The sequence below is a fragment of the Neisseria sp. P0018.S001 genome (assembly GCF_051957355.1).
GTDB classification, from domain to species: Bacteria; Pseudomonadota; Gammaproteobacteria; order Burkholderiales; family Neisseriaceae; genus Neisseria; species Neisseria subflava_A.
In genome coordinates, this window is record NZ_JBQCWN010000012.1 from 1 (window position 1) to 57,525 (window position 57,525).

Genomic DNA, 57,525 nt, shown 5'->3' on the forward strand with positions numbered 1-57,525 from the left:
AATCAGGTATCCAAGAGGGATTAAGAGAGTATTTGAGTGGAATCAGGAGTGATTTGGGATGGAAACAGCCGAAAATCTTTGTTTAGGTTTCGGCTGTCGGGGGAAAAGGAATTTTGCAAAGGTCTCAGGCCGTCTGAAAGTTTTTCAGACGGCCTTATCATTCAAATCAGAAGGACTTAAACCAAGTTCTCCAGCATCCATTTAACGTAACGGCTGACGCCTTGTTTTACATCCAAGAATTCTTCTTTATACCCGGCTTCGCGCAGCTTGGTGATATCCGCTTGAGTAAAGCTCTGATATTTGCCTTTAAGCGCATCTGGGAATGGGATATAACGAATAAGTTCTTCTTCAACCAACTCTTTCAAACTCATTTCAGGCTTGCCTTCGGCTGCACGGCAGGCGTTGACGGTGGCAGCGGCAAGATCGTTAAACTGTTGGCTACGACCTGTACCGAGATTGAAGATGCCTGAAAGCTCGGGATGATCGAAGAAGTAAAGGTTAACTTTGGCAATGTCTTCTACGCTGACAAAGTCGCGTGTTTGCTCGCCATTGCCGTAGCCATCATTGGCACCGAATAGGTTGACATAACCATGCTCGCGGTATTGGTAGAAATGATGGAAGGCGACGGATGCCATACGGCCTTTGTGTTGCTCTTGTTGTCCGTAAACATTGAAGTAGCGGAAGCCGACGACTTGGGCGGTCAGGCCTTCTTTCATGCGGCGGCGCAATACTTGGTCAAACAAGAATTTAGAGTAGCCGTACACATTGAGTGGTTTTTCCAGTTCGCGCTCTTCACGGAAGATTTCGCCTTTGCCGTACACGGCGGCGCTGGAGGCATAGAGGAACGGAATACGTTCGTCCTGACACCAATCTAAGAGGTCGAGCGTGTACTGATAGTTGTTGTCCATCATGTAAAGGCCGTCATGATTCATGGTATCGGAACATGCGCCTTGATGGAAAACGGCTTCGATATCGTCATAAGGCAGAAGATGGCCGCGCACTTGGCGGATAAATTCGTGTTTATCGAGATAGTGGGCAATTTCACACTCGGCAAGGTTTTTAAATTTTTCGCCTTTGCTCAAATTGTCAACGGCAACAATGTCAGTAATACCGCGCTGGTTAAGTGCTTTGACGATATTGCTGCCGATAAAGCCGGCCGCGCCTGTTACGATAATGGTCATAATGAATTTCCTTTATTTTGATTTTTCAGACGGCCTTGAAGAAATCATGCCGTCTGAAAATAAAAACTTGTCTGTCTGGATTATTTTCCAACTCTATTTTTAGACGGCATTTAGAATTTTAAGGCCGTCTGAAACAATCATTATTGCTCTTCCAATGCCTTATTCAACTCTGCAAACGAGCAAACCGCCGTACCAAGTTTTGCCACGACAACGCCCGCTGCAGTATTAGCAAGGTGCATGGCTTCGGGCATGGTATAACCAGCGGCCAAACCCAAACCCACTCCGGCAATAACGGTATCGCCCGCACCGGATACATCATAAACTTCTTGAGCCCGTGTAGGCTGATAAATCGGCTCACCCTCATTGAACAAGGTCATGCCCTCTTCGCTTCGGGTCAGCAAAATCGCATTCAAATCAAGATGACGGCGCAAGTTTTGAGCTTTTTCGGTCAAATCGTTTTCGTTTCTCCAGCTGCCCACCACTTCTTTCAATTCTGCACGATTCGGCGTAATCAGCGTAGCACCGGCATATTTTTCGTAATCGTCGCCTTTGGGATCGATTAAAACCGGTTTACCGGCCTGTTTCGCCCAATCGATCATATCGGAAATATGCGACAGGCCGCCCTTGCCGTAATCTGAAAAAATAATGGCATCATATTCGGGCAACACTTCGCGGTATTGATGCTTAATTTGTTCCAATACCTCACGATGCGGCGGCTCTTCAAAATCAAGTCGGATAAGCTGCTGGTTGCGAGCAACAACGCGCAGTTTGACAGTAGTCGCAATTTGCTTGTCGCGCATCAGGTAGGAAGACACACCGTCTTGCGCCATCAACGCATCCAGTGCATCCGCAGCTTCATCATCGCCGGTTACGGACAACAGCCCTGCTTTGCCGCCCAATGAGGCGATATTGCGCGCAACGTTTGCCGCCCCACCCGCGCGTTGATCGATACGGGAAATTTTCGCCACCGGCACGGGGGCTTCAGGAGAAATACGGGACACATCGCCAAACCAATAACGGTCGAGCATCACATCGCCGACAACCAGGACTTTGGCTTGTGCAAAACGGGATTTGAGGGTTTCTTGTTGGAACTTGGTGGGCATATTGCCTCCGTTGTGTTTTTTTTCAGACGACCTCAACCTGTAAGGTCGCCTAAAAATCAGTTTGCTTCAAGGTTTACCACGCGGTTCACTTCGCGCAATACGGCTACCGGATCGGCAGCTTTGGTTACCGGACGGCCCATTACCAGATAAGTCGAGCCTGCCGCCAATGCTTCGGCCGGTGTCATAATGCGGCGTTGATCGTCATTATTACCGGCAACGTCCAAGCGGATACCCGGTGTAACCAAGACGAAATCTTGTCCTAATTCACGGCGCAATGGTGCAGCTTCTTGAGCGGAACATACCACGCCGTCCAAGCCTGAACTTTGCGCCAGTTTCGCCAAGCGGATGACTTGTTCTTCAGGGGCGATGTTCAAACCGATTTCGGCCAAGTCGCTTTGTTCCATGCTGGTCAACACGGTTACACCGATCAAAAGCGGCTTGGTGTGATATCCGGCAACAGCTTCTACGGCGGCTTCCATCATGCGGCGGCCGCCCGATGCGTGCATATCGACCATCCAAACGCCCATATCGGCGGCAACTTTGCATGCCTGAGCGACGGTGTGGGGAATATCGTGGTATTTCAAATCGAGGAAAAGTTTGAAACCTTGATTGATTAAGCTTTCCGCCAAATTGCGGCCGGTCGCGGTAAACAGCTCTTTGCCGATTTTGATTTGACACAATGTCGGGTCAAGATTGCGGACAAATCCGAGCGTGTCTTTTTCGTTGGCAAAATCAAGGGCGACGATGACGGGAGTGCGGTGTTGCTGGGTTTGGAAGTCGGAGATTAAGGGATTCATAAGATGCCTGCGGATAAACGGTTATAGCTTCGATTTTAACAGCTTTTGTACACAAAAGGCCGTCTGAAAATATTTTTTCAGACGGCCTTATGATTTTACTTTGGCAAAACTTATTTGCCCAAACCTTTCAATACTTCGGCTTTCACGGCTTCTACCGGCTGAGTGCCGTCAACTTTGATGTATTTCGGCGCGTGTTCGCCTTCCAGTTTGCTGTAGAAATCAACCAAAACTTCGGTTTGCTCGTGGTAAACGGCAAGGCGTTTTTTCACGGTTTCTTCTTTGTCGTCGTCGCGTTGAATCAAATCTTCGCCGGTTACGTCGTCTTTGCCTTCGACTTTGGGCGGATTGTAGGTAACGTGGTAAGTACGGCCGGAAGCCAAATGTACGCGGCGGCCGCTCATGCGGTCGACAATCACGCTGTCGGGTACGTCGATTTCAACAACCGCGTCCAAATCCACGCCCGCTTCAACCATCGCTTCGGCTTGTGCAAGCGTGCGCGGGAAACCGTCGAACAAGAAACCGTTTTTGCAGTCGTCTTGGGCGATACGTTCTTTCACCATGCCGATGATGATGTCGTCGCGCACCAAACCGCCTTCATCAATAATTTTTTTTGCTTCCAAACCCAGAGGAGTGCCTGCTTTGATGGCTGCGCGGAGCATGTCGCCGGTAGAGATTTGAGGAATGCCGAATGCAGCAGTGATGAATTGAGCCTGTGTGCCTTTGCCGGCGCCTGGTGCGCCCAACAATAATACTTTCATGATGAGTCCTTTTGGTTGACGGATTTAATGTTCAGATAATTTTACACGGCTTATGTTTATCGTTCAAAACTTCAGACGGCTTCTTTCGGGCCGAAATGCTTCCATGCATCGTCGCGCATTCCGATAAACCATGCGTCTTCAGGGAATCGCTCTATCGCGTCTTTCAAAGTGGAAAGCAAGTTTTGCGATAAGGCTTTCGCCAAATATTCTTCCTCATTGGCTTCGGCCGCTTTGTCAGGCTGCTGCGCCAGACCAATTGCACGGGTTTGATGGCCATGAGCCAAATAGTTGAGCGCAATGATTTTTTGTGCCCAAAGCTGCGGAACATCCGGATTGTCTTGCAGCAATACCGACAAAATCGATACGGCAACGGTCAAGCGTCCGCCGTTCATACGCAAGTCCAATGACTGGTTGGGCGGCAAAGTGCTGAGCATTTCTGCCATGCGGAACCAAAACTCACCGCTAGCCTGCTCCGGCGCTTCTATTTTCAGCATATCATAGTTGAATTCTTGCTCGTCTTCTCTTACCAGCTTCGCCACATCGGCAAGCAATTTTTGTTCTTCACGGCTCAAATGGCGGAAATCATTCATGTCTTTTCCTTTCAGACGGCCTTAAGCTTTAAACGCAACACGTACTCTGTCCAAATCTTCCTGCGTATCCACACCTGCAGCAGGCGCTTCTTGGGTGATTTCAACAGCAATCGGATAACCGTGCCACAGGACGCGCAACTGTTCCAGCGATTCGATGGTTTCCAAAGGAGAAACATCCATTTCCGAATAGCGTTGCAGAAAGCCTGCACGATAGGCATAAATGCCGATATGGCGCAAAACGGCTGTTTCGGAAGGCAATTCGCGTTTTTCGGCACGCATCACATCGCGCGGATAAGGAATCGGGGCGCGGCTGAAATAGATAGCGTTGCGGTTTTTATCAAGGACGACTTTGACAACGTTAGGATTCATAAACTCGTCAAAATCGTGCAATGCGTGGGCGGCGGTCGCCATTTGCACATTGTTTTCAACCAAAACTTCGGCTGTACGGTTGATGAGCTCAGGGTCGATTAAAGGCTCGTCGCCTTGTACGTTCACAACAATCAGATGCTGCGGCAGTTTCAGCGTATTGGCCGCTTCGGCAAGGCGCGTTGTACCGCTTTCATGTTGATTGGAAGTCATGACCACTTCGACGCCATGCGCCTGACAGGCCGTCTGAATATCGGGATGGTCGGTGGCAACGACAACACGCGCGGCCTTGCTTTTCGCCGCTTGTTCAGCAACACGTACAACCATCGGTTTACCGTGAATATCGGCCAAAGCCTTTCCCGGCAGACGTGAAGAATCCAACCGTGCCGGAATCAATACGACAAATTCGGTCATGCTTTCAGTTCCTCTTCGCTCAACGGGCGCGCTTCGTTTTCCAACATATAAGGGATGCCGTCACGAATCGGATAAGCCAGCTTCGCCTGACGGCTCCACAATTCCTGTTTGTCTTGATGGTATTCGAGTTTGCCTTTGGTTACAGGACAAACGAGGATGTCTAAGAATTTTTTTTCCATGGGGTTACTTTCGGGTTTGATAAATTGGAGGTCGTCTGAAATATTTTTTCAGACGACTATAATTTATTTCTTATGCTTTTTCCCAACCTATTTGGCTTAATTACAGCTTGCATCAGGTTTTTTGCCGCCGCACATGATACCTTGCATCTCTTTCGCAAATTCAGGCATATGACGCTGTGCAACTTTCTCTGTTAATGCCAATCCAAAAGTCATTAGTTCGTTCATAGCTTGATTGAGCATAAGAGGAGTCTTAACAGCAACAGCCTGCCCGACAGGTGAACTATTAAAGGAAATCATGCCGTTAACTTCTTCTTGAGTGTATGTTAATTTGGCGTTCTTTAATAAATTATTGCGGATAGTCTGTTTCACTTCGGGCGTAATCAAATCTCTCAAAACATTTTCGCGATAACGGTCAATAGCTTTTGCTATTTGCTCTTTTTTCGCTTCCGGTACTTTGGCAAGAGCTTTATCTGCATACGGTTTAAATCCAACATTGAAACCGTCAATCATATTTTTTTCTAATTCCCGGTCAAAATTCTGCGTATCCAACCAACGCTCCAGCGACTCATCGCTAGGTGGCGCGGCAAACGCATTGGCACACAAGGCCAAAGCAGCAAAAGGCAACAATAAAGTTTTTAATTTCATTTTTTCTACCTACTTAATAAATATCAATATTTTCAGACGGCCTGCTCATTATTTGGCACATTCCGAAGAATGTTTATTGCCCTTACACAAAATATCGCGCGTTTGAGCCTCAAAAGCGGGCGTATATTTCCTGCTTGCGTTGATATAGTTGTTGCTCATTGTCTTTTTAACAATCTCATCATTCAATTTGTCGAAACGTTCCATCTTTTCAAATGCAGACTTACCGGCCCCATGCTCAAACAATTTTGCCATGCTATCCACGTCTGCTTGGCTCAGCACATTATCAATATCTCCGCCATGCTGTCTGAGATGATTGACTTTTTTCAAAATACCCTTGCCCCGAGGGGAAGAGAAGAAGCTGTTGAGTACATCGACTTCTTCTTGTGTAAATACTTTCTGTACGGCACGCTTTTCTTCATCCAACCATTGTTTTTTCAACTCAGGGCGGCTCAAATCGTCTTGCATGTTTTTCATATAACGGCTGATGACCGCCTTCATCTGCGCTTTTTGAGCTTTGGGCGTCATCGTTAACAAGCGTTCATTGTCTTCTTTATTCACCATCTCCAAAGAACGTTGCACTTTCTCGCTATAATTACTGCTTATCCCTTGAATCTCCAACCATTTCATTGCAGATTCATCACTTGGTTTAGCAGCTAAGCTTTGAGTGGATACAAATAAAGCTGCGCAAGCGACCAACAAATATTTTAACTTCATGATTTACTCCTATCGCGTAGTTTGAAGATCATCTTTAAAACATCTGTGAAACATCTATAAGCATTTAGATTGAAACATTCGCGGATACAAACGCCGCCAAGTCCGGCTCAATTATCGCATAAACAGGCAAGACCCACACATGATTCAGACCGTAGCCGTCTAAAAATTTGACCGCATCCTTTTCCGTGATAATCACCACATCTGCGTCCGGCAAATCCGCAGCCGTAATATCTGCATGATCAGGCAAGGCAACGGTTTGTTTGAAAGCAATATTCATGCTTTGCAACGTATTGAAAAAACGCTCCGGCTTGGCGATACCGGCGACGGCGGCGACGGTTTGATTTCCCAAACCCGCCAAATCCAATTTTTCAGACGGCCTGTTCAAACGGTAAATCTGCCCTGTTTCAATATGGCTGGCAAACATATTTTCAGACGGCCTAAATGCCGTATCTGCTTTTCCGCCGCTGACAACGACCGCATCAACGGAAGCCAACCGAGACAAAGGTTCGCGCAAGCTGCCGTTGGGCAGTAAATCCAAATTGGTGCGTCCTGTATCTGCCGCCGGGAAGACGGCAATTTCCATATCGCGTTGCAAGGCATAATGTTGCAAGCCGTCGTCGGCCACAATCAATTCAAGCTCCGGATACGCCGCAAGCAATGCCCTGCCTGCTTCTGCACGGCTGCTGCCTACCGCCGTCGGCGCACCGGTTTGGCGAAACAGCAATAAAGGCTCGTCGCCTGCATCTGCCGCACTACTGGCTGTATTCAATACATGAACTGCTTTGCTCTTGCGCCCGTAACCTCGGCTGATGATGCCGACCTTAACGCCCTTTTCTTGCAAACCCGACACCAGCGCGGCGACTATCGGCGTTTTCCCCGTTCCGCCTGCATGGATATTGCCGACCACCACCACAGGCACTGGCAATTTTTCGCTTTTCAGACGGCCTGAAACAAAATCATCGCGCCGTTTCGCCGCAATTTTGGCAAACAGCTTGGACAATGGTTTTAACAGCAAAGACAAAAACGGATTGGGGGATTGCCAATGGCGTTCGATAATTTGGTGGAGTTTGGGCATACGCACGGCTTTTGAAGCGAAAATCAAACGATAATATAACACAAGCCCGACCAGACAAGGCCGTCTGAACATTCGGCTTTGATAATATTAAAACAAAGGGCGAAAGCTTCATAAAACGAATAAAACGAATCGCTCTAAAACCCTTATAATTCAACTTTCCTAAATTTTTTCTGTTTCGCAATGTCCGAACTTTTCGCGCCCTCCTCCATTTCCGTATCCGAACTCAACGCCATTGCCAAAGCCTTGCTGGAAGACCATCTCGCAGGCTTATGGATCGCCGGCGAAGTATCCAACCTGACCCGTGCTGCCAGCGGACATTATTATTTCTCGCTCAAAGACAGCCGTGCGCAGGTGCGTTGCGCGATGTTTAAGGGTGCGGCCATGCGCTTGGCGAAGCCTTTGAAAGAAGGCGACCATATCGAAGTGTCAGGAAAAATCAGTATTTATGAAGCGCGGGGCGAATTTCAGATTACCGTAAACGAAGTACGGCTCAAAGGTTTGGGGCAGCTTTACGAAGCCTATGAGCGATTGAAAGCGCAGTTGCAGGCGGAAGGCGCGTTTTCAGCGGAACGCAAAAAACCGTTACCTGCCCACCCTCAATGTATCGGCATCGTCACCAGCCTAGCAGCGGCGGCTTTGCGCGATGTCGTGACCACCTTAAACCGCCGCGCGCCCGAAATCCCCGTTATCGTTTATCCGACACCCGTACAAGGCACAGGCAGCGAGTTGCAAATTGCCCAAGCGATTAAAACAGCTTCGCAACGCGCCGAGTGTGACGTATTGATTGTCTGTCGCGGTGGCGGCAGCATTGAAGACTTGTGGGCGTTTAATGAAGAGCCGGTTGTGCGCGCCATCGAAGCCTGCGCAATTCCCGTTGTCAGCGGCGTGGGACACGAAACCGATTTCACACTCGCCGATTTCGTCGCCGACGTACGCGCACCGACACCGACCGGCGCAGCAGAATTGGTCAGCCCCAACCGCCAAGAATCGCTACTTCGTCTAGCCCAAGCGCAAGGCCGTCTGAAAACTGTTTTGGAACAACGCTATTTCGATGCCAGCCAAAAGCTCGACTGGCTCGCACGGCAAATCCGTCATCCGCGCCAAAAACTTGACGATCAGCGCGCTTCAATCAGCAAGCTGGCGCAAATGCTGTCTTACTCGATGACGCAAAACATCCGCGCCCATACCGCCCGTTTTGAACGCCAAACCCAAACCCTGAAACATTGCCGTCCTGATGTTTCCGTTTACAAAAACAATATCGACCGCTTTCAGACGGCCCTGTCGCATTCCTTCCGCCAGCTACTTGTCCACCGCCGTCAAAGCCTGACCGCCCAAGCCGCATTACTCGAAGCCGTTTCGCCGCAGCATATTCTGGAACGCGGCTTCTCGGTCGTCAAAAACACACGCGGACAGGTCATCCGCAATGCCGATACGTTGAAACAAGGACAGAAACTGCACATCACTTTTGCCGACGGCGAAACCGACGTACGCGTGACCAAAGAGCAGGCGCAGGGAGAGTTGTTTGACTGACAAAATAAAGGCCGTCTGAAACTTTATGCCGATAAAGTGAAACTATGTCTGCCTTTTAAAAATCCTTAACCAACCAATGCGGTATAATGCCTCATCTGCACTCGCAGCATATACGGAAACATTATGGACAACGCACAAAATACAGAAAATCCGATTCCTCCACGCAACTCCATCCGCAAAAACAGCATTTACCTGCTGCCCAATTCCTTTACCATCGCCGCACTGTTTTGCGCGTTCTTCGCCATTACCCAGTCCATGCACGGACGTTATGAAACGGCGGCGATTGCAGTTTTCCTTTCCATGCTGCTCGACGGTATGGACGGACGCGTTGCCCGCTTGACCAACAGCCAGAGCGCGTTCGGCGAACAGCTCGACAGCCTTGCCGATATGGTCAGCTTCGGCGTAGCGCCTGCCCTGATTGTCTACAAATGGCAACTTTGGCAGTTTGGCAAAATCGGTTATTCCGTCGCCTTTATCTACTGCGCCTGCGCCGCCCTGCGTTTGGCGCTGTTCAACACGCTTATCGGCAAAGTCGATAAACGCTGGTTTATCGGCGTTCCAAGCCCGACCGCCGCTGCGTTGATTGTCGGCCTGATTTGGGTCAACCACAGTATCGAACGCTTCCCCGGCGTGCATTGGTGGGCATTGGGTATCACCCTGTTTGCCGGTATTTCCATGATTGTGCAGATTCCGTTTTGGAGCTTCAAAGAAATCAACATTCGCCGCCAAGTACCGTTTATGGGCATGGTGTTGGCCGTGTTGGTATTGCTGCTCATCAACTGGAAGCCTTCGCTCGTCCTCTTCCTGTTTTTCCTCGGTTACAGCCTGTCCGGTTATGTGATGGCAATCATCCGTTGGTTTAAAAAACGCCATAAAACTCACAAACACGACAAGGCCGTCTGAAATGTGGTCTTGGGACATCATCCTTTCCCTGCTCGCCGTCGGTAGCGCGGCGGGCTTTATTGCCGGACTGTTCGGCGTAGGCGGCGGCACGTTGATTGTCCCCGTCGTCTTATGGGCGTTGCAACTGCAAGGCATAGGCGGCCACCCCTATGCACAGCATCTTGCCATCGGCACTTCCTTTGCCGTAATGGTGTTTACCACCTTCTCCAGTATGTACGCCCAGCATAAAAAACACGCCATCGATTGGGCGACCGTCCGCCGAATGACGCCAGGCATGATACTCGGCGTACTCCTCGGCGCGGCAACGGCAAAATATATGCCGACGCTGGCTTTGCAGGTTTTCTTTATTGCATTTCTTGCCTTTATCGCCCTCAAAACCCTACGCGATTCCAAACCCAAACCTTCACGCACCCTGCCTGCCCTCCCCGGCCTGACAGCCGTCGGCACGCTTTTTGGTGCGGCTTCAAGCTGGGTCGGTATCGGCGGCGGTTCGCTATCCGTTCCATTTCTACTGTATTGCAACTTTCCGGCGCACCGTGCCATCGGCACATCTTCAGGTCTGGCATGGCCTATTGCGATTGCCGGCACCATCGGCTATTTTGCCAACGGTTTGCATATTGCTAACCTGCCTGAAGGCGCGGTAGGCTTTATCTATCTTCCGGCCGTAGCCATTTTGAGCGTTGCCACCATCCTCTTTGCTCCGCTCGGCGTAAAAACGGCGCACAAGCTGCCCGCACGAAAACTCAAAATCTCCTTCGGCATTATGTTGCTGCTGATTGCCGCCAAGATGGCTTGGAATTTGATACATTAATCTTTCTTGTGAAAAAGGCCGTCTGAAAATCTTTCAGACGGCCTTTTTGATTGCAAAACAACAAACTAAATAAAACCTTTTTACCTTACCCGATTTGCCCCATCGCAAATACAGCCAAGCGCCATATCGCCCATCCTGCTACCAATAATCCGGCGCACAAACGAACCATACGTTTCTGCAGAAAGGTTTTCAACTGCGCTGCAAATATGCCCATCGCAAGCAGGTTCGGCAAGGTCCCCAATGCAAACGCCAGCATATACAGCCCGCCATGCAAAGCATTGCCGCTGCCCAAGGCATACAAAGACGCGCTGTACACCAAACCGCAAGGCAGCCAGCCCCAAAGCACGCCCACGCCGAAACAGGCAGGCACCGATTTAATCGGCAGCAATTTGTTCAGCAAAGGATTCAGGCGTTTCCATATCGGTTTGCCGATGCCTTCGATTTTGGTTGCGGCAGTCGAAATACCGGCAAGATACAGACCGAGTAAAAGCAGCAAGATATTGGCGGCAATATACAAACCGTTTTGAACTGCGCGCGTATCGTCCAAGGAAATGCCGATCTGACCGACCAAGCCGACCAACAGACCAATGACGACATAGCTGCTGATACGCCCCAAGTTCAACAATACAATCAGCCCGATTCGGTTTAAATGTGGCGGCAGTTGCAAAGCAAATGCGCTGCTCAATCCGCCGCACATGCCGACGCAATGCGTTCCGCCGAAAAAGCCGAGTAGAAAAAGAGTAAGAAATGTGATTTCTTGATTCATGGTTTTAATGATTCAAACGAATGGATGAGGCCGTCTGAAACTTTTCAGACGGCCCTAAGAATGCAGGACAGGCTGTTCCGCCCATCCTCTTCACACTTTAGAAAAGCAATTAACTGCGTGCGCGTACGTCAAATGCCTGACGCAAACCTTCGCCGATCATGACCAGCAAAAGCAGCATTACCGTCAGTGTAGCAACGGCAGACATGCCAATCCACCATGCGTCCAAGTTGTCTTTGCCTTGCGCCAGCAACTCACCCAAACTTGCCTGTGAGGCAGGTACGCCCAAGCCCAAGAAGTCCAAACTGGTCAGGGCAAGTACGGCGCCAGAAATACGGAAAGGCAGGAAGGCCAATACCGGCGTCAAGCTGTTGGGCAGGATATGGCGCCACATGATTTCACGGTTGCCCACACCCATCGCGCGCGCCGCCAAAACATAATCGGCCTGACGGTTTTTCAAAAACTCGGCGCGGACATAGTCGGACAAGCCCATCCAGCCGAAAAGCGACAGCAACACCAGCAAAATCAACAGTCCCGGATTAAAGAACGAAGACAGGATAATCAAGAGGTACAGCTCCGGCATACCGCCCCAAACCTCGATAAAACGCTGCATCAGAAGGTCGGTTTTACCGCCGAAATAACCCTGCACCGCGCCTGCAATCACGCCAATCACGGTAGTCACCACGGTCAACACCAAGGCAAACAACAGCGAATCACGGAAACCGTAAACCAAGCGCGCCAACAGGTCGCGGCCGCGGTCGTCCGTTCCCAAGATATGCCGTTCGGACGGTTTGGCCGGATCGGGTACCGTATCAAAATCGTTCAAGGTATCGGCATCGTAAGGATTGGGCAGGTAAAAGGCAAAATTGCCGTCTGAAGTAATGTTGTGGCGGATAAGCGGATCCAGATAATCCGCCGGCGTATCGAAATCGCCGCCAAATGTGGCTTCGTTGTATTCGTTTACCAAGGGGAAGAAATACTCACCCTGATAACGTATCCACAAAGGTTTGTCGTTGCTCCACAAAGGTGCAAGCAAAGTGACGACAAACAAAACGGCCAAAATCCGCAAAGCCAACCAACCGCGCTTATGCTGTTTAAAAGCTTGCCAAGTAGGGTTTGAAGTAGATTTTTTCTTTTTCATGGTTTGAAACATTCTTTAATAATGGATTGAAGACATTTTCAGACGGCCTTATTTCTGTCCGCCAAAGTGAATGCGCGGATCGACCCACGAATACGAAATATCTGACACCAATTTAGCCAACAACCCCATCAGTGTGAACACATACAGCGTACCCATTACGACAGGATAATCACGTTTCATCACTGCCTCGTAAGACAGCAAACCCAACCCGTCCAGCGAGAACAACGTTTCAATCAACAGGCTTCCGGTAAAGAATGCGCCGATAAATGCGGCCGGGAAACCGGTAATCAGAGGAATCATGGCATTTCGGAAAATATGTTTCCACAGAATCTGTTTCTCAGGCAAGCCCTTGGCTCGCGCGGTATAAACATATTGACGGCGAATTTCTTCAAGGAATACGTTTTTCGTCAATACGGTCATGACCGCCAAGTTGCCTGCTACCGAAGCGGTAATCGGCAAGGCCATATGCCACAAATAATCTTTGACTTTACCCGCCCAAGAGAGCGTATCGAAATCATCGCCAACCAAGCCACCTTGCGGGAACCAGGCAAAAAAGCTGCCACCGCCAAACAACACCAGCAACACCAAACCCAAGACAAACGGCGGTACGGTATAGCCGACCAAAATGATCATACCCGTAACCGTATCAAACCGGCTGCCATCCCTGACCGCCTTGGCAATACCCAACGGAATACATATCAAATAAGTTAGGAAGAACGTCCACAAACCCAAACTCATCGACACCGGCATTTTCTCTTTCACCAGCTCAAATACGGTTTGGTGGTGGAAAAAGCTCTCGCCCAAATCGAAACGGGCGAATTTCCATACCATATCCACAAATCGCGTCACAGGCGGCTTGTCGAAACCGTATAAAGCATTCAGAGCGGCCAAATCTTCCGCACTGATGCGGTTGCCGTTTTTAGCCAAAGTTCCAGGCATACTGCGTCCTGCTGTTTCGCCGCCAACTGCGCCCTGCGTCAGCTGCTGAACCATCTGTTCCACCGGACCGCCGGGAACAAACTGAATGACGGCGAAGGTAATCGCCAAAATCCCCAACAACGTGGGAATCAAAAGGAGCAAACGATGAAAGATATAACGCCACATGATAAAGTGTTCCTCTATTTTTTGATTTGAAGGCCGTCTGAAACCACTGACCTCAGACAGCATATAGTAACGGATTAATAAGCGTTTGGCCGATTATTTACTTCTCTAAGGCCTCCTGCAATTTCTTCTCAATTAAATCCGCGTCAAACGATTTGGCAATCAGCTCAAAGCGCGAGTCACGGCGCCACGAAACTTGGTTTGCGCCCCATTGACCGTCCACCCAGTTGAGCCATACCCATGTACCGAGCACTTGGAACACGCCTTTGGCGCGCACGAGGCCGTCTGTAAATTTAGGCAGGTCGTTGAAGAAATCGGTCAGCTTTTCGCCGTCGAAATCACGCCCGGAAGGGAAAGTGAAACCTTGGGACTGGAAGCCCATGGTGTTGTCCGGCAGGGCTTTGAGACGGTAGCGCGATTTTTCGACCACGGGAATATCAAGCCATTGGATGTCGAGTTGCGCATTTTGAACTTCAACCACTTTGGCTTTAGGCGGGAACAGCTTGGCCGCTTTATCGTGAAATTCGGCAAGCTGCTCGGGCGTGCACAAGTCGGTTTTGCTGGCGACCAATACGTCGCAAATGCCGATTTGGTCTTTATACAAGGCTTGTTGAGCGTAATCGGGATTAATGAATTGGCGTGGATCGACAACGGTAAAAACAGCGCCGATTTCCAACATGCTGTCGAGCGGCTTGGCTTTCAATTCGTCGATAACACTGGCGGCGTGCGCCAGACCGCTGGCTTCAATCATCAAGCGGTCGGGTTGGGCATCGCGCAGCATTTTTTGTACGGTCGTACCCATTTGCGCGCCGGCAGTACAGCACAAACAGCCGCCGGCGATTTCTGCCACGGGAATGCCGTTGTCGCTCAAGACAGCGCCGTCAATGCCGATTTCGCCAAATTCGTTGACGATGATGACCCATTTTTCATTCGGATCTTTTTGCGCCATCAGACTTTTGAGTGCGGTGGTTTTGCCTGTTCCGAGGAAGCCTGAAATCAGGTGGACTTTAGTCTTTTTTACTTCTGACATTTTTTACAAATTCCTGTTAAAACAACATGTTCTTCTTTTAATGAGAAACCGGTTTCGGCCACGCCTGCACGCAATGCCGCCCATTCTTGGCTCAAGGTCTGCTCATCTGCCGTACCGCATTCGGTACAAACCAAAATAAACGCGCTGTGGTGCGCTTCGGCTTCTTCGTGGTCATGGCAATGGTCGTCGCACTCGTGCTGCGCGTGGCTACACAGAATATAGCCGTTGACCGCCGCCACTTTGTGCAAAACGCCCTGCTCCGCCCAAAAATCAAGGGCGCGGTAGGCCGTCGGCGGCGCAACCACGCCCTCGCTTTGCTGCTGCATCTGCGACAGAACGTTGTAGGCTTTAATCACGCCGCTTTGTTTCAAAACAATATCAAGCACTTGCTCGCGCAAAGCGGTTACCTGCACACCATCGCGCTGCGCTTGTTCTAAGATTTTTTGTTTGATTGCGTTCATAACTGAAACAGCCTTTCAGACGGCCTTGTTAATAAAAAATTACATTATAACGTGTTTGTTCAATTTCAGATAACAAAGAGGCCGTCTGAAATGTTCAGACGGCCTGATGCCGATTACTTAAACCAAGATTTAATTTTTCCAAACAAAGACATACTTTGTTTTTCAAACGTTTCTGCCTTCACTGGAGCAGGCGCGTCACGGTAAACTTTCATGCCTGCAAAGGTCTGGGCAACCGGCATGATTTCGATGGAATTGACGTTCATCCGCGCAGGACGTTGATAGAGCCATAAAGCGGTATCGGCAATATCTTGCGGCTGGATAAACTCGACATTCTCATAAACCTCGGCCGCACGCTGATCGTCACCTTTGAAACGGACGTTGGAAAACTCGGTATCGCCGCACAAGCCCGGTTCGATATTGGTAATGCGGATGTTTTTGTCTGCCAATTCGGCGCGCAGGTTCATACTGAATTGGCGCACAAAAGCCTTGGTCGCGCCATAGACATTACTGCCTGAATAAGCATAACTGCCGGCAATCGAACCCAAATTGATGATGTAGCCCTGTTTGCGCGCTACCATTTGCGGCAAAATCTGGCGGGTCAGAAAAGTCAGGCCGATGATATTGGTTTGAATCATGGTTTCCCAATCGCCAAAATCGGCTTTATCAGCGGAATCCAGACCTAAAGCCAAACCGGCATTGTTGATCAGGCAATCAATTTCAGCTAAATACTCGGGCAGACTGTTCAAAGCGTTTTGAATCGACTCCGTACGAGAAACATCCATTTCCAAAGGGTAAAACTGCTCGCCCAATTCCTCTGCCAACTGCTGCAATTTGTCTTCGCGCCTTGCCGCGCCAATGACATGATAGCCTGCCGCAACAAAAGTGCGGCACATTGCCGCGCCGAATCCTGCCGATGCCCCGGTAATCAAAATTGCCATATCGTTTCCTTTCTGTACTCGTTTCAGACTTGGGTTTAAGGTATGATAACGCCTTATCAGACGGCCTAAGCGTTTGGCTGGCTGATTTTAAATTTAACGATAATCATATCATTACAATAGGACACACTCCATATGAAAACCCGTTTTCTCCCTGTTGCTTTGGCAACAGTGGTGCTTACACTTTCCGCCTGCGGCGGCAGCGGCGCGCCTTCCCAGCCTAAAGGCCCGATTTCCGAAGACCGTACGGCCGCGTTCAAATCCATGATGCCTGAGTTTACCCGCATGGGCAAAATGGTTAAAGACGAAGAGCCTTACGACGTTGAGAAATTCAAACAAGCTGCAGCCACTTTTGCTGAAAACAGCAAAAAACCGTTCACCCTGTTTGAATCCGATCCTCAAGGCAACGGCCGCGCCCTGCCTGCCATCTGGACAGACACGGCAACATTCAAAGCTGAAGAAGAAAAATTCGTCGCAGCAGTTGAGAAACTCAACGCCGCCGCCCAAACCGGCAAATTGGAAGAAATCAAAGCCGCTTACGGCGAAACCGGTGCAAGCTGCAAATCTTGCCACGACACATTCCGCGGTCCGGAATAAGGCTTAAAACAATAAAGGCCGTCTGAAATATCATTTTCAGACGGCCTTTTCTTCAACTGACTTCAAACCTTTCTATATCGACTTTATATTTTGCATTTCATGTTTTTTACCAGTTTCATTTGAAACCGACGGCTCAATTCACATAGCGCAATCAAATTTTCTTCTTCCAGCTGTTTAAATTCAATTAAATCTTCCTTCTTCTCGACCAACCCAATTCAAATTCAGACCTGCTTTATCTTTTCAGCCAGATGAATCATATGCGGTTGGATTATCTCCTGAAACAAGAATCTACTTTATTTTTTAACAAATAAAAACCATTTTCAAAATATTTGTAAAGTTTAATAATATGTTATAAAGTAGCGGCTTCGTTTCTGAGGTAACTATCATGAATCCGAATTTCAAATTAAATCTACTAACATTATCTTTACTGGCTATAACAAGTATCGCACACGCAGAAGACGAGGTTTCAACTCAAGAGCTTGATGAAATTCAAGTCAAAGGCAAACACATTGCCAAAGAGAAAAAAGTTTTTACCGAAGGCCAAGCCAAAAGTTCGCGTGAACGCGTTTATCAATCCAGCGAAAACATCGATACCATCGTGCGGAGCATGCCCGGCGTTTTCACCCAACAAGACAAGGGATCGGGGGTATTGGCGGTCAATATCCGTGGCGATAGCGGTTTGGGACGCGTCAATACGATGGTTGACGGCGTAACCCAAACCTTCTATTCCACTTCTGCCGATGCCGGACGCAGCGGCAGCTCCTCCCAATTCGGTACGGTACTGGATCCCAATTTTATTGCCGGTGTCGATGTAACCAAAGGCAGTTTCACAGGTGCCAACGGCATCAATACCTTATCCGGTACAGCCAATTTCCGTACTTTGCGGGTAGACGATGTGGTACACGGAAACAATACCTTCGGCCTCTTGACCAAAGGATTGACCGGCACAAACAGCACCAAAAGCAACTTTATGGCAACCGGAGCAGTACAAAAATGGTTTGACAGTGGTGCGCGCCTTGGCGCGTTATATGGTTACAGCCACCGTAATGTCGAGCAAAACTATAAAGTAGGCGGCGGCGGTCAGCGTATCGGCAATTTTGGCGAGGAATATCTGGACCGTAAAAAACAAGAATATTTTGAGAGCAACTTATTAAAATTCGACCAAGGGCAAAATCGTTGGGTTCGCGACTTTTCCAAGCGCAATGCGGTCGGTAAAAGCTATTGGGACTACCCTTTCTCCAAAAAATATAACGATCCTGAAGTTTTACAAAGAGATTATGTTGATGACTTGGAAAGAGGCTGGAAAGAGAATTTGGCACCGCAATGGGATCTGACTCCAATCGACCCGACCAGCCTGCAACAACGCTCAAACAGCCATTTGGTCAAAGTGGAATACGAAAACGACAACAACAAGCTGGACCTTCAGCTTCGTACCATGAACAACCGTATCGGCAGCCGCAAAGTAGAAAACCGCAACTACCAAGCCAATTACAATTTAAACATTGGCGATTATGTCGATTTAAACGTATTGGCTGCCCATAATTTGGGAAAACAAAAATATCCGAAAAACTCACGTTTTTCAGGATGGGGACTGCTTGATTATTTGGAAACCAAAAACACAGCCAATCTTTTGGATATCAACAACAGCTTTTCTTTCAAACTTCCCCAAAAAACAGATTTAAAAACTACCGTCGGTTTCAATTTCTTTAAAAACCAATACAGTAAAAACCGCTTTCCAGAAGAGCTGAGCCTTTTTTACGACGGCCCAGATCAAGATGCCGGCCTGTACAGCTTTTTAGGCCGCTTCAAAGGCGACAAAGGAATATTTCCTCAGAAATCAACCATATTGCAACCTTCAGGCCAGCAAAAATTCAATACGTTCTATTTTGATACTTCCTTGAAAAAAGGCATTTATCAATTGAATTACAGCGCCAATATGGTCAACTACCGCTACAAAGGCGAATATACCGACTACTTCAATACCCAAGAAGACTTTAAAAAAGCATTTGGAGAAGATTCTGAAATTTATAAACAGCATTGCACGCCAAGCTGCGACCTTTACGAACCGGTTTATACCAAATCCGGTAAAAAGCATGCGGTAAACCATTCGGTGGCATTAAACATCAATGTCAACGACTACTTTATGCCGTTTATCAGCTATTCGCGTACGCATAGAATGCCGAATATTCAAGAAATGTATTTTTCACAAATCGGCGACTCGGGCGTCAATACAGCCCTCAAGCCGGAACAGGCCAATACTTACCAAATAGGCTTCAATACCTTCAAAAAAGGGATTTTCAAGCCGGACGATGTATTGGGTTTCAAACTGGTCGCCTATCGCAGCAGGATAAACAACTATATCCACAATGTTTATGGCAAATGGTGGGATTTGGATAAAGCACCCAGCTGGGTAACCAGTACCGGCTTGCAATACTCTATCCAGCATCGAAACTATGCCAAACCTGTCCATAAAAATGGTTTGGAAGTGGAAATGAACTATGATTTCGGCCGCTTTTTTACCACCCTGTCTTACGCCTATCAAAAAACCAACCAGCCTACCAATTATAGCGATGCCAGCGAATCACCCCGCAACTCTTCTAAAGAAGACCAAATCAAACAAGGTTACGGCTTAAGCAAAATTTCCCGCCTGCCCCGAGATTACGGTCGGTTTGAATTAGGGTCCCGATGGTTAGGCAATAAATTGACCATCGGCGGCATTATGCGCTATTACGGCAAAAGTACACGGGCAACGACTGAGGAGGAATTTGTTGACGGTACAACCGGCGCCAATACCTACTCTTCACATCAAATGGGCAGAAGGGTGATCAAAAAAACAGAAAGTATCAACAGACAGCCGATGATTTTTGATTTCTATGCCAATTACGAACCAAAGAAAAACCTTATCCTTCGTTTTGACATTCAAAATGCGTTCAATAAACGCTATGTCGATCCTTTGGATGCCGCAAACGATGCCGCAACCCAGCGCTATTTCAGCGTATTTGAAAGAAAAGGCGGTTTAGATGATGAAGAAGTCGAATGCGATGCCAACGGTTTATGCAATGGCAAATATGGCGGTACGACACGCTCCGTCTTGAACAACTACGCACGAGGCAGGACTTTGCTGTTTACCATCAGTTATAAATTCTAAACCTATCTATCAGTATTCTTAATATTGCACTGATTAAAAAGCCGACAAACACAATGTTTGCCGGCTTTTTTCAATATATTCTCAATATTTTCTTCATCTATACACAACAAAAAACCTGCCCTTTCGGGCAGGTTTTCAATGATGACGGATTACAGGCCGCTCAGACGGGCAGTATCGTGTGCAATCATTAATTCTTCGTTGGTAGGAATCACAACGGCAACAGCTTTGCTGTCGGTAGTGGTAATCACACCGGCATTGCCGAAGCGGGCTTTCAGGTTGGCTTCTTGGTTAATGTGCAGACCGAGGAAGCCCAAGTAACCCAATACACGTTCACGGATGATGTCGGAGTTTTCACCGATACCACCGGTGAAGACCAATGCGTCCAAACCGCCTGCCGCTACTGTCATGCTGCCAATGTATTTAGCCAAGCGGTAGATGAAGATTTCTAGAGCCAGTTTGGCACCTGCGTGGCCGTTGGCAGCTTCTTCTTCGATGGTACGGCAGTCATTGGACAAACCTGAAATACCGAGCAGACCTGATTTTTTGTTCAGCATTTCGGTGATTTGGGCGATGGTCATGTTGGCATTTTCAGCCAAGAAGCTGAACACTGCGGGATCGATGTCGCCGCTGCGGGTACCCATTACCAAACCTTCCAGCGGGGTCAGGCCCATGCTGGTATCGCGTGATTCGCCGTTGGCGACGGCGGTAATAGATGCGCCGTTACCCAAGTGGGCAATCACCATGCGCAGGTCTTTTTTGTCTTTGCCGAGGAAACGGGCGGTTTCATCGGAAACGTAGCGGTAGCTGGTACCGTGCGCGCCGTAACGACGCAAGCCGTATTTTTCATACAGTTCATGTGGAATAGCGTAGGTGTAGGCATGTTCCGGCATGGTTTGGTGGAAGGCGGTGTCGAATACGACAACGTTAGGCAGACCTTTGAAGATGCTTTGTGCGGCACGCAGACCCAAGAGGTGCGCAGGGTTGTGCAGCGGAGCGAGCGGAATACATTTTTCGATGCCGGCGATAACTTCGTCGTCAACGAGGATGGATTCGCTGTACAACTCGCCGCCGCTGACGACGCGGTGACCGATGGCGCCGATGCGGCTGTCGAGGCCGTGGGCTTTGAGTTCTTCCATCAGGGCTTCAACTGCGCCGGTGTGGTCGGGCTTGGCAGACAGGTCGACTTTGTGTTTTTCACCGTTGAATTTGAAGGTGATGTAGGCATCGGGCAGGTTGAGTTTTTCGGCAAGGCAGCTCAGCAATACTTCGCCGCTGTCGTTATCCAATACGGCACCTTTGAGGGAAGAGCTGCCGCAGTTCAAAACCAAGATTAATTTTTGTGTCATTTTATGCTCCTTGAGGTTTCAGACGGCATTTTTTGTCGGGACCTTACTACTGCTCCGGCTATGTTGCACCCCTTATGGGACGTAGTGGGTAGCGGTCTGAACAGATTAACAAAGTAAACGCCGTATTCTAACAAAAAATGTAATCGGCTGCTTGACTTAATATTTGATGTAAAATGGACGGAATTTTATTTTAGGCCGTCTGAAAAAAATGACGGCGGTTTTGAAGATTTCCCGATATGCATTATTTCAGTATCCACACTCAAGACGGCGAACACGCCGGATTTTTTATTATGTTGGCAGACGATGAATCGCAAAATCCGCCGCAAAGCGGACGCTTCGCAATCAAGTTGCAAAGCGAAGATGCAGCCGAAGCGGCTGTATTATCGCCTTTTGAGCAAACCGATATCCCGCAATACTGGCGCGTAGTTAAAGACCGTATCGAATTGTTTTTTGATGATAAAAATATCGGTGCGTTGCGCAACGAATACCTGACCATCAGCGGTAAAACCTTTATCCTGACCGATTTGACCGGAGCGATGTAATGGAAAGTATGTTTATCCTTGTCCCCATCAGCATTATTTTGGCCTTTATCATCGGCTGGTTTTTCTGGTGGTCGGGTAAAAACGGACAGTTTGACGACCTTGAAGGCCCTGCGCACCGCATTTTGATGGACGACGACTCCACTGAAAAACTGATCGAAAAAGACGAAGACAAAGAATCTAAACAATGAGCCTTAAAAAAGACAATCTGAATTTCCACACGACCCGCCGTTTTGCGCCGCTCTTTGGGACGCAGTTTTTAGGCGCGTTTAACGATAATGTGTTCAAAACCGCATTATTCGTGATGATCAGTTTTTACGGTTTAGGCAAAAACGACTTGCTGCCGCCCAGCCAAATGCTAAACTTAGGCGCAATGCTGTTTATCCTGCCCTACTTCCTGTTTTCCGCGCTCTCAGGGCAGCTGAGCAATAAATTCGATAAAGCCGTTTTGGCACGTTGGATCAAGCTGTTGGAAATCATCATCATGGCAGTGGCGGCGTATGGCTTCTACATCCAATCCGCGCCTTTGCTTTTAATCTGCCTGTTTTGCATGGGCACGCAATCGACTTTGTTCGGCCCGCTGAAATATGCCATTTTGCCCGATTACCTCAACGACAAAGAGCTGATTATGGGCAACAGCCTGATTGAATCGGGTACGTTTATCGCTATCTTGCTCGGCCAAATTTTGGGCACGGCAGTCGCAGGCGTTCCGCCGTATATTGTTGGCGGTTTGGTGTTATTGGTCGCTATCGGCGGCTCGATGACCAGCCTGTTTATGCCGTCTGTACCCGCTAAAATGCTAGACACAAAAATCGAATGGAACATCATCAAAGGCACGAATTCACTGATTCGTGAAGCGGCAGCCAATCGTCCCGTATTCACTTCCATCATCGGTATTTCATGGTTTTGGTTTGTCGGCTCGGTTTATACCACCCAACTGCCGACGTTCACGCAAATCCATTTGGGCGGCAACGATAATGTGTTCAACCTGATGTTGGCGCTGTTCTCCATCGGTATCGCCATCGGCTCGGTATTATGCGCCAAACTCAGCCATGAGCGCCTGATTTTGGGCTTGGTTACTATTGGCACTCTGGGGCTGACCGTCTGTGGATTATTGCTGGTGTGGCTGACCCACGGCCAACGCTTTACCGAATTAAACGGCATTATTTGGTTTTTATCGCGAGCCCAAGCGTATCCAATTATGCTCGTGATGTCGGCCATCGGCTTTTTCGGCGGCTTTTTCTCCGTACCGCTCTACACTTGGTTGCAAACCGCCAGCAGCGAAACCTTCCGCGCCCACGCCGTCGCCGCCAACAACATCATCAACGGCGTGTTTATGGTGTCGGCTGCCATTTTGAGCGCGGTTTTGCTGATGTTGTTCGACAGCATCACGCTGCTGTATTTGATTGTTGCCGTAGGTAATATTCCGTTGATTGTTTACCTCATCAAACGGGAACCAAAATTTATCGGGGATTTGACCGCTTTATTGAAAATCAGCAAATAAGACCGTCTGAAATATATCCCCACCATGCACATTTTCACTGTTCAATCGCGTGGACAGCTTGTGCATAAATCAGATTACTGTCTGATTTAAAATTAAAAAACACATCTGCCTAAATTTTAAGCACAACTTTACTCCCAAACAAAATGCACATTTTCCCCAAACAAGCGTGTGCAAAGGCTGTGAATAAATCAGCTTATTCATTGATATTTCAAAGAAGAACGATATTTGATTAATTTTTAGGCAGTTTATTAAAGGCCGTCTGAAACCTTTTTCAGACGGCCTGAGAGTATAATAACCACCTACCTAATAGTTCCCAAACGATATGATTTATCCATGGCATGAAACCCAATGGCAACAGCTCGCCGCCCATTGGCAAAACCGACCTAACGCTTGGCTGTTTACCGGCAAAGAAAATACCGGTAAAACCGAGTTTGCCCGCTTTGTCGCGCAGGCATTGCTGTGCGAATCGCCCAAATCCGGCCATGAGCCATGCGGCGAATGCGCTTCGTGCCATTTGTTCAACCAAAACACGCATCCCGACTTTTACGAACTCACGCCAGAAATTCCCGAAGGCGAGGCAACAGGACGCAAACTCCTGCAAATCAAAATCGATGCCGTGCGCGATATTGTGGAAAACATTTACCTGACCGCTGTCCGAGGCGGCCTGCGCGTGGTATTGGTACATCCGGCGGAAAGCATGAATACACAGGCGGCAAACGGTTTGTTGAAAGCTTTGGAAGAACCGCCGCAACACGTCGTTTTCCTGCTCGTTACCCATGCGCGCGACAAACTCCTGCCCACCATCAAAAGCCGTTGCCGCCAGATGGTGCTGCCCTCGCCTACCCATGAGCAGGCTGCGGCATACCTGCGTCAACAGGGCGTGGAAAATGCCGAAGCCTTGTTGGCATTCCACAGCGGCGCGCCTTTATTTACACCGACTACCGAATTGGACGCATTGCGTGAAGAGTTGCTGACGCTGCTGGCTGCCCCGCGCCTGTTGGCTATACTCGACTATGCCGCCGCGTTCGACAAACAAAAACAACCGCTGGCCGTTTTCATCGACTGGCTGCAAAAGTGGCTGATGGATGTCGGCTTGGCACAACAAAGCATGACGCCGCTTTATTATCCGCACCATGCCCAAGCCCTGCTTCAGACGGCCTCTAAAACCGATTCACGCAAGCTGTTTGCCCTATTGGGCCGTCTGAACGCGCTCAACCCTTACGGATACCATACCTTGAGTGTTAAAATGCAGCTTGAGTATCTGCTTATCGAATATTTGGATTTTTGGCAAAACAAACCCTAACAGGTAATAAATGATGAATAAAAAAGACATTCCGGCGAAGATGTTGGCTTTGCAACTCAAAGACCCCAATTTGTTGTACAACTGCTATATGCCGTTTTTAGAACACGGCGGCCTGTTCGTACCAACCGATGACGTATTCTCCCTAGGCGAAGACATCCTCTTGGCCGTAGAAATCGCCGACTATCCCAAACGCTTCCTGCCAACCAAAGTCGTTTGGATCAATCCGGCGCGCACTTCAGCCCACCGCCCCAAAGGCGTAGGCCTTGCATTCTCCGAACACGAAAGTTGCCTGCAGGCAAAAAACCTGATCGAAGCCGAACTTGGCCCGCGCCTGCGCAGCGACCGCACTACTTTTACCCTGTAATACCATGTATTTAATCGATTCACATTGCCATCTCAACTTTGACGGCTTAAAAGACCGCCTGCCCGAAGTCTTTGCCAATATGGAAGCGCAAAGCGTCAAACAGGCGCTTGCCATCAGCGTCAGCAAACAAAGTTTTGCCGAAGTCTTCGACATTGCTCAGGCAAACGACCACATTTACTGCACCATCGGTATACATCCCGACAGCCAAGAAGCGGAAGAATTTACCATTGCCGAAATGGTAGAAGCGACCAAACATCCCAAAATCGTCGGTATTGGCGAAACCGGTTTGGACTATTACTGGTGCAAAGGCGATTTGTCATGGCAACATCAACGCTTTGCCGACCATATCCAAGCCGCCAACGAAAGCAGCCTGCCCGTTATCGTCCACACGCGCGATGCGGCCGAAGACACGTTGCGGGTTTTGAAAGAGTGCCACACCAACTCCGGCGTGATTCACTGCTTTTCTGAAGATATCGCCTTTGCCAAAGCCGCTTTGGATTTAGGCATGTACATCTCCTTCTCCGGCATTGTGACGTTTAAAAATGCACCACTGATACAGGAAGCCGCCAAATACGTCCCTGCCGATAGAATCTTGGTAGAAACCGATGCGCCCTTCCTCGCGCCGGTTCCCAAACGCGGCAAACGAAACGAGCCTTCCTACGTCCGCTATACAGCCGAGTTCTTAGCCAATCTGCGCGGCGAGAGTTTGGAAACATTGGCACAAAACACCAGCGACAATTTCTATCGCCTGTTTAAGAAAGTACCCGATGGCCGTCTGAACAATGGCTAGGTCTCAAAGTCTCTAAACATTGGCTCTGCCAATCCGTCATCAGGATTCTGCCTCAAACACAGCGGTAAACTCGAAATGACCCGAGACAGAAACGCAATCGGCTTGCGCTATCTTCCGAACGGCAGACTTTTGAAGAATGGGAATATTCCCATCAACAGAATAAATAAGTTTAAATTCAAAATATTGCTTTCCTAAGCCCAGCAAAGCGCAAGGCCGTCTGAAAGTATTTTCAGACGGCCTCTTGCTTATTTTACCGATAGGATGTAAAACCTATCCTTCGAAATAAACGGTTCATCGAAACCGTACATCAATCGACACAATATGGACACAAACTCCGAAATGCACACCCACCCTAATTTTTACGCTATGCTGACTGCAGCCTGCCAAAAAAACGGTAAAGGCACAGTCATTTTCAACGACAAAGAAAAAATCAGCTATTCCTCCCTCAAACGCGAAGTAGAAACCGTCGCCGCCTATCTGCAACACGAAGGCGTACAATATGGCGACAGGGTTGCCCTTGTCGTTTCCAACTCTCCCGAATTTATTGCCGCCTATTTCGCCATTACTTCCATCGGCGCGGTAGCCGTCCCACTCAACGTCTTTTTGAAAAGCGAAGAATTTTCCTACATCCTTAATGACTGCGGCGCACGCTTTATGTTCGCCTCCGCGCCGTTGGCCAAAGAACTCAAAAACATCAAAGCCAAAACCAAAGTTAATAAAATCATCTGGATTGGCGAAACCAACGCCGCAAGTGGTGATGACAGCTATTTCGATGCTGCGCGTACATTCCCCGGCAAGCCAAATCTGAGCCGTCAGCCGTCAGCCAACGATTTGGCGCACATTATCTACACCTCCGGCACAACCGGTCACCCCAAAGGCGCATTAATCAGTTATAGCAACCTGTTTTCCAACCTTTCAGGTATCGAACAAATTTTCCAAATTTCGCAAAAAGACCGCTTTGTCGTCTTCTTGCCCATGTTCCACAGCTTTACACTGACCGCCATGGTTCTGCTGCCGATATATCAAGCCTGCTCGATTATTTTGGTCAAATCCGTCTTCCCGTTCTCCAACGTGTTGAAACAGGTTTTGCTCAAACGCGCCACCATTTTCCTCGGCGTACCGGCTATTTACACTGCCATGAGCAAAGCCAAAATCCCTTGGTATTTCAGATGGTTCAACCGCGTCCGTCTGTTTATCAGCGGCGGCGCACCTCTGGCCGGACAAACCATTGACGACTTTAAAGCCAAATTCCCACGCGCCAAATTGCTGGAAGGCTACGGCTTGAGCGAATGCTCGCCCGTTGTTGCCGTCAATACGCCCGAGCGCCAAAAAACCGCCAGCGTCGGCGTCGCCCTGCCGGGCCTGACCGTGAAAGCCGTCGATGACGAATTGATCGAAGTGCCGCGCGGCGAAGTGGGCGAACTCATCATCAAAGGCGGCTCGGTGATGCAGGGTTACCTCAATATGCCTGACGCCACAGATGAAACCATTGTCAACGGTTGGCTGAAAACCGGCGACTTCGTCACCATCGACGAAGACGGCTTTATCTTCATCGTTGACCGCAAAAAAGACCTGATTATCTCCAAAGGCCAAAACGTCTATCCGCGCGAAATCGAAGAAGCCATTTACAAACTCGAAGCTGTGGAAGCCACTGCCGTAATCGGCGTGAGGGACCAATACGCCGATGAAGAAATCATTGCCTTTATCCAACTCAAAGAAGGCATGAAACTGGAAGAAGCCGAAGTCCGCAGCCACCTGCGCGGCCTGTTGGCAAACTTTAAAATCCCCAAACAAGTCATCTTCCAAGACGAGCTGCCGCGCAATGCCACCGGCAAAGTATTAAAACGCAAACTTAAAGAACAGTTTCAAGACTAAACCGCTGTTTCAGACGGCCCCTTGATTCATGCAGGCCGTCTGAAAATCTGTCATCAACAAACTTTTCAGACGGCCACGACCATGACTACACCTATACTCGAAATCGAAAACCTAAACGGCTCCTTTCCGAGCAAACAAGTTTTGTACGATATCAACCTTACCCTGCAACCTGGCCGCAAACTGGCATTGGTCGGCGAGAGCGGCAGCGGCAAAACCGTATTGTCGCAAGGCATTATGCGCCTCAATCCGATGGTTACCTTTGAAGGCAGTCTGAAATATTGCGGAACCAATCTGCTAACCCAGCCCGAACGCGCCCTGCAAAAACTGCGCGGCCGCGAAATCGGCATGGTGTTTCAAGAACCCATGACCGCCCTTAACCCCGTCATGCGTGTCGGCGAACAAATCGCCGAAGTCCTGTCCCTGCATTTGGGTTTGGATAAAAAACAGGCATGGGCGCGCGCTATCGAACTCCTGGACGAAACCGGCATCCACCAGCCCGAGCAAAAAGCCCAGGCCTACCCTTTCCAACTTTCCGGCGGCCAACGCCAACGCGCCATGATTGCCATGGCCGTATCAGCCCAGCCCAAGCTCCTGATTGCCGACGAACCGACCACCGCTTTGGACGTTGCCGTTCAAGCCCAAATCCTCGACCTCCTCTCACGCCTGCAGGAAGAACACGGCATGACCATGCTCTACATTACGCACGACTTGAACCTTGTGCGCCGTTTTGCCGACGATGTCGCCGTTATGCGTAACGGCCGTATCCTCGAAACCGGCAAAGCAACCGAAGTCTTCGCCAATCCGCAGCACGAATACACTAAAATGTTGCTCAACGCCGGCACAACGCGACGCGTGGCTCCTTTGCCTGAAAACCCTGCCACCGTCCTTACGGCCGAACAAATCGCCTTCTCCGTCAAAGAATCAGACGGCTGGTTTAAAAAACGCGACAAAACCATTCTCAACCCCATTTCTTTCGATCTCAAATCGGGGGAAACATTGGGCATCATCGGCGAAAGCGGCTGCGGCAAGACCACGCTGGCAAAAGCCGTTATGCACCTTATCGATTCCGAAGGCAGCCTGCACATCAACGGCGAGCCATGGCGACACGAATTGCGCCACGAAATCCAAATGGTGTTCCAAGACCCGTTCGGCGCATTCAATCCACGCATGAACGTCTTTGATACCGTTTCCGAAGCCTTACGCGTACACGAACCTGAAATGTCGCGAGAAGAAATGCGTCGCCGCGTCGAAGAAGTCCTTAAACAAGTCGGCCTGCCCGAAGATGCACTCGAACGCTATCCGCACGCCTTCTCCGGCGGTCAACGCCAACGCCTCGCCATCGCCCGCGCCATCATTGTCCGCCCGAAAATTCTCGTTTTGGACGAACCAACCAGCGCGCTTGATGTCCAATGGCAACAACAAATCCTTGAATTGCTCAGCAGCCTGCAAAAAGAATACGGCCTCGCCTTCATCATCATCAGCCACGACCTCGCCGTGATCCGCGCCATTTCCCACCGTGTGATGGTGTTGAAAGACGGCAAAATCGTTGAAGAAGGCGAATGTGAAAACGTATTTGCCAATCCAAGCAGCGACTATACGCGCCATTTGATTGCACACTCCGGCCACATGGTTCAAGAGGCCGTCTGAATCTTTAAGGATTACGATAGGCGCATTTCAAAAAAACTATTACCTAATGGCGGCACTTGAAATTTTTCCTGTCTGCCACTATTCTGAACAATGTATTTATTAATACCGATTTAAAAGGAAATAACATGAGCAGCGAATTGATTATCCATACCAGCGATGCCAGCTTCGAACAAGACGTTTTGAAATCCGACGTACCTGTATTGCTGGACTTCTGGGCACCATGGTGCGGCCCTTGCAAAATGATTGCCCCAATCTTGGACGACATCGCCTCCGAATTCCAAGGCCGTCTGAAAGTCGTTAAAATCAACATCGACGACAATGAAGCCACTCCTGCCAAATTCGGCGTTCGCGGCATCCCTACCCTGATGGTGTTCAAAAACGGCGAAAACGTTGCCACTAAAGTCGGCGCATTGGCTAAAGGTCAACTGACTGCATTCGTTGAAGCTTCTATCGCTTAAGGCTTTAAGCATATAAGAAGGCCGTCTGAAAATAATTTTCAGACGGCCTTTTTTGTATTCATTAAGCAGCCAAGGGTTTCAAAGTCAGGCCGATATTGTCAGCTTTCACTTTAAACAGCAAATCAATATTCGGATGTTTGCCAGGATTGGCTTCGGCATCGGCAACATGTTCAGCAAACCATGCCAGGCCGCGTTCTGCCGCCGCTGCGTCCAGCTTGCCGTCAAACTCTTGCGCCAAAGCATGATAAAGCTTGAGCGAGCCTTGTTTACCGGGCGCATTGGGAATGTGATGAACCACATTGCCCTCTTTATCGAGAATATCCAAGCCACTCAAATGGTCGATGGCAGGCATAGTGGCCAGATTATCTTGGAAGCTCATGATTGTCCTTTCTGATGTGGGTTTTAAAACAAACCATATAACAAGGCCGTCTGAAAGTTGATGTTTGACACTTTTCAGACGGCCTTAAACATTTCAATTAACGTGTACCGAAAATCTTATCGCCGGCATCGCCCAAGCCTGGGATGATGTAGCCGTGTTCGTTCAAGTGGCTGTCGAGCGCGGCAGTGTAGATGGTTACATCAGGATGCGCGTCATTAACGGCTTTCACGCCTTCCGGAGCGGCAACCAATACCAATGCTTTGATATTGCTGCAACCTTTGGCTTTCAGCAAGTCGATGGTCGCAACCATAGAGCCGCCGGTTGCCAACATCGGGTCGATAATCAGAGCTGGACGCTCGGCCATGCTGTCAACGAATTTCTCAAAGTAAGAAACTGGTTTCAGCGTTTCTTCATCGCGCTGCAAGCCGACAACGCTGATTTTAGCGGTAGGAATCAGGTCGAGTACGCCGTCGAGCATACCCAAACCGGCACGCAAAATCGGGACAACGGTCAAGGTTTTGCCTTTGATGCGGTCGCCTTCGATGGAGCCACACCAACCGTCGATGATGTATTTTTCGGTTTCAAAGTCGCGGCTGGCTTCGTATGCCATCAGGCGTGCCAACTCGGTGGTAAGCGTGCGGAATTTGTAAGTGCTGCAATCCGCTTCACGCATCAGCGTGAGTTTGTGGCGGACTAAAGGGTGGTTGATAACGGTAACGTTCATGTTGATTTTCCGAATTGCGTTGATGGAGGGGGATTATACTTTTTTTCGCATGGCGCGCAAAGTGCGTATTTATGCGAAAGGCCGTCTGAATCAGGGTTTCAGACGGCCTTTGTCAACAATTTTACATTACGGAATATTGTAGATGATTAAGCTTTCAGCAATTCTTGCAGTTCGCCGGCTTCGTACATTTCCATCAAAATGTCAGAACCGCCGACAAATTCGCCGTTGACGTACAGTTGAGGAATAGTCGGCCAGTCGCTGTATTCTTTAATGCCTTGGCGTACGGCATCGTTTTCCAATACGTTGACAGTCACATAGTCGGTGCAACCTGCCGCATTCAGGATTTGTACGGCGCGGGAAGAGAAGCCGCATTGCGGGAATTGCTTCGTGCCTTTCATGAACAATACGACGCGGTGCGTGGTAACGACTTCTTTGATTTGATCGTGGATAGAGGACATGGTGTGTTCCTTTTTACTAAATCGGTTGTTCGGGGAAAATCAAATTTCCCGCCATTATACGCAAATTGATGAAGTTGAGGGGCGTTTATCAACGTCGGATCTGACCGTTGCCGTTGATGTAGAACTTGGTCGAAGTCAGCGCTTCCAAACCCATCGGGCCTCGGGCGTGCATTTTTTGGGTAGAAATACCGATTTCCGCGCCCAATCCGAAAACAAAGCCGTCGGTAAACCGTGTGGACGCATTGACATAAACCGCCGCCGCATCAATGCTTTCTTGGAAAAACTCGGCATGGGCAATGCTTTGGGTCACTATCGCTTCCGAGTGATGCGTCGTATGGTCGTTAATCCAATCGACGGCTTCTTCCACTGTTTTCACTATTTTGACCGACATAATATAGTCAAGAAACTCAGTGCTGTAATCTTCCTCAGCTGCCAAAACAGCATTTTTAAAAATACGCAATGCTTCCTGATCGGCTCTAAATTCGACCGGATGCACTTTGGCAACGGCTTCTTCCAGTTTGGGCAAAAACGCTTCCGCTATCTTTTCGTGGACAACCAAAGATTCAGCTGCATTGCACACGCTCGGACGCTGCGTTTTGGCGTTCACGACGATATCGACCGCCATCTCCAAATCGGCACTGTCGTCCACATAAATATGGCAATTACCGACTCCGGTTTCAATGACGGGAACTTTCGATTTCTCTTTCACCGTCTGAATCAAGCGCGCACCGCCGCGCGGAATCAGCACATCAATATAATTGATTGCCTGCATCAATTCCTCGGCAGCAGCATGACTGGTATCTTCAACCAGCTGCACCACATCGGCATCCATTCCCGCTTGTACCAAAGTCTGCCTGATGACGGCAATCAATGCAGTATTTGAATGGATCGCGTCGCGACCGCCGCGCAAAATAATGGCATTGCCGGTTTTAAAGGCCAGAGAAAACGCATCGACCGAAACATTAGGGCGGCTTTCAAAAATCATGGCGACCACGCCCAAAGGTACGCGTTTTTGAACAATCTTCAAACCGTCCAGATTAGTATAGCCGCGGACAACCTGCCCAATCGGGTCCTGCAAATCGGCAACCTGCTCAACGCCTTCCGCAATGCCCTTGATACGTTCGTGATTCAAGCGCAACCTGTCGAGCATAATGTCCGAAATGCCGTTTTCTTTTGCAGCGGCCAAATCGCGGGCATTTTCCGCCAAAATCATCTCAGCCTGTTCAACCAAAGCGGCCGCAACCTGATGCAGCAGATTGTTTTTTTCCACGCTTCCCAAGCTGATTAACGTTTTGCTGGCTTTTTGAGCATTCTTGCCCAACTGTTCGATATAGCTCATCAAACCTCCCTATTTCTCTTGTGCAAACCAAGTTCCGATAGGCGCGCCATCTAAAACCTGAAGAATATCGCGCGGATTGGCGCTGTTCATCAATACCATCTGGCCATGATGTTCAAACATCATCTGCGCACTCTTAATCTTACTGAGCATGCCACCCGTACCAAACTTACTGCCCGATCCGCCGGCAGAAGCAATAATTTCCTCGGTAATATCGGCCACATGGCTGCGCAGCTTGGCATCGGCGTGAACAGCCGGATTTTTATCAAACAAACCGTCGATATCGGACAACATAATTAGCAAATCGGCTTTAACGATTTTCGCCACAACTGCCGACAAACGGTCGTTATCGCCAAATTTGGTCGCATGGTCCATCTCGTCCACGCTGACCGCGTCGTTCTCATTGACAATAGGGATGACGCCGATGGAAAGCAGGGATTCAAAGGCATTGGTAACGTTTGCCAAACTTTCTGGATATTCGACCACATCACGCGTCAGCAGGATTTGCGATACCGTCATCCGATAATGGGAAAAAATCTGCGAGTAAAGGCTCATCATGGCCACTTGACCGACGCTGGAAACAGCCTGCTGCTGCGCCATTTCCGCCGGACGTTTTTCCATGTTAAGGACATTCAGCCCGAAGCCCATCGCGCCGGAAGACACCAGCACAATTTCTTTGCCCTTACTGACCAAGCTGGAAATGACAAAGGCCAGTTGGTCGATTTTTGCCAAATTGATTTTGCCGTTTGGCAACACCAACGAACTGGTTCCAATCTTAATGACAATGCGTTTTACTGCTTCAAAATCTCGTTTCATTATTCTCCTCTGCTTTCTATTTTTATGATTGCATACGGCATTATTTCAGCCAAACGTATCTACATCATAACTGCGAAGCAATAGAAAATACAGACAAAATTAAAAATGCTTCCTTTAAAAGCCGTATTTTCAGCTTTTATCCGAATCCGTTAACAAAAAAACAAAAGGCCGTCTGAAACCCTATTTCAGGTTTCAGACGGCCTTTTTCCGATTGTTGAAACTCTAGCCTGCTACGATAAATACAGACCGTTCCCTACAAACGCTTATTGGTGATCAGAAATAATTTTCAGCATTTGCGCCAATACTTTAGGGTTGGCCGCAACGATATCGCCGCTTTCCAACCAGCCTTCATTACCGGATATATCGGTAACGATACCGCCTGCTTCTTGGACAATCAATGCACCGGCTGCAATATCCCAAGGTTTGAGGTTGAACTCGAAGAAACCGTCCAAACGGCCGGCCGCAACGGCACACAAATCCAAAGAAGCCGCGCCTTCACGACGGCCGCCGGCGGTTTTGGCCAAGAAATCTTTCAAAATCGCCAAATACTTGTCCATCATGCTTTGATCGACAACAGGGAAGCCGGTACCGATCAGGCAGCGGTTCAATTCGATGCGGTTGGAAACGCGGATACGGCGGTCGTTGAGCAACGCGCCTTTGCCGCGGGAAGCCATGTATACGTCGTTGCGCTCAGGTGCGTACACCAAAGCTTCTTGCAAAACGCCTTTGTGCAGGAGTGCCATAGAGATGGCGTATTGGGGATGGCCGTGGAGGAAGTTGGTTGTGCCGTCGAGCGGATCAATAATCCATTCGTACTCGGCGGTGGCTTTACCGTGGGAGCCGCCTTCTTCGCAAGTGATTTTGTGGTGAGGATAGGCTTCTTTGAGCGCGTCCACCAAAATCATCTCGGAGCTGCGGTCAACATCGGAAACGAAGTCGTTGAATGCTTTACTGTCTACTTTGACGGCATCCAGATTGCCGGCGGCGCGAATCATCATTTGCCCTGCTTTACGGGCGGCTTTGAAAGCGGTATTTAAAAACGGATTCATGGTTTTCTTCCTAATTCAGGTAAAATACGCCCTAATGCGCCGAACAAGGCACACAAGAGGCTGTTAATCGTTTCCGATGCTGTTAAAGAACATTTCAGACGGCATGGAAAAAGGCCGTCTGAAAACAAAAAGATGGCGCATTATACCTGATTCCCGTATAAACAGAAAATAAAACATGACTTCCGAAAAACCCGCCCTGCCCGCTTATCTGGACAACATCCGCATCATCCTCACGCGCACCAGCCATCCCGCCAATATCGGCTCCGCCGCCCGCGCCATGAAAACAATGGGCCTGCACAAATTGACCATCGTCGCCCCCAATCTGATGGCAACGCCGATGACGGAAAATCCGCCCGTATTCGATCCGGAGCATCCGCAATCGTTTACATTACCGGAAGAAAGTTTCATCCTCGCTTCCGGCGCGGCAGACGTTTTGGAAAATGCCACCATTGCCGCCTCTTTGGACGAAGCCCTTGCCGACACCACCATCGCCTGCGCCCTGACCAGCCGCCGCCGCGAAATTACTGCGCCGTTGCAAACGCCGCGCGATTTGGTGCCCGAATTACTGCAGGCCGCCAACCGCGGCGAGAAAGTGGCGCTGGTCTTCGGCAACGAGACTTTCGGCTTGAGCATCGAAGAAGTCCAAGCCTGCAACCGACTGATGACCATCAACGGCAATCCCGACTATTTCTCGCTCAACCTCGCCCAAGCCGTGCAGGTCGTGTGCTACGAAATCTTCAGCCAAACCGATTTGCCCATGAACCACCTGCAACAAGAAGACCACGCCGCGACCCACGAGCAAATCAAAGGCATGGTCGCCCACATGGAAAGCGTGATGAACGACATCGGCTTTTTCAACCGCCGCAACGGCGAGCGCCTGATGCGCCGTATGCAGAGCCTGTTCGGACGCGCCAACACGCAAACCGAAGACATCGACATCCTGCGCGGTTTTTTCAATACCGTCAGCCACCGTATCCATAAAAAAGACTGATTAAGGCCGTCTGAAAACATTTCCAGCTTTTCAGACGGCATGACTGATATTCGGATAAGCATGAATTACGCCCTAGACGCATTATGGTGGAAACTCACCAGCCAACCCGTCCGCGACCTCGCCTCGCTGCTGACTACGCCGCCTTTGTGGCAAAGCGGTTGCGAATTGAGCGTACGCGAATTATTGGGGGAACACGGTTTCCGTTACCTTTTGGCATTGGATGCCGATCCCGCGCCGCTAACGGATTACCTTGCCCAACGCGCCCCATTCGGACACCGTCTCGGCATTTATGCCGAAGAGCTGCTGGCTTTCTGGTTTGCCAACGCGTCGCATGCCAAACTGCACGCATATAATCTGACCGTTTTTTCAGACGGCCAAACTTTGGGGGCTGCGGATTTTGTCGTTTCCCTCAACCAACAGCCCTACCATATCGAGCTGGCGTGTAAATACTACGGCGGAGACCAAGTGCAGAACCTGCGCGGCCTCAATCCTAAAGACACGCTGACGGACAAAGCCGCCAAACTTGTACAGCAATCCCAGCTGCTGCATACGCCGCAAGGCAAAGCAACCTTAACTACACAAGGTCTGCCGGAAAATCTGCTCCCTGCTTCCATCGTGCGCGGCATTGGATTTTTTCCACGAGGTTTCCATGCTTTTGAGCCGCCACTTAATCCATACGGCTGGCGCGGCATCTATATTCAAGATTGGGCGGAATACGGGTTTGAACGCCAAGAAGCCCGCTACCACCTGCTCGACCGCATGGCCTACCTCGCGCCTGCGCGTGTCGCCGAAACCGAAACATTAAACGAAACCGAAATCCGCCGTATCGACCAAGGCTTGATTGCCGTTTTGGAATTACGGCCGGACGGCTTTTGGCACGAAATCGAACGCATCATGAAGGCCGTCTGAAACCCTTTACTAACTTTAAGAGAAACCCATTACATTATGAACGCCGCACAACTCGACCATACCGCCAAAGTTTTGGCTGAAATGCTGACTTTCAAACAGCCTTCCGATGCTGTCCTCTCCGCCTATTTCCGCGAACACAAAAAGCTCGGCCGTCAAGATCGCCACGAAATCGCCGAAACCGCCTTTGCCGCGCTGCGCCACTATCAAAAAATCAGCACTGCCCTGCGCCGTCCGCACGCGCAGCCGCGCAAAGCCGCTCTCGCCGCACTGATTCTCGGCAGAAGTACCAACATCAGCCAAATCAAAGACCTGCTTGATGAAGAAGAAACAGAGTTCCTCGGCAATTTGAAAGCCCGTAAAACCGAGTTTTCAGACGGCCTGAATACGGCCGCAGAATTGCCGCAATGGCTGGTAGAACAGCTGCAACAGCATTGGAGCGAAGAAGAAATCCTCGCCTTCGGCCGCAGCATCAACCAACCTGCCCCGCTCGACATCCGCGTCAATACTTTGAAAGGCAAACGCGATAAAGTGCTGCCATTGTTGCAAGCCGAAAGTGCCGATGCAGAGGCAACGCCTTATTCGCCTTGGGGCATCCGCCTGAAAAACAAAATCGCGCTTAACAAACACGAGCTGTTTTTGGACGGCACGCTGGAAGTCCAAGACGAAGGCAGCCAGCTGCTTGCCTTATTGGTGGGCGCAAAACGCGGCGAAATCATTGTCGATTTCTGTGCCGGCGCCGGCGGTAAAACCTTGGCTGTCGGTGCGCAAATGGCCAATAAAGGCAGAATCTACGCCTTCGACATCGCCGAAAAACGCCTTGCCAACCTCAAACCGCGCATGACCCGCGCCGGACTGACCAACATCCATCCCGAACGCATCAGCAGCGAACACGATACCCGTATCGCCCGACTAACAGGCAAAGCAGACCGTGTGTTGGTGGACGCGCCCTGCTCCGGTTTGGGTACTTTACGCCGCAATCCCGACCTTAAATACCGCCAATCCGCAGAGACCGTGGCCAACCTTTTGGAACAGCAACACAGCATCCTCGATGCCGCTTCCAAACTGGTGAAACCGCAAGGCCGTTTGGTTTACGCCACCTGCAGCGTGTTGCCGGAAGAAAACGAGCTGCAAGTCGAACGTTTCCTGTCCGAGCATCCTGAATTTGAACTCGTTAACGGCGCCGAACTGCTGCAAAACCTGAAGGTCGATTTGAATACCGGAAAATACCTGCGCCTCAACTCCGGAGAACACCAAACCGACGGCTTCTTTGCCGCTGTATTGCAACGTAAGGATTAAGGTTGAAAAAGGCCGTCTGAAATCCTTTCAGACGGCCTTTTTAATAGATTTTTTACATTAAAATCATTAGAAACGATAGTCGCGCTCTGCAATAATATACTTTAAGGCATGTATCTTGACCTTTCATCAGAATATTGTGAAAAGCTGGAAAAAATGCTCTATGCTTTGTAAATGTATGTGTTCTCGTTCAAAATTCGCCCGGTCATGCCTCAGGCGATACCCGATACGGACAACGATAATATATAAATCATTTGGTTAAAAATCATGTCGCATATTTATTCTTCCCCCACAAAGCCCCGTTTATTGTCATCGGCCGTTGCCGTCGCCTGCTGTCTGTTGCCGTTTCAGACGGCCTCTGCATACAGCCTGCAAGACATCCTCAGGGACGCTTTAATCAGCGATCCGATTGTGCGTGAAGCCAAAGCCACTCAAGAAGCTGCGCAAAGCACGACCAAAGCCACGCGTGCGCGCCATTATCCTGTCGTTACCCTGACCGGCACGAAAGTGCTGGCGCAACACAATAAATACAACAGTAACGACATGGATGACGGTATCGGCGTGCGCGGCAGCGTAAACATCTACTCATGGGGTGCGATTGAAGCCGCCGTCCGCCGCGACCGCAGCCGCGAAGAATACTATCAACACAAATACACCGAAAGCCAAGAGCAGCTGGGCAGCGATATCGGCCGCCTCTACCTGAGCGCATTGCGCGCAAAAGAAACCCTGATCCTCAACGAACAGACTTTGGCGCGCCATAACGCCCTCATAAAAACCCTGACCACAATTGTCAAACAGGATGCCGGCCGCCACTTTGAACTGATTGAAGCGCGCGCACGCCAGCTGCAAGTAGCCAACATTATCGCCCAACAACGCCGCACCATGGATTTGGCTCTGAGCCGCCTGTCCCGCTATACCTCGCGCCAACTGACCGCCAACGATTTGGAAGATCCGTTTAAAAACGACACGGCGAAATCCATCAGCGAACGCTTTAACAACCCCAACCGCAACAACAATCCGTCCTATCAGGCACAATTAGCCGAACGCGACAGCGTCCGTGCCGATTTGGATGCTTCCAAAGCCGAACGCCTGCCTGCCCTCAATTTGGAAGGCAGTGCAACGCGCAACACCAGACAGCTTTATTTAAACGTTGCATGGAATGTGCTGGATATTGCCGCAAGACACAATGTGGAACGCAATGCCAAATCATTGATTGCCGCAGAAGCCAAGTCCGAACAAATCCTGCGCGACATGAACGAACGCGTTCAAACTTCCGCCATCGATATGCAGGAAAGCGAACAGCGCACCGCATTAACAGCTCAACATATTCTTGCTCAAAAAGATGTTATCAAAGCCTATGAAATGCAATTTAGAGTTGCAAGACGTACGCTGACCGACGTTTTGAGCGCATACAGCGAGTTATCCTCCATCGAGCAGGATTACGTTGCCGCCCGCAACGATTTCCGCGATGCGGCACTCGACTATTTAAATACTCAGGCCAAAATCTCCGCTTGGGTCGGTTTGGCAAAAAAATAAAGCCATATCCGCCGGTTAAATCAAAAACATTACGCGAAAAAATATGAAAGCCATCATTGAACACATCGTTTTAGTGACCCGCCTTTTGGGTGCGCCCGTATCCGAAGCCGCTTTGTCTGCCGAAGTCGTGCGCGACAAAAAGCTCAAGGTCAACTATCACTCGCTGGTCGAAGTCCTGCGCAGCCACGGCTTTGAAAACACCTTATCCAAACGCAATTTGGAAGACATCCCCTCGCTCGCCGTGCCGGTCATGATTATCCTGCACAACGAAGAGGCAGCGGTCATCACCCAAATCGAAGGTTCCGGCCAAGAGCGCAAATACCATATCCGCCAAGTTGACGGTTTGGAACAAGAACTCAGCCACGAGCAGCTCTCCGGCCTGTATTTGGGCTACTGCTGGTTTATCAAACCCAAAATGGCTACCGATATGCGCTCGGAGCTGCCTGAATACCATTTGCCCAAAGCATGGTTTTGGAAAGTCATTTGGCGTTTCCGCAGCTACTACTACCAAGTCATCTTGGCCACCATCATCATCAACTTCCTCGCGCTCGTCAGCTCCCTGTATGTGATGAACGTGTACGACCGCGTGATTCCCAACCAAGCCTATGAAACCTTGTGGGTATTGAGCATCGGCGTGGTCTTGGCGATTTTATTTGAATTTGCCGCCAAGATGATTCGCGGCCACTTGACCGATATTGCCGGTAAAAAGGCCGACCTAATCATCAGCTCCGCCCTGTTCCGCCGCGTGATGGCATTGCGTCTGGCAGACCGTCCCGCTTCCTCCGGTTCATACGCCAGCAATTTGCGCGAATTTGAAGCCGTGCGCGAGTTCATGACCAGTGCCAGCTTGTTGACCATCGTCGACTTGCCTTTCCTGTTGCTGTTTATCTTCGTGATTTCCATGGTCGGCGGCAAACTGGCACTCGTTCCCCTGACCATCATTCCGATTGTCGTGATTGTCGGTTTTGTCGTACAACGCCCGCTCTCCCGCCACATCAACGAATCGATGAAAGAAGGTTCGCAACGCTCCGGCCTTGCCGTTGAAGCCATCGAAGGCATCGAAACCCTGAAAACCAACAACGCCACATCTTGGGCGCAACAACGCTGGGACGAATACACCGCCAAAACTTCCGCTTCTTCCATCAAAGTCAAAGACACCAGCAACTTCATGGTCAACTTCGCCGTTGCCATGCAGCAGCTCAATACCGTCTTCTTGGTTGTTGTCGGTACCTATTTGATTCATGCCGACAACCATGCAGAACGAATTACCATGGGTGCTTTGATTGCCTCCGTGATTCTGTCCGGCCGCGCCTTGGCGCCGTTGGCACAAATCGCCGGTCTGGCGACCCGCTTTCAACAGGCCAAACTTGCCCTTAAAGGCGTAAACGACATCGTTACCCGCCCTATCGAGCGAAATCCGGAACGCAAATACATTACTTTAGACAACGTTCAAGGCAGTATTACCTTTGAAAACGTATCGTTCAAATATCAAGCCGACAACAACAGCGCCGTCGAAGATTTGCGCCTGACCATCAAACCGGGCGAAAAAGTCGGTATTTTAGGCCGTATCGGCAGCGGTAAAAGCACCATGCTCAAACTGGCGAGCGGTCTGTACGACACTGAAAAAGGCAACGTTACCCTTGACGGCGTCGATATGCGCCAGCTTGATCCCAACTTCCTGCGCGATCAAGTCCTACTGTTAAGCCAATCGCCACGCCTGTTCCTCGGTACATTGCGTGAAAACATGGACTTGGCGCGTACCGGCAGCTACTCTACCGACCAAGACTTACTGACTGCGCTCAACCGCTTCGGCCTCGACAAAATCATCCGCAACCATCCGCGCGGTTTGGATATGCCTCTGGGTGAAGACGGCTTAGGCTTGTCCGGAGGTCAAAAACAAATCATCGCCTTGGCGCGCATGACCTTGCGCAACCCAAAAGTCGTCCTGCTGGATGAGCCGACCACCAGCCTGGATCAAGCTACCGAACGCATGGCGCTTAATGCCATTGCCCAATGGGGCCGCAACCGTACCATGCTTTTGGTGACCCACCGTCCGCAAGTGCTGCAAATCGTCAACCGCATCATTGTGATGGACAATGGTAAAGTCGTGATGGACGGCCCACGTGACTTGGTATTGCAAAAACTCATGCAAAACGAACAAGCCAAAGCAGCCAACGTCAAACAACAGCAACAAGCTGCTGCCTCTCAATCAGCAGCACGATAAAGCAAAAGGCCGTCTGAAACCTACTTACCCTTTCAAACAGCCTGCCCTAATGGTTAAAATCCACCAAACACAATAAAGACACACGATTATGAGCCGCGAAAACAACGTCAAATCCAAAGATCTCGACCTTATCAACGACCTCAACGCCGCCCTTCAAAAAGAAAAACACAGTGGCCAGTTTATTGTCATCATCCTGTTTTTTATTCTGATGATTGTCTTCGTTATTTGGGCTTACAACAGCCCTGTCGAAGAAGTTACCCGTGGCAACGGCAATATCATTCCCAGCAGCCGTGAGCAAGTAATCCAAAGCCTGGATCCCGGCATCGTAACCGAAATCATGGTTAAAGAAGGAGATATGGTCGAGAAAGATCAGATTCTGATGAAACTCGACGACACACGCAGCTCCGCCGTTTTGCGCGAAAGCGAAGCCAAAGTCGCAAACCTCGAAGCCACTATTGCCCGCCTTAAAGCTGAAGCCTACGGAACCAAGCTCTCCTTCCCTGACAGCGTGGGTCCCGAGCTTCGCCGTCGCGAAATCGCCGCCTACAAAGCACGCCGCCAAGTCATGGTGGATGCCATCAACGGCCTATCCCAAAGCAAGGCCGCACTTGATCGAGAGATTGCCATTACTGCTCCTCTTGTTTCCGAAGGTTATGTTTCCGAAGTCGAACTTTTAAGAATGCGCCGCGATTCCGCAGACTTGGCCACCCAAATCTCTGAACGCCGCAACCGCTACAAAGCCGATGCCAACAACGAACTCTTGCAAGCCGAATCCGAACTGGCGCAATCCAAAGAAAACGTTGCCATGCGTGCCGACCCGGTTGAACGCTCGCAAATCCGCGCCCCTATGCGCGGCATCGTCAAAGGCATAAAAGTCACCACCATCGGCGGCGTTGTGAACGCAGGCGAAGACATCATGCAAATCGTCCCGGTTGATGACAAACTGCTGGTCGAAGCCTATATCCGTCCGCAAGACATCGCCTTTATCCGCGCAGGCCAACCTGCATTGGTTAAAGTCAGCGCATACGACTACTCCATCTACGGCGGTTTAGAAGGCAAAGTTACCCTCGTCGGCGCCGATACCGTCAGCAACTCTATGCAAAACCGTGCCAACGACTTAAAACTTGACCCGAACCAAGTTTATTACCGCGTTCTCGTCCAAACCGAAAACAACTCCCTGAAAGACAAAAACGGCAAACCGATGCCGATTATTCCGGGTATGGTTGCAACGGTAGACATCAAAACCGGTGAAAAAACCATCTTCCAATACCTGATCAAACCGATTACGCGTATGAAACAAGCGTTGAGCGAACGCTAATCGATAAACTGATAAAAGGCCGTCTGAAAGTTTTCAGACGGCCTTTGGTTTATGTTTTCACTATGCCTGTTTATCCGACAGGCAAATTACTTCTCCTTAAACGTCGCTCCGACAAACGTCCTTTTCGGATTGCCGCGCTCAACTTGATAGAGTTGCGTGTGCTGCTCCTGCGCAAAATTTCCTGCCTGTCCGGCATGATGCTCTGCCAGCTTTTGCGCCAATAACATTACCGCCAATTTTTTATTGGCATGCTGGCTGCGTTCGCTCTCGACCCACACGGAAATGCCGCTTTCTTTATGGGTAGCGCGGACGGCGCTTTCGATTTTATTGACGTGTTGCCCACCCTTGCCGCCCGAACGACAGGTTTGAAACTCGATTCCGTTTTCAGATGGCATTTCATACATCTGCGGCATATCGGGCAGGCGGAAAACGCCTATATACCAATTTTTGCGCGGATGTTTCGGGCGGACAGAGCTAGGACATATCCATTGGAGCGTCCCCTGCCAAGTTTGTGCCAAGCTTTCGGCTTTCCGCCCTTCCAACTTGAGCGTTGCCGACAAAATGCCGTGCTTATCGGCGGTTTCGGTAATAAGTTCGGCATCAATGTCTTTTGCTTGGGTTTCGGCAAGCAATTTGCCCAAGACGAAACGGGCAAATATACGGCACTCTGCCGGCCCTTGCGCGGTGGAAATTTGCAGATAAATCACTGGTGTATTCTGTTTCATCTTTACGCTCCACACTCGCCGCCGGTTTTATAAGTCAAAACAGGTTTAAACCGCGCGACCAATTCAATCAAACCTGCGTTTTTCATGGCGGCAATAACGCTGTCAATGCTTTTATAAGCCTGCGGCGCTTCTTCAAAAATCAAAGTTTTATCCTGACAAACGACTACGCTGCCGAATTCGGTCTGGCGCAGGCTGTCGGCAGTATATTTGTGCGACAGCCTGCCTTTGCATTCGCCGCGCTGCCATTTCCGACCTGCGCCGTGAGCCAAGGTGTTCAACGAAATTTGGCAATCTTCGGCAGGTTGAACCAGGTAGCTGTAATCGCCGCGCGAACCGGGTATCATGACCAAGCCTTTATCGGTGGGCGTTGCACCTTTTCGGTGCAGCCAACCGGTTATGCCGTCAATCTCGGTTTGCTCCAAAAAATTATGGTGGACATCGAGCAGGCATGTTCCTTCTGCACGCCAACGGTCAAGCATTCTGGCCGCAATCAAACGGCGGTTAAGGCTGGCAAATTCAAGGGCTGCTTGGTGTTCGGCAAGATAGGCTGCCGCCGCTTCGCCCTCTTCCGCCAAACCTTGATGCCCAAAGGCGGCAATATGGCGTTGCAAAATCTGCTGGCCCAATCCGCGCGAACCGCTATGCACCAACAGTTGCAGATGGTTTTCATCGAAATCTGTCGGAAGCAAATCGGCGCAATAAACGTTATCAACGGTTTGCAACTCGGCAAAATGGTTGCCGCCGCCAATCGTACCTACGGCAAGGCCGTCTGAAAATTGGCGTATATCGACAGCGTCGTCTAATAAATCGACTTGTTCGTCTTTGTCTAGCGGCGTATCGATATTGCCCAGCTGTTTGGCGAGTTTGGCCGGTTTGAGTTTGGCTGCGCGTAAATTGGTCTGCCAAAACGCCATACCGCAACCAATGTCGTTCCCAATCAGGGCAGGATAAAAATGACGGTCGCTGAAAAATGCCGCACCAACCGGATAACCGCGCCCTGCGTGTAAATCCGGCATTCCGGCAACGCGCAGCATATGCGGTAATCGGGCGGTGGTTTCGAGCTGTGCGACAGCGTTGCCTTCAATCCATGTATTTGAATCGGCAATAATTTGAATATGATGGGGATAATTGCCCATGTGTTTATGCTTTCTTTAAAACGGATAGAAACCGTCAACAGATGACAATAAGTATCCACCGTCTGCGAAATGTTCAGACGGCCTGATTTCTAGCCGATAATCGTAGGGAAAGCAGCCCGAAGCGGGCGACATGGAATGCGAAAAGCGTTATCCGAAAGTCAGACCGACGCTTGGGCTGCAAAGAATGTGATTGAGCGGATTGAAGTATTGCGTGTCATGGCTTGCTCCTTTCTTTGCATGAAAATATTAAAAACGTTCGGATTATAGAGGGTTCATTTCCAATCATGCAAACTTACTGACATCAATCTGCCAATGATGTTGCATAAATGGCAACTATTGAGAACATAAATTTAGGCCATCTGAAAACTTTTCAGACGGCCTTTGATACCCAATAATCCTTACAAAACAACAGTCGGATAAGAGCCGACAACTTTCACGAAGGAAGCGCGTTCGCCCAAAAGCTGCAAGGCTTTTTGGACATTTTCATCGCTTTGGTGGCCTTCGATATCGATGAAGAACAGGTATTCCCACAAAACCGATTTGCTTGGGCGGCTTTCAAATTTGGTCATGGAAATGCCCAACTCGGTGAAAGGTTGCAACAAAGAAGTAACGGCACCGGCACGGTTGGGCGCGGATACGACCAAAGAGGTTTTGTCGTTGCCACTGCGGCCTGTTTCTTGATGACCCATCACCAAGAAGCGCGTGGTGTTGTTCGGTTCGTCTTCGATACACTCGGCAGCAAAGCTCAACTGATAAATTTCCGCGGCAATACGTCCGGCAATGGCGGCCACATTCGGGCTGTCGGATTCGGCAACCAAACGCGCTGCTTCGGCATTGCTGGCTACGGCGATACGTTCCGCATTGGGCAGGTTGCGGCCGAGCCAGTCGTTACATTGCGCCAAGGCTTGGGCATGAGCAAAAACTTTGGTAATGCCGCCAATTTCGTGGCTGTCTTTACGCAGCAGATTGTGATGAATGCGGACAACCACTTCACCGCAGGCTTTCAATGCGGTTACGGCCAGCAAATCCAAAGTGCGCCCTACCGAGCCTTCGGTCGAATTTTCTACCGGCGCCACCAAATAATCGGCTTGGCGCGTTTCAACTTGTTTGAAGCAGTTGTCAATGGTGGTACACGCCATGGTGTATGCGGCGTGGCCGAAATGTTTGATGGCGGCTTGCTGGGTAAATGTCCCCTTCGGGCCCAAATAGGCAATCGTCAGCGGACGCTCCACCGCCAAGCATTCGCTCATAATCTCGCGAAACAGCCGGGTGACTGATTCGTCCGGCAAAGGGCCGCGGTTCAAATCCTGAATCCGGCGCAAAACGGCCACCTCCCGTTCAGGACGGTACACCGCGCCTGTCCCTTTCAATTCGCCGATAGCATGCGCATGACCGGCGCGCTCGTTGAGCAAACGGAGAATTTCCGCATCGATGCTGTCGATGGCATTGCGGTGCGGCAATAATTGTTCGTCTATGGATAAAGGCATAAGCTGTCTCGCAATTTTGTGAGGGATATTTTCATTTTAACATTAAAGGCCGTCTGAATTCCGTTTTCAGACGGCCTCAACACTATCTTTATCTAACTTTATCGTCTATCAGGTTTGCAAACGCCGCCAATTCCATCATAATTAAGCCTTTTGAACGAAAAGGCCTATTCCATGCACTCAAACGGACTGTACACCCGTTTTCTGCCCGATGAAGAAGCAACCCTGCAACTGGGTGAAGAATGGAGCAAGCAGCTTTCCGCTCCGCTGACCATCTACCTTGAAGGCGGGCTGGGTGCAGGCAAAACCACGCTGACACGCGGGATTTTGCGCGGACTGGGGCATACGGGCGCAGTCAAAAGCCCGACTTACACCATTGTCGAATCTTATCCGCTGGATACATTCACCCTCCACCATTTCGACCTCTACCGCTTTACCATGCCCGAGGAATGGGAAGATGCCGGTTTGGACGAATTGTTTGCGCCTGACAGCATCTGCCTCATCGAATGGCCGCAGCAAGGCGGGGAATTCACGCCTCCGGCAGACATTACCATTACATTGACGTACACCGATAAGGGCAGAACCTGCACCTTTTCCGCCCACACAAACCAAGGCCGAAAAAGTTTAGAATCATGGTCAAATTAACTAGAAGACACATTCTCCGTCAAGGCACAGGACTGTTTCTCACCCTCACGCCCGTTGGTGCCGCATTGGCCAAACCGGCCTCTCCTGCGCAATTCCTTGCCGTCCGCATTTGGCCGGCGAATGCCTACACACGCGTTACCCTTGAGAGCAACCACTCGATGAAATACCAACATTTTATGTTGGACAACCCCAGCCGGTTGGTCGTGGATATTCAAGGAGCGGAAATCAACAGCGTCCTGCAAGGCATTTCCAGCAAAGTGCTGTCTAACGACCCTTTTATCCGCAGCATTCGCGCCGGTCAAAATACACCCAATACCGTGCGTATCGTTATCGACCTCAAACAAAGCACCCATCCGCAAGTCTTTGCGCTCGCCCCCGTCGGCAACTTCAGAAACCGCTTGGTTATCGACCTCTATCCGCACGGCGCAGATGCCAACGACCCGATGATGGCCTTGCTCAACGGCAATATCCCAAAACAACGTCAAAATACCAATATCGCATACGACACCCCTGCCCCTAAAAGCAATCGCAGCAGCAGCGGCAACCGTCGTCCCGTGATTATGATCGATCCCGGTCATGGTGGCGAAGATCCCGGTGCAATCGGCCCGAGCGGCCTCAAAGAAAAAAACGTCGTACTCTCCATCGCCCGCGAAACCAAAAAACGCCTCGAGGCCTTGGGTTACAACGTATTTATGACGCGCAACGAAGACATCTTTATCCCATTGGGCGTACGCGTTGCCAAAGGCCGTGCGCGCAATGCCGACGTATTCGTATCCATCCACGCCGATGCCTTTACCAGCCCGTCCGCTCGCGGTACCGGCGTATATATGCTCAATACCAAAGGCGCGACCAGCTCGGCGGCAAAATTCCTTGCCCAAACCCAAAACAACGCCGACGCCATCGGCGGCGTACAAACCAGCGGCAACTCCAATGTCGACAACGCCATTTTGGACATGACCCAAACCGCGACCCTGCGCGACAGCCGCAAGCTCGGCCATTCCGTCTTGACCGAATTGGGCAAACTCAACCAATTACATAAAGGCCGCGTTGACGAGGCTAACTTCGCTGTCCTCCGTGCGCCGGATGTTCCGTCTATTTTGGTGGAAACCGCCTTCCTCTCCAACCCTACCGAAGAGCAGCTGCTCGGCAGCGAATCATTCCGCCAACAATGCGCCCAAGCCATTGCCACCGGTATTCAAAAATACATCAATACCGCCGTTTTACGACGCGGATAATGGCTTAATGAAACAAAGGCCGTCTGAAAATTTTTCAGACGGCCTTATCTTTTCAAGCAATCTATTTAACCGCACTTCCCTACCGCAGCCGGATAAACCGATACTTTTGTCTGTGTCAATGCAAACAGGTTTTCCAACTGCATTTGCGCCTGACGGTTGGCATGTTCCAAAATCTCAGCCTTGCATGCGCTTTGCAATACCTGCCGTTTCGCCTCTTCCTGCACCGTCTTAAATACCGACTTATCCATAGGCAGCAAATTAAACGAGCCGGTCTGAATATCGTACACTTCGATATTTTCCAAATCCACGCTCAAGATTTCCACCGCCGGCAGACTGATCAATACCTTGTCATCGACAATATTGACATTGTCCGCGCCTAACTTGTCCAAATCCAAACCAGCCAATACCTTGCCGCGCACAATAAAAATACCGCTTTGCGAATCCTGCCACAGCCTGCGCCAATCCCCTTTTTTCTCCGTACGGATAATCGTATCGATATAAAATGCCGTACTTTCCAAGCGGTTCATCTGCTTAATCTGCATCAAAACCCCCTCACGGGACAAAACCTGATGTTCTTCGTTCTGACCATGCAGGGCATAAAACCAGCCGCCCGCAGCCGTCAGCGCACACAACACCAGCACGACCAATCCGCGCCCAAACATTTTCATTTCAAACATCCCCCGTTAAAATAATCATCAAAACATTCCCCATATTCTCCCAAAACCGTCAATTTCAAGCCATACCCAGGCCGTCTGAAACAATAAATTTCATTACCAAAAAGTAATAAAAAATCTCAACAAACAAAGTTTGCCTTTTGGTAAAGACAAGACTACAATCCATTACACACAATTCAATTTCATCTCATCATGAATACCACCGACCTGCGCCGCCACAACCTGCGGCAATGGATAACACAACACCACAACGGCCAGCAAACCAAGTTTGCACAAGCCATCGCCATCAACCAAGGCGAGCTGTCCGCCCTGCTGAAAAACAAATCTTTCGGCGAGAAAAAAGCCCGAAAAATCGAGCAGGCAGCCAATATGCCTGACATGTGGCTGGATCAAGACCACCAAGACCGCCACGCCCCCACCATCAGCCAAGAAAGAAATACCATGTCCCACATCTCCACCATCCCCGAAATCCTAGCAGACATCAAAGCCGGCAAAATGGTCATCATCACCGATGCTGAAGACCGCGAAAACGAAGGCGACTTGCTGATGGCCGCCCAATTCGTTACCCCCGAAGCCATCAACTTCATGATCAAAAATGCACGCGGCTTGGTCTGCCTGCCGATGGACGGCGAAATGGTCGAAAAACTCGGCCTACCCATGATGACCCAGAAAAACGGCGCGCAATACGGCACCAACTTTACCGTCTCCATCGAAGCCGCCCACGGCATTACCACCGGCATTTCCGCTGCCGACCGTGCCCTGACCATTCAAACCGCCGTTTCCCCATCCGCCAAACCCGAAGACATCGTCCAACCCGGCCACATCTTCCCACTCCGCGCCCAAAAAGGCGGCGTACTCGTCCGCGCCGGACACACAGAAGCCGGCGTCGATCTGGCACAAATGAACGGCCTGATTCCCGCTGCCGTCATCTGCGAAATCATCAACGACGACGGCACCATGGCGCGTATGCCCGAACTGATGAAATTTGCCGAAGAACACAACCTCAAAATCGGCACCATTACCGACCTCATCGAATACCGCAGCCGTACCGAAAGCCTGCTTGAAGACATGGGCAACGCACCCGTACAAACCCCATGGGGCGAGTTCCAACAACACGTTTACGTCGACAAACTCTCCGGCGAAACCCACCTCGCCCTCGTCAAAGGCACACCTTCCGCCGACGAAGAAACCCTCGTCCGCGTCCACGAACCCTTCAGCGTCATGGACTTCATCCAAGCCAACCCGCGCCATTCATGGTCGCTGCCCAAAGCCCTTGAGCGCATCCAACAAGCCGAAAGCGGCGTAGTCATCCTCCTGCACCGTACCGAAGACGGCGCCACCCTGCTCGACCGCACCCTGCCCAAAGGTGCAAACCAAGCCTACAAATGGGACAGCAAAAGCTACGGCATAGGCGCACAAATCCTCGCCGGCCTCAACGTCAAAAAACTGCGCGTCCTCGGCCAACCGTCATCCTTCACCGGCCTCACCGGCTTCGGCCTCGAAGTCGTCGGCTTTGAAGAAGCTGAAAAATAATCTTGCTTGATTAACTCTCAAAGCAAATGAAACAAAAAGCCGTCTGAAAGTTTTCAGACGGCTTTTTCATATCTCTATTTATCTGAATATGATCCAAATAAAATCACAATAGAAAAGACTATTTATTAGATTATTTCAATAATGATAAGCATAATCAATTATTAGATAAATATTAATAATATTTAAAAATTTTATATTTTTTATATAAAAGAGTATTTTAACCTCTTATATTAAATTCTTAACAAAGAGAAACTATGTCTGCTTTTACTCCCAAACCCAAAATAATCATTCTCAGCCTTGCCAGCGCATTCAGTACATTAACCGTTGCTAATGTCATCGAAACCTCAGCTCAACCCGAACAATACCAAGAATTGGATACCGTTGTTGTCAGTGGCAAACGTACCAACGACCAAAAAGGCGCGGACGACGTGTATTACAAAAACGTCTCCAACGCCTACGTCGGCAAAGAATACCTCGAACGCTACCGCGTCCAATCCGCCGGCGACGTGCTCAAAGGCCTCAACGGCGTGTACAACATGAACACCCGCACCGCCGGCGGCGCGATTACGCCCAATATACGCGGCATCACCGGCAAGGGCCGCATCACCGTTACCGTGGATGGTACAGAGCAAACCATCGACGTATGGATGAACAACTACGGCGTGGGCGACCGCAACTACCTCGACCCCGCCCTATTCCGCAGCATCGCGGTGGAAAAAAGCCCCGCCCTCACGCGCGGCGTGAAATCGGGCGTCGGCGGCGCGGTAACCATCCGCACCATCGAAGCCGCCGACATCATCCCCGAAGGGAAAAAATTCGGCTTCCAACTGAAAACGGAGTTCTCCAACAACAGCAACAAACAGGCCAACAACCTCAACCAATGGCTGGGCTGGGAAGACTACCGAACCCTGCCTTTCGGCGCGACTGCCGACGGCGCGGGCGGCGGCGTCGACCCGCATACCGGCAAACAAAGCCCGCAGGCCTTGGTGGCCGACGGCCTCACCCCGCCCAAACATAAAAGCGGCCGCGACAATTGGCGTTTCGGCAACGACCGCAGCTATATGGCCGCCGCCGCCTTCAAAACCGAACTTTCAGACGGCCTGGCCGCCTACAGCTACCGCGACAAGGGCAACTACTTTGCCGGCACCAAGGGTGCGGAAGGCTACCTGCACAATCCGGTATACGACCTGCAAAAATGCGGCGATGAAGGCGGCAGCGAATTCGACTGCAAAAACTCCGCCACCTTCGTACCCAATATGGCCAAGGTCTACCATCCCGGCGTGGAAGTGTTCAACAGCAACATCAGGACTAAAACCCTGCTGCTGAAAAACAACTGGCATCTGCCTAGCAACCATAAACTCGGCTGGCAATATATGCGCACCGACGTGCGCTTCGGCGAAATCAACCCCTTCCACGCCACCTATGTGATGAATATGGAAGAGCACAACCCCAGCAGCCGCCCCAGATCATTGTCGCCGCAGATGCAAAGTATCGATTCCTCTATCCGCACCGACACCTACAAACTCGGCTGGGACTGGAAGCCCGAAAACAGCCGTTGGGTCGACCTGCAGGCCAACCTGTGGCGCATCAAAACCAACTCCACCCGCCACCAGAGCGGCGGCATGGATTTGTCTGTCGCCCGCCCCGACCCCTATTACGATGCCTGGTACTGGTGTACCAAACGCGGACAACTTCCGCCCGATTATGCCGACAACTACAGCAGCTGCGGCAGCCTGCTGGACGATTACGGCATCAACGGTTTGAGCAAAGAAGAAGTGATGAAAATCCTGCCCAACGACAACGGCCAATACCGCGTACTCTCCGGCGCCGAGCAGAAAACCCGCGTCAGCCGCACCGGTTTCGATATCAGCAACCGCTTCCGCCTGCATCCGCGCCTGAACATGACTCTGTCCGCCGACTATCAGAACGAGAAGCTGGAAGAAGAAGTGGAAGTGGTCAATTCGCAAGACCTGTTCAATCTGGCCGGCATGGTTACCGGCATGACGAAAATCGCCGGCCCACGCGGCGGCAAACGGCGCGAATGGGGAACCAACTTGGTATTCGACTGGCAGGCCACCGACCGCCTGAAAATCTCCGCCGGTATCCGATACCACAATTTCAGGGGCTTCGACACCGCCCTGGCCGAAGGCCGCGCCCGCCGCGACCCGCGCTATCAGGCTGGCGGCGACAGCGGCACTTATTCGGACGGCGTATACCTGCCGTATTTCAAGCTGGTGGGCGATCGGGAGCGGCGCGATTGGGATGCGGTGGCCGAACAGCTTCGGCGCGCCCGCCGGTCAGGCGATGACGCCGCCATCGCCGCTGCCGACCGGGCCATGCAGGCGCACGGCGCACGCTATAAGCTGCCGAAATATTACAACAGTTCGGAATATAAGATGTACGACCAGTATCAATATATCGGCAGCGACGGGCTTGCTTATGGCGACGGCACAGATTATAATGATTCTCAAAATCATCCGCTGTACCGGGTGCGCCCCGTATATGTGCCGTTTGTGAACGGCAAGCTGGACAGCGGTTCGTTGCCCGAACATTTCCATGATTTTGTGAAAAATTATCAGGAAAAGGTTGCCAATCCGCAGGGATTGAATCAGGCACATTACCGATATTGGGCAGGCCAATATTTGGCAGGCATAGGGAATCCTGAGGGCTGTATAAGAAGTAACGCAAACAGCTGCCTTGATTACTACCAAACGGGAAAATTATCTAATCCAATAATTGGTTATCCCGAGTATGGTCATGATACCGGTTCAGAATATAAGGTTATCAACAAACACTACACCGAAGAACAACGCTGGGCGCAGCCCAAACCGATACGCGCCCATGCCTGGGCGCCGACCGTTGCCGTCAGCTACGACCTGACCGACAACAACCGCCTGTTCGTGCGCTACGCGCAGATGACCCGCTTCCCCAGCGTGTACGAAGTCGGCAGCTTTTACAACGACCTGGCCTATGTCGGATCGCCCAAAGCACCGAATTTCCGCTTCAAGCCGGAACGCAGCCGCAGCCTGGAAATCGGCTACAACTTTAACTTCGCACCGCACTTTGCCCGGCTGCGCCAAGGCGATATGCGCCTGACCTACTACCGCAACCGCATCCGGAACGTGATCGAGACCACCGACCATTTCCGAACCGTGCAATACGACCGCAAGGACACCGCAGGGCTGGAATGGCAGAGCCGCATCGACAGCGGCCGCTTCTTTGCCACTCTAGGTGTAACCTACCGCCTGAAACAGCAGATGTGCGACCGCGACACAGCCTTCGATTACGATGCATACGGTACCAAAGGCGTGCCGATCTGTATCGAAGGGGGCTACGGCAGCACGCGCGGCTACCAGGCACTGCAGCCGAAGTATTCGGTCAACCTTGATGCAGGCATGCGCGCCTTGGGCGAGAAACTCGAATTCGGCCTGCGCGGCATCTACCACAGCCGCGTCAATACCAAGCAATACGACCAACTGTTGAAGCGGGGTTTGGGGCATATCTTCAACAGCACCGGCAAGCCCTACCATTGGAACCCCTCGCTGACATGGGACGTGTACGGCCGCTATCAGGTACACAAAAACCTCAACGTCAATCTCGGCATCACCAACCTGACCAACCGCTACTACCTTGACCCGATGAGCAACGTGCCCGCCCCCGGGCCGGGCCGGACGGTTACTTTCGGGCTGACGGCGAAATTTTAGCCGGACGGATAACGACAGGCGCGGCAAACGCGCCGGACATAGGGATACACAAACCAAACCGCCCCGCAGGGGAAGGCTTTTTGCCGTTTTTTCCGCCAGCCGGCGGCAATAAAGCGGATGTTTGTTGTTATTCACTTAATGTTAAAAAGGAGACTTATTATGTCTATCTTCAAACAAACCCTGTTGGCCGCGACGCTGTGCGGCGTTTTCGGTGTGGCCGCCGCTGGTCCAGTTGGTGATAGTTCGAATAAGAAAGTCGTTTCCCCCAAGGAATCTGACAGTCAGCCTTTTGGTAAAGGCAAGGCAGGCTTGGCATTCAGTACCGACAACGGCCATAGTTGGTCAAACTCCATCAATCTGGAAAACGGCCCGGTTAAACATATCGGTATCAAATATAAACAGGGCACACAGAAAGTTCCGATTAACGGCAACGACCCCTATGCCAATGTGGACGGCACGCGCAATCCGCATTATCTGACCTTAAAGGATGTGAAACCGGTAATCGGCTGGTTCTATAATCCGCCGTTGGGACAGGTGTGGTATGAAAACCGCCACAACAACACCGAAGTGTACAGCGTGCGCCAGATGGCTGAACCGGCCATTCCCGCCGCACCCAAGTTCGGCGGCCTAGTCATCGCCAAGGTGCCGGGTATGAACGGCAACGACGGCAACGTGTTCTTCGGCGAATGGGCACCGCGCAAAGGCAATCCGCTACAAAACAGTACGGATTTGAATATGGCGGACGGCAAACGCACCGTTTGGTATGTAGGCGACAATCCGACCCGAAATATGCCGAAGCTCGTTAATGCTAAATACAATGTATTGGGCATGAACAAACACACTCCCGGTCGCAACGATTTCTACACCGGTACACTTACCGCCAATTACGGGACAGGGTCAGGTTCACTGACAGGCAGTATCTCCCGTCCAGGTGACAGTGTAAACTTCGCCGGTACCAATATTCGGAGCAACGGCACATTTGACAACGGCAAGGTGAACGAACATATTACCGGCCGTTTCTACGGCAACAGTGCGGAAGCCTTGGCCGGTATCGTGGATCGCGCAGGAGCAGATAAAGATGTAGCCTTCGGCGGTCGCAAACAATAAGCCCAAATTGTCAAGAATACAACGGGATGCAGCTTGACCATAGTCTGCATCCCGCTTTGGTTTTATCGAATCTGACTTCTTTCAGACGGCCTCCCCGCCCAAAGGACCCTATCCCATGAAACACCACTTCTGCCTGCTTTTTCTACTGCTCTGCACGGTCTGCCTTGCCGCTCCGTCCAACGATGCCGCAGATGAACGCCGCCGCCTGCTGGATGAGAGCAGCCGCCAAACGCAGCAATATCGAGAAAGTGACTGGCTGGACACGGAACAGGCACGCGAGAAAGTGGAAGAAAACGACGGCTATATTTCGATAAATGGTGAAATCTACCAAGTCGGCGATACGGCGGAAGAACTGGAAAGTGCGATTTACCACGCCCTCAACGCGCGGCAGTGGCACAAGGTGCGACAGTTTGCCGCCCGCTACGCCAAACTGTCGCAGCACAAACCCGCGCTGATTCATTTGGCCGATGCGCTGCAAAAACGGGCCGAAGGGAATTTCCGCGCGGCGGGGAACAGTTTTCAGACGGCCTTGGAAGCCGAACCTGACAACCCACGCCTACTGCTCGAAGCGGGGCGGTTTTATGCCGAAGACAACCAAAACAAAGAGTCCGCTGCCGCATTTGAAAAAGTTCTGAAAACAGATATTCCTGCTGAAACCCGCCCCATCGTGGAAAACTACCTATCCGAACTGGGCAAACGCCGCCGCTGGCACGGCCAAATCAGCCTCGGCTACGGCTACAACAGCAATGTAAACCAAGGCAACGGCATCAGCCAATGCGTGTGGGAAATCGCGGGCATGTGCCTGATGGAGCGCACCCTGCCTGCGCCAACGGATTCGACCTTCTCATCCTATAGCGCGACTGCCGAAAAAACCATCCCGCTCAAAGGGCATCACGGCGTACAGGTGCGCGGCGTGCTGTACGGCAACCGCTACACGGAAAAAGACAAAGATTCGGCGGCCATGCCGGATTACGGCTATCACAACGGTTCACTGTACGCGGGATACACCTATGCCGACGCACGCTCCTCTTTTTCCCTGCTGCCCTATTTCGAATACGACTTCCGCAACCGCCACACCCACTACCGCGCATGGGGCGCGGATGTCGACTGGTCACGCACACTCTCCCCTCGCTGGCGCATTAACTCACATGCCGGAGCAAAAAAGACCGGATACAGTGGGCAAAACAAAGATTATTTTGCCGACTATAAGCAATACGAACTGGGCGTAGGGGCAGAATTTTCTCTCACACCCCAAAGCGGCCTGTTCGCCAATTTTGATGCAACACGCAAAGCCTATCCCGAAAAATCTTCTTCCAGCAAGGAATATGCAACACGGCTGGGCGCATATAGTTTTTTTTCAAGCGGTACTTATCTCAACGCCATCCTGCTTCATCGCCGCAGTCTTTATGACGCGGCAAGTTTTGTCAGCGACAACAGACGGCGGCGCGACAATCAATACATCATGATAGCCGCTGTAGGCTTTCCGCAGTGGAACCTTAAAGGTGTGTATCCTGAATTTCGTTTTAGACGCTCAATCTCCCATAGCAATACAGCACATTACCGCTACCGTCAGAATGAATGGCTACTAAATTTTAAATACCGATTTTAAATTGAGTCATTTAGCAATACACTAAAACAGCGATACAACCATACTGTTTTACTCGTTTCTATTTCATGCCGTCTGAAAAAAGCCGATACACCTTTCCGATGTATCGGCTTTCGCTATCTGCTCAACGCTTAATTTCTGCTGGGCAATTCTTTTTCGCTCAATGGTTTGATGTACCAAATATCGCGGCAGTAGTCGGCGATGGAGCGGTCGGATGAGAAGAAGCCCATGTTGGCGATGTTGATCAAGGCTGATTTGCGCCATGCGGATACGTTGCGGTAGTGCTCGTCCGCTTTGTATTGCGTGTCGATGTAGCTGCGGAAATCGGCCATCAGTTGATAGAAGTCGCCGTATGGTTGCAACACGTCGTTGTAGCGGTTTGGCTCTTCGGGAGAGAAAGTGCCTTGGCTGATTTGGTTGACGACGCGGCGCAGGTCGCTGTCTCGCTCGATATAGCTCAATGGGTCATAACCGTTGCGGCGGATTTCTTCGACTTGCTCGACGGTGTTACCGAAGATATAGCAGTTGTCCGCGCCGACTTTTTCCAAAATCTCAACGTTCGCTCCGTCCAGTGT

Annotated in this window: 54 protein-coding genes (1 of these 54 only partly in view); 26 read left to right on the top strand and 28 right to left on the bottom strand. The window is 50.4% G+C overall.

The annotated features are described in order from the left end of the window. Positions 1-176 precede the first annotated feature (176 nt). From rfaD to lpxK, 10 genes are all read right to left on the bottom strand, one after another. Positions 177-1,181, bottom strand: coding sequence for an ADP-glyceromanno-heptose 6-epimerase (gene rfaD, locus ACTHTJ_RS08575; protein WP_070585737.1), 1,005 nt, complete (start codon positions 1,179-1,181; stop codon positions 177-179). Between the two features lie 140 nt (positions 1,182-1,321). Further along, positions 1,322-2,284 carry a D-glycero-beta-D-manno-heptose-7-phosphate kinase gene (gene rfaE1 / locus ACTHTJ_RS08580; protein ID WP_070585738.1) on the bottom strand — a complete coding sequence of 321 codons (963 nt, stop codon included), beginning with the start codon at positions 2,282-2,284 and terminating at the stop codon, positions 1,322-1,324. 56 nt (positions 2,285-2,340) lie between these two features. Next, positions 2,341-3,081 carry an orotidine-5'-phosphate decarboxylase gene (gene pyrF / locus ACTHTJ_RS08585; protein WP_049348400.1) on the bottom strand — a complete coding sequence of 247 codons (741 nt, stop codon included), beginning with the start codon at positions 3,079-3,081 and terminating at the stop codon, positions 2,341-2,343. Positions 3,082-3,191: 110 nt separating this feature from the next. Beyond that, positions 3,192-3,839 carry an adenylate kinase gene (adk, locus tag ACTHTJ_RS08590; protein ID WP_003682888.1) on the bottom strand — a complete coding sequence of 216 codons (648 nt, stop codon included), beginning with the start codon at positions 3,837-3,839 and terminating at the stop codon, positions 3,192-3,194. 71 nt (positions 3,840-3,910) lie between these two features. Next, positions 3,911-4,429 (bottom strand): 3-deoxy-manno-octulosonate cytidylyltransferase, encoded by a 519-nt coding sequence (locus ACTHTJ_RS08595; RefSeq protein WP_070585739.1) that lies wholly within the window; start codon positions 4,427-4,429, stop codon positions 3,911-3,913. A gap of 21 nt (positions 4,430-4,450) precedes the next feature. Next, positions 4,451-5,209: a 3-deoxy-manno-octulosonate cytidylyltransferase gene (kdsB, locus tag ACTHTJ_RS08600; RefSeq protein ID WP_070585740.1), complete on the bottom strand. Its 759-nt coding sequence runs from the start codon at positions 5,207-5,209 to the stop codon at positions 4,451-4,453. Further along, positions 5,206-5,388, bottom strand: a complete 183-nt coding sequence (locus ACTHTJ_RS08605; RefSeq protein ID WP_049329252.1) for a Trm112 family protein — start codon at positions 5,386-5,388, stop codon at positions 5,206-5,208. Before ACTHTJ_RS08605 ends, kdsB begins: the two co-directional genes overlap by 4 nt. A 96-nt stretch (positions 5,389-5,484) precedes the next feature. After that, positions 5,485-6,033, bottom strand: a complete 549-nt coding sequence (locus ACTHTJ_RS08610; protein ID WP_070585741.1) for a DUF2059 domain-containing protein — start codon at positions 6,031-6,033, stop codon at positions 5,485-5,487. 48 nt (positions 6,034-6,081) lie between these two features. Beyond that, entirely contained in the window at positions 6,082-6,747 is a 666-nt protein-coding gene (locus ACTHTJ_RS08615; RefSeq protein WP_070585742.1) for a DUF2059 domain-containing protein, read from the bottom strand. Positions 6,748-6,811: 64 nt separating this feature from the next. Beyond that, the gene (gene lpxK, locus ACTHTJ_RS08620) at positions 6,812-7,822 is read right to left on the bottom strand and encodes a tetraacyldisaccharide 4'-kinase (RefSeq protein WP_070585743.1); all 1,011 of its coding nucleotides are present in this window, start codon (positions 7,820-7,822) and stop codon (positions 6,812-6,814) included. Positions 7,823-8,002: 180 nt separating this feature from the next. Here lpxK and xseA point away from each other — a divergent pair, with 180 nt between their 5' ends. The 3 genes from xseA (at position 8,003) to ACTHTJ_RS08635 (ending at position 11,066) form a co-directional block, all read left to right on the top strand. Beyond that, complete coding sequence (gene xseA / locus ACTHTJ_RS08625) at positions 8,003-9,352, top strand: exodeoxyribonuclease VII large subunit (RefSeq protein WP_070585744.1); 1,350 nt, start codon at positions 8,003-8,005, stop codon at positions 9,350-9,352. Between the two features lie 123 nt (positions 9,353-9,475). After that, positions 9,476-10,255, top strand: coding sequence for a CDP-diacylglycerol--serine O-phosphatidyltransferase (gene pssA, locus ACTHTJ_RS08630; RefSeq protein WP_070585745.1), 780 nt, complete (start codon positions 9,476-9,478; stop codon positions 10,253-10,255). 1 nt (position 10,256) lies between these two features. After that, positions 10,257-11,066 (top strand): sulfite exporter TauE/SafE family protein, encoded by an 810-nt coding sequence (locus ACTHTJ_RS08635; RefSeq protein WP_315040334.1) that lies wholly within the window; start codon positions 10,257-10,259, stop codon positions 11,064-11,066. An 85-nt stretch (positions 11,067-11,151) separates the two neighbouring features. On the opposite strand, the gene ACTHTJ_RS08640 is transcribed toward ACTHTJ_RS08635, so the two are convergent. From ACTHTJ_RS08640 to ACTHTJ_RS08665, 6 genes are all read right to left on the bottom strand, one after another. Then, positions 11,152-11,832, bottom strand: a complete 681-nt coding sequence (locus tag ACTHTJ_RS08640) for a sulfite exporter TauE/SafE family protein (RefSeq protein ID WP_070585747.1) — start codon at positions 11,830-11,832, stop codon at positions 11,152-11,154. A 109-nt stretch (positions 11,833-11,941) separates the two neighbouring features. Further along, a complete protein-coding gene (locus ACTHTJ_RS08645; protein ID WP_070585748.1) occupies positions 11,942-12,982 on the bottom strand; it encodes an ABC transporter permease in 1,041 nt (346 codons plus the stop codon). Between the two features lie 36 nt (positions 12,983-13,018). Then, on the bottom strand, positions 13,019-14,074 hold the full coding sequence (locus ACTHTJ_RS08650; RefSeq protein WP_070461485.1) for an ABC transporter permease subunit: 1,056 nt from the start codon (positions 14,072-14,074) through the stop codon (positions 13,019-13,021). 97 nt (positions 14,075-14,171) lie between these two features. Further along, positions 14,172-15,101, bottom strand: coding sequence for a CobW family GTP-binding protein (locus ACTHTJ_RS08655; protein ID WP_070461484.1), 930 nt, complete (start codon positions 15,099-15,101; stop codon positions 14,172-14,174). Continuing rightward, positions 15,089-15,562 carry a Fur family transcriptional regulator gene (locus ACTHTJ_RS08660; protein ID WP_049351198.1) on the bottom strand — a complete coding sequence of 158 codons (474 nt, stop codon included), beginning with the start codon at positions 15,560-15,562 and terminating at the stop codon, positions 15,089-15,091. The genes ACTHTJ_RS08655 and ACTHTJ_RS08660 overlap by 13 nt, the downstream gene beginning before the upstream one ends. Before the next feature lie 113 nt (positions 15,563-15,675). Beyond that, complete coding sequence (locus ACTHTJ_RS08665; protein WP_070461483.1) at positions 15,676-16,500, bottom strand: SDR family oxidoreductase; 825 nt, start codon at positions 16,498-16,500, stop codon at positions 15,676-15,678. A gap of 132 nt (positions 16,501-16,632) precedes the next feature. Between ACTHTJ_RS08665 and ACTHTJ_RS08670 the strand changes: the two genes are divergently transcribed. Then, entirely contained in the window at positions 16,633-17,094 is a 462-nt protein-coding gene (locus ACTHTJ_RS08670; protein WP_063068203.1) for a c-type cytochrome, read from the top strand. A 385-nt stretch (positions 17,095-17,479) separates the two neighbouring features. Then, the gene (locus ACTHTJ_RS08675; RefSeq protein ID WP_440360921.1) at positions 17,480-20,242 is read left to right on the top strand and encodes a TonB-dependent receptor domain-containing protein; all 2,763 of its coding nucleotides are present in this window, start codon (positions 17,480-17,482) and stop codon (positions 20,240-20,242) included. Between the two features lie 149 nt (positions 20,243-20,391). Here the strand turns inward: ACTHTJ_RS08675 and ACTHTJ_RS08680 are convergent, their stop codons facing one another. Beyond that, complete coding sequence (locus ACTHTJ_RS08680; protein ID WP_070585750.1) at positions 20,392-21,588, bottom strand: acetate kinase; 1,197 nt, start codon at positions 21,586-21,588, stop codon at positions 20,392-20,394. Positions 21,589-21,824: 236 nt separating this feature from the next. On the opposite strand from ACTHTJ_RS08680, the gene ACTHTJ_RS08685 reads away from it, so the two are divergent. The 9 genes from ACTHTJ_RS08685 to trxA all read left to right on the top strand — a co-directional run bounded on the left by ACTHTJ_RS08685 (position 21,825) and on the right by trxA (position 30,068). Next, complete coding sequence (locus ACTHTJ_RS08685; RefSeq protein WP_003681461.1) at positions 21,825-22,130, top strand: HLGFF motif protein; 306 nt, start codon at positions 21,825-21,827, stop codon at positions 22,128-22,130. Then, positions 22,130-22,318, top strand: a complete 189-nt coding sequence (gene ccoS, locus ACTHTJ_RS08690) for a cbb3-type cytochrome oxidase assembly protein CcoS (protein WP_003681462.1) — start codon at positions 22,130-22,132, stop codon at positions 22,316-22,318. Before ACTHTJ_RS08685 ends, ccoS begins: the two co-directional genes overlap by 1 nt. Next, positions 22,315-23,631 carry an MFS transporter gene (locus ACTHTJ_RS08695; protein ID WP_070585751.1) on the top strand — a complete coding sequence of 439 codons (1,317 nt, stop codon included), beginning with the start codon at positions 22,315-22,317 and terminating at the stop codon, positions 23,629-23,631. Before ccoS ends, ACTHTJ_RS08695 begins: the two co-directional genes overlap by 4 nt. Positions 23,632-23,953: 322 nt before the next feature. Continuing rightward, positions 23,954-24,934 (top strand): DNA polymerase III subunit delta', encoded by a 981-nt coding sequence (locus ACTHTJ_RS08700; RefSeq protein ID WP_070585752.1) that lies wholly within the window; start codon positions 23,954-23,956, stop codon positions 24,932-24,934. Positions 24,935-24,944: 10 nt separating this feature from the next. Then, the gene (locus tag ACTHTJ_RS08705; RefSeq protein ID WP_003682949.1) at positions 24,945-25,298 is read left to right on the top strand and encodes a PilZ domain-containing protein; all 354 of its coding nucleotides are present in this window, start codon (positions 24,945-24,947) and stop codon (positions 25,296-25,298) included. A 4-nt stretch (positions 25,299-25,302) separates the two neighbouring features. Next, complete coding sequence (locus tag ACTHTJ_RS08710; RefSeq protein ID WP_070585753.1) at positions 25,303-26,088, top strand: TatD family hydrolase; 786 nt, start codon at positions 25,303-25,305, stop codon at positions 26,086-26,088. Positions 26,089-26,409: 321 nt separating this feature from the next. Next, complete coding sequence (locus ACTHTJ_RS08715; RefSeq protein ID WP_070585754.1) at positions 26,410-27,963, top strand: fatty acid--CoA ligase; 1,554 nt, start codon at positions 26,410-26,412, stop codon at positions 27,961-27,963. 81 nt (positions 27,964-28,044) lie between these two features. Next, entirely contained in the window at positions 28,045-29,610 is a 1,566-nt protein-coding gene (locus ACTHTJ_RS08720; RefSeq protein WP_070585755.1) for an ABC transporter ATP-binding protein, read from the top strand. Positions 29,611-29,735: 125 nt separating this feature from the next. Beyond that, positions 29,736-30,068 (top strand): thioredoxin TrxA, encoded by a 333-nt coding sequence (gene trxA / locus ACTHTJ_RS08725; protein ID WP_070585756.1) that lies wholly within the window; start codon positions 29,736-29,738, stop codon positions 30,066-30,068. Positions 30,069-30,129: 61 nt separating this feature from the next. Here the strand turns inward: trxA and ACTHTJ_RS08730 are convergent, their stop codons facing one another. From ACTHTJ_RS08730 to ACTHTJ_RS08755, 6 genes are all read right to left on the bottom strand, one after another. Beyond that, the gene (locus tag ACTHTJ_RS08730) at positions 30,130-30,447 is read right to left on the bottom strand and encodes a DUF2322 family protein (RefSeq protein WP_070585757.1); all 318 of its coding nucleotides are present in this window, start codon (positions 30,445-30,447) and stop codon (positions 30,130-30,132) included. A gap of 97 nt (positions 30,448-30,544) precedes the next feature. Then, positions 30,545-31,171 carry a uracil phosphoribosyltransferase gene (gene upp, locus ACTHTJ_RS08735; protein WP_070585758.1) on the bottom strand — a complete coding sequence of 209 codons (627 nt, stop codon included), beginning with the start codon at positions 31,169-31,171 and terminating at the stop codon, positions 30,545-30,547. A 146-nt stretch (positions 31,172-31,317) separates the two neighbouring features. Next, entirely contained in the window at positions 31,318-31,629 is a 312-nt protein-coding gene (gene grxD / locus ACTHTJ_RS08740) for a Grx4 family monothiol glutaredoxin (RefSeq protein WP_003681608.1), read from the bottom strand. Positions 31,630-31,717: 88 nt separating this feature from the next. Further along, positions 31,718-32,968, bottom strand: a complete 1,251-nt coding sequence (locus tag ACTHTJ_RS08745) for a glutamate-5-semialdehyde dehydrogenase (protein ID WP_070585759.1) — start codon at positions 32,966-32,968, stop codon at positions 31,718-31,720. A 9-nt stretch (positions 32,969-32,977) separates the two neighbouring features. Continuing rightward, positions 32,978-33,781 carry a glutamate 5-kinase gene (proB, locus tag ACTHTJ_RS08750; protein ID WP_003683195.1) on the bottom strand — a complete coding sequence of 268 codons (804 nt, stop codon included), beginning with the start codon at positions 33,779-33,781 and terminating at the stop codon, positions 32,978-32,980. Positions 33,782-34,044: 263 nt separating this feature from the next. Further along, positions 34,045-34,830 carry an inositol monophosphatase family protein gene (locus tag ACTHTJ_RS08755; protein ID WP_070585760.1) on the bottom strand — a complete coding sequence of 262 codons (786 nt, stop codon included), beginning with the start codon at positions 34,828-34,830 and terminating at the stop codon, positions 34,045-34,047. Between the two features lie 175 nt (positions 34,831-35,005). Between ACTHTJ_RS08755 and ACTHTJ_RS08760 the strand changes: the two genes are divergently transcribed. From ACTHTJ_RS08760 to ACTHTJ_RS08785, 6 genes are all read left to right on the top strand, one after another. Next, the gene (locus tag ACTHTJ_RS08760) at positions 35,006-35,821 is read left to right on the top strand and encodes an RNA methyltransferase (RefSeq protein WP_070585761.1); all 816 of its coding nucleotides are present in this window, start codon (positions 35,006-35,008) and stop codon (positions 35,819-35,821) included. Between the two features lie 39 nt (positions 35,822-35,860). Beyond that, positions 35,861-36,730, top strand: a complete 870-nt coding sequence (locus tag ACTHTJ_RS08765) for a DUF1853 family protein (RefSeq protein WP_070585762.1) — start codon at positions 35,861-35,863, stop codon at positions 36,728-36,730. A gap of 36 nt (positions 36,731-36,766) precedes the next feature. Continuing rightward, a complete protein-coding gene (locus ACTHTJ_RS08770; protein WP_070585763.1) occupies positions 36,767-38,026 on the top strand; it encodes an RsmB/NOP family class I SAM-dependent RNA methyltransferase in 1,260 nt (419 codons plus the stop codon). A 303-nt stretch (positions 38,027-38,329) separates the two neighbouring features. Continuing rightward, a complete protein-coding gene (locus ACTHTJ_RS08775) occupies positions 38,330-39,559 on the top strand; it encodes a TolC family protein (protein WP_070585798.1) in 1,230 nt (409 codons plus the stop codon). A 43-nt stretch (positions 39,560-39,602) separates the two neighbouring features. Continuing rightward, positions 39,603-41,783 (top strand): type I secretion system permease/ATPase, encoded by a 2,181-nt coding sequence (locus ACTHTJ_RS08780; RefSeq protein ID WP_070585764.1) that lies wholly within the window; start codon positions 39,603-39,605, stop codon positions 41,781-41,783. 88 nt (positions 41,784-41,871) lie between these two features. Then, positions 41,872-43,101, top strand: a complete 1,230-nt coding sequence (locus ACTHTJ_RS08785; RefSeq protein WP_070461464.1) for an HlyD family type I secretion periplasmic adaptor subunit — start codon at positions 41,872-41,874, stop codon at positions 43,099-43,101. 86 nt (positions 43,102-43,187) lie between these two features. On the opposite strand, the gene prfH is transcribed toward ACTHTJ_RS08785, so the two are convergent. The 3 genes from prfH to pheA all read right to left on the bottom strand — a co-directional run bounded on the left by prfH (position 43,188) and on the right by pheA (position 46,449). Then, on the bottom strand, positions 43,188-43,826 hold the full coding sequence (gene prfH / locus ACTHTJ_RS08790) for a peptide chain release factor H (RefSeq protein WP_083297222.1): 639 nt from the start codon (positions 43,824-43,826) through the stop codon (positions 43,188-43,190). A gap of 2 nt (positions 43,827-43,828) precedes the next feature. Beyond that, complete coding sequence (locus ACTHTJ_RS08795; protein WP_440360922.1) at positions 43,829-44,962, bottom strand: RNA ligase RtcB family protein; 1,134 nt, start codon at positions 44,960-44,962, stop codon at positions 43,829-43,831. Between the two features lie 398 nt (positions 44,963-45,360). Further along, positions 45,361-46,449, bottom strand: coding sequence for a prephenate dehydratase (gene pheA / locus ACTHTJ_RS08800; protein ID WP_070585765.1), 1,089 nt, complete (start codon positions 46,447-46,449; stop codon positions 45,361-45,363). Positions 46,450-46,620: 171 nt separating this feature from the next. Here pheA and tsaE point away from each other — a divergent pair, with 171 nt between their 5' ends. Together tsaE and ACTHTJ_RS08810 are read left to right on the top strand one after the other, a co-directional pair. Continuing rightward, positions 46,621-47,091, top strand: a complete 471-nt coding sequence (gene tsaE / locus ACTHTJ_RS08805) for a tRNA (adenosine(37)-N6)-threonylcarbamoyltransferase complex ATPase subunit type 1 TsaE (RefSeq protein ID WP_070585766.1) — start codon at positions 46,621-46,623, stop codon at positions 47,089-47,091. Continuing rightward, on the top strand, positions 47,079-48,326 hold the full coding sequence (locus ACTHTJ_RS08810) for an N-acetylmuramoyl-L-alanine amidase (RefSeq protein ID WP_070585767.1): 1,248 nt from the start codon (positions 47,079-47,081) through the stop codon (positions 48,324-48,326). The genes tsaE and ACTHTJ_RS08810 overlap by 13 nt, the downstream gene beginning before the upstream one ends. Before the next feature lie 65 nt (positions 48,327-48,391). Here the strand turns inward: ACTHTJ_RS08810 and ACTHTJ_RS08815 are convergent, their stop codons facing one another. Beyond that, complete coding sequence (locus ACTHTJ_RS08815; RefSeq protein ID WP_083297223.1) at positions 48,392-49,003, bottom strand: DUF4230 domain-containing protein; 612 nt, start codon at positions 49,001-49,003, stop codon at positions 48,392-48,394. A 189-nt stretch (positions 49,004-49,192) separates the two neighbouring features. Here ACTHTJ_RS08815 and ribBA point away from each other — a divergent pair, with 189 nt between their 5' ends. The 4 genes from ribBA to ACTHTJ_RS08835 all read left to right on the top strand — a co-directional run bounded on the left by ribBA (position 49,193) and on the right by ACTHTJ_RS08835 (position 56,953). Continuing rightward, complete coding sequence (gene ribBA, locus ACTHTJ_RS08820; protein ID WP_070585768.1) at positions 49,193-50,533, top strand: bifunctional 3,4-dihydroxy-2-butanone-4-phosphate synthase/GTP cyclohydrolase II; 1,341 nt, start codon at positions 49,193-49,195, stop codon at positions 50,531-50,533. A gap of 254 nt (positions 50,534-50,787) precedes the next feature. After that, positions 50,788-54,237, top strand: a complete 3,450-nt coding sequence (locus ACTHTJ_RS08825) for a TonB-dependent receptor domain-containing protein (protein WP_070585769.1) — start codon at positions 50,788-50,790, stop codon at positions 54,235-54,237. A 159-nt stretch (positions 54,238-54,396) separates the two neighbouring features. Then, positions 54,397-55,344: a Slam-dependent surface lipoprotein gene (locus tag ACTHTJ_RS08830; protein ID WP_070585770.1), complete on the top strand. Its 948-nt coding sequence runs from the start codon at positions 54,397-54,399 to the stop codon at positions 55,342-55,344. A 115-nt stretch (positions 55,345-55,459) separates the two neighbouring features. Continuing rightward, positions 55,460-56,953, top strand: a complete 1,494-nt coding sequence (locus tag ACTHTJ_RS08835; protein ID WP_070585771.1) for a surface lipoprotein assembly modifier — start codon at positions 55,460-55,462, stop codon at positions 56,951-56,953. Positions 56,954-57,081: 128 nt separating this feature from the next. Here ACTHTJ_RS08835 and ACTHTJ_RS08840 read toward each other — a convergent pair whose 3' ends face one another. After that, on the bottom strand, positions 57,082-57,525 hold the final stretch of the coding sequence (locus ACTHTJ_RS08840; protein ID WP_070585772.1) for a glycogen/starch/alpha-glucan phosphorylase. It continues 2,037 nt past the right edge of the window; the window shows 444 of its 2,481 coding nt (coding positions 2,038-2,481); its start codon lies beyond the right edge, outside the window — the gene reads right to left on this strand; its stop codon occupies positions 57,082-57,084.

What these genes read in the sequence shown, in the direction of transcription:
- rfaD (WP_070585737.1), bottom strand. Translation starts at nt 1,181, where the DNA reads ATGACCATTATCGTAACAGGCGCGGCCGGCTTTATCGGCAGCAATATC.
- rfaE1 (WP_070585738.1), bottom strand. Translation starts at nt 2,284, where the DNA reads ATGCCCACCAAGTTCCAACAAGAAACCCTCAAATCCCGTTTTGCACAA.
- pyrF (WP_049348400.1), bottom strand. Translation starts at nt 3,081, where the DNA reads ATGAATCCCTTAATCTCCGACTTCCAAACCCAGCAACACCGCACTCCC.
- adk (WP_003682888.1), bottom strand. Translation starts at nt 3,839, where the DNA reads ATGAAAGTATTATTGTTGGGCGCACCAGGCGCCGGCAAAGGCACACAG.
- ACTHTJ_RS08595 (WP_070585739.1), bottom strand. Translation starts at nt 4,429, where the DNA reads ATGAATGATTTCCGCCATTTGAGCCGTGAAGAACAAAAATTGCTTGCC.
- kdsB (WP_070585740.1), bottom strand. Translation starts at nt 5,209, where the DNA reads ATGACCGAATTTGTCGTATTGATTCCGGCACGGTTGGATTCTTCACGT.
- ACTHTJ_RS08605 (WP_049329252.1), bottom strand. Translation starts at nt 5,388, where the DNA reads ATGGAAAAAAAATTCTTAGACATCCTCGTTTGTCCTGTAACCAAAGGC.
- ACTHTJ_RS08610 (WP_070585741.1), bottom strand. Translation starts at nt 6,033, where the DNA reads ATGAAATTAAAAACTTTATTGTTGCCTTTTGCTGCTTTGGCCTTGTGT.
- ACTHTJ_RS08615 (WP_070585742.1), bottom strand. Translation starts at nt 6,747, where the DNA reads ATGAAGTTAAAATATTTGTTGGTCGCTTGCGCAGCTTTATTTGTATCC.
- lpxK (WP_070585743.1), bottom strand. Translation starts at nt 7,822, where the DNA reads ATGCCCAAACTCCACCAAATTATCGAACGCCATTGGCAATCCCCCAAT.
- xseA (WP_070585744.1), top strand. Translation starts at nt 8,003, where the DNA reads ATGTCCGAACTTTTCGCGCCCTCCTCCATTTCCGTATCCGAACTCAAC.
- pssA (WP_070585745.1), top strand. Translation starts at nt 9,476, where the DNA reads ATGGACAACGCACAAAATACAGAAAATCCGATTCCTCCACGCAACTCC.
- ACTHTJ_RS08635 (WP_315040334.1), top strand. Translation starts at nt 10,257, where the DNA reads ATGTGGTCTTGGGACATCATCCTTTCCCTGCTCGCCGTCGGTAGCGCG.
- ACTHTJ_RS08640 (WP_070585747.1), bottom strand. Translation starts at nt 11,832, where the DNA reads ATGAATCAAGAAATCACATTTCTTACTCTTTTTCTACTCGGCTTTTTC.
- ACTHTJ_RS08645 (WP_070585748.1), bottom strand. Translation starts at nt 12,982, where the DNA reads ATGTTTCAAACCATGAAAAAGAAAAAATCTACTTCAAACCCTACTTGG.
- ACTHTJ_RS08650 (WP_070461485.1), bottom strand. Translation starts at nt 14,074, where the DNA reads ATGTGGCGTTATATCTTTCATCGTTTGCTCCTTTTGATTCCCACGTTG.
- ACTHTJ_RS08655 (WP_070461484.1), bottom strand. Translation starts at nt 15,101, where the DNA reads ATGTCAGAAGTAAAAAAGACTAAAGTCCACCTGATTTCAGGCTTCCTC.
- ACTHTJ_RS08660 (WP_049351198.1), bottom strand. Translation starts at nt 15,562, where the DNA reads ATGAACGCAATCAAACAAAAAATCTTAGAACAAGCGCAGCGCGATGGT.
- ACTHTJ_RS08665 (WP_070461483.1), bottom strand. Translation starts at nt 16,500, where the DNA reads ATGGCAATTTTGATTACCGGGGCATCGGCAGGATTCGGCGCGGCAATG.
- ACTHTJ_RS08670 (WP_063068203.1), top strand. Translation starts at nt 16,633, where the DNA reads ATGAAAACCCGTTTTCTCCCTGTTGCTTTGGCAACAGTGGTGCTTACA.
- ACTHTJ_RS08675 (WP_440360921.1), top strand. Translation starts at nt 17,480, where the DNA reads ATGAATCCGAATTTCAAATTAAATCTACTAACATTATCTTTACTGGCT.
- ACTHTJ_RS08680 (WP_070585750.1), bottom strand. Translation starts at nt 21,588, where the DNA reads ATGACACAAAAATTAATCTTGGTTTTGAACTGCGGCAGCTCTTCCCTC.
- ACTHTJ_RS08685 (WP_003681461.1), top strand. Translation starts at nt 21,825, where the DNA reads ATGCATTATTTCAGTATCCACACTCAAGACGGCGAACACGCCGGATTT.
- ccoS (WP_003681462.1), top strand. Translation starts at nt 22,130, where the DNA reads ATGGAAAGTATGTTTATCCTTGTCCCCATCAGCATTATTTTGGCCTTT.
- ACTHTJ_RS08695 (WP_070585751.1), top strand. Translation starts at nt 22,315, where the DNA reads ATGAGCCTTAAAAAAGACAATCTGAATTTCCACACGACCCGCCGTTTT.
- ACTHTJ_RS08700 (WP_070585752.1), top strand. Translation starts at nt 23,954, where the DNA reads ATGATTTATCCATGGCATGAAACCCAATGGCAACAGCTCGCCGCCCAT.
- ACTHTJ_RS08705 (WP_003682949.1), top strand. Translation starts at nt 24,945, where the DNA reads ATGATGAATAAAAAAGACATTCCGGCGAAGATGTTGGCTTTGCAACTC.
- ACTHTJ_RS08710 (WP_070585753.1), top strand. Translation starts at nt 25,303, where the DNA reads ATGTATTTAATCGATTCACATTGCCATCTCAACTTTGACGGCTTAAAA.
- ACTHTJ_RS08715 (WP_070585754.1), top strand. Translation starts at nt 26,410, where the DNA reads ATGGACACAAACTCCGAAATGCACACCCACCCTAATTTTTACGCTATG.
- ACTHTJ_RS08720 (WP_070585755.1), top strand. Translation starts at nt 28,045, where the DNA reads ATGACTACACCTATACTCGAAATCGAAAACCTAAACGGCTCCTTTCCG.
- trxA (WP_070585756.1), top strand. Translation starts at nt 29,736, where the DNA reads ATGAGCAGCGAATTGATTATCCATACCAGCGATGCCAGCTTCGAACAA.
- ACTHTJ_RS08730 (WP_070585757.1), bottom strand. Translation starts at nt 30,447, where the DNA reads ATGAGCTTCCAAGATAATCTGGCCACTATGCCTGCCATCGACCATTTG.
- upp (WP_070585758.1), bottom strand. Translation starts at nt 31,171, where the DNA reads ATGAACGTTACCGTTATCAACCACCCTTTAGTCCGCCACAAACTCACG.
- grxD (WP_003681608.1), bottom strand. Translation starts at nt 31,629, where the DNA reads ATGTCCTCTATCCACGATCAAATCAAAGAAGTCGTTACCACGCACCGC.
- ACTHTJ_RS08745 (WP_070585759.1), bottom strand. Translation starts at nt 32,968, where the DNA reads ATGAGCTATATCGAACAGTTGGGCAAGAATGCTCAAAAAGCCAGCAAA.
- proB (WP_003683195.1), bottom strand. Translation starts at nt 33,781, where the DNA reads ATGAAACGAGATTTTGAAGCAGTAAAACGCATTGTCATTAAGATTGGA.
- ACTHTJ_RS08755 (WP_070585760.1), bottom strand. Translation starts at nt 34,830, where the DNA reads ATGAATCCGTTTTTAAATACCGCTTTCAAAGCCGCCCGTAAAGCAGGG.
- ACTHTJ_RS08760 (WP_070585761.1), top strand. Translation starts at nt 35,006, where the DNA reads ATGACTTCCGAAAAACCCGCCCTGCCCGCTTATCTGGACAACATCCGC.
- ACTHTJ_RS08765 (WP_070585762.1), top strand. Translation starts at nt 35,861, where the DNA reads ATGACTGATATTCGGATAAGCATGAATTACGCCCTAGACGCATTATGG.
- ACTHTJ_RS08770 (WP_070585763.1), top strand. Translation starts at nt 36,767, where the DNA reads ATGAACGCCGCACAACTCGACCATACCGCCAAAGTTTTGGCTGAAATG.
- ACTHTJ_RS08780 (WP_070585764.1), top strand. Translation starts at nt 39,603, where the DNA reads ATGAAAGCCATCATTGAACACATCGTTTTAGTGACCCGCCTTTTGGGT.
- ACTHTJ_RS08785 (WP_070461464.1), top strand. Translation starts at nt 41,872, where the DNA reads ATGAGCCGCGAAAACAACGTCAAATCCAAAGATCTCGACCTTATCAAC.
- prfH (WP_083297222.1), bottom strand. Translation starts at nt 43,826, where the DNA reads ATGAAACAGAATACACCAGTGATTTATCTGCAAATTTCCACCGCGCAA.
- ACTHTJ_RS08795 (WP_440360922.1), bottom strand. Translation starts at nt 44,962, where the DNA reads ATGGGCAATTATCCCCATCATATTCAAATTATTGCCGATTCAAATACA.
- pheA (WP_070585765.1), bottom strand. Translation starts at nt 46,449, where the DNA reads ATGCCTTTATCCATAGACGAACAATTATTGCCGCACCGCAATGCCATC.
- tsaE (WP_070585766.1), top strand. Translation starts at nt 46,621, where the DNA reads ATGCACTCAAACGGACTGTACACCCGTTTTCTGCCCGATGAAGAAGCA.
- ACTHTJ_RS08810 (WP_070585767.1), top strand. Translation starts at nt 47,079, where the DNA reads ATGGTCAAATTAACTAGAAGACACATTCTCCGTCAAGGCACAGGACTG.
- ACTHTJ_RS08815 (WP_083297223.1), bottom strand. Translation starts at nt 49,003, where the DNA reads ATGTTTGAAATGAAAATGTTTGGGCGCGGATTGGTCGTGCTGGTGTTG.
- ribBA (WP_070585768.1), top strand. Translation starts at nt 49,193, where the DNA reads ATGAATACCACCGACCTGCGCCGCCACAACCTGCGGCAATGGATAACA.
- ACTHTJ_RS08825 (WP_070585769.1), top strand. Translation starts at nt 50,788, where the DNA reads ATGTCTGCTTTTACTCCCAAACCCAAAATAATCATTCTCAGCCTTGCC.
- ACTHTJ_RS08830 (WP_070585770.1), top strand. Translation starts at nt 54,397, where the DNA reads ATGTCTATCTTCAAACAAACCCTGTTGGCCGCGACGCTGTGCGGCGTT.
- ACTHTJ_RS08835 (WP_070585771.1), top strand. Translation starts at nt 55,460, where the DNA reads ATGAAACACCACTTCTGCCTGCTTTTTCTACTGCTCTGCACGGTCTGC.